The organism is Bacillus cereus group sp. MYBK245-2 (genome assembly GCF_051916145.1).
In the GTDB taxonomy this organism is placed as follows: domain Bacteria; phylum Bacillota; class Bacilli; order Bacillales; family Bacillaceae_G; genus Bacillus_A; species Bacillus_A pacificus.
Genome location: NZ_JBQAGB010000022.1, coordinates 1 through 57,671, shown reverse-complemented (window position 1 = coordinate 57,671; position 57,671 = coordinate 1). Strand labels below are relative to the sequence as shown.

Below are 57,671 nucleotides of genomic sequence, written 5' to 3'. Positions count from 1 at the left end.
TTTGCATTTTATTAAATAAAGATGGGTACATTGTTGCAGTATTTTCATTTTTTGTAGCGATTGTTTTCATTACAGTTTTATATTATGTAATGAAAGACTTTATCCAAAAATAAAGATGTCGTATGAGACATTTTTATTTTTGGAAAAAATAAAATTTCACATACCGTATTATATGTGAAAATAAAAAAACATATCGCAATAGAAAAGTATGTACTTTACCGTGTATTTACTTGTCAATCTTGCATAGCCAATATACTATTAATAGTGTAGAGATTAGAAAAAGGGGTTGTATCTATCATGAAATTTGAGATGCACACAAAAATTATTTCAAATGAAAAAGAAGTAAGATTACATATAGAAGAAAACATATTTCAATTAAAATTGGATGGTTATCACTTATTTACAGTTCAAGAAATATTACCTTTATATAAATCAAATGAAGAAAGAATCGGTAGTGCAATGATACAAAAGTTAGAATGGGAGAACGGAAAAACTACAATAAACTATCAACTTGTATCACTAAATTCAGTAAATTAAAAGGAGCAGGAAACCATGAAGTTATTTCATACAGCCGATTGGCATTTAGGAAAGCTTGTTCATGGCGTGTATATGACTGAAGATCAAAAGATTGTACTAGATCAGTTTGTACAAGCTGTTGAAGAAGAAAAACCAGATGCCGTAATTATTGCAGGGGATTTATATGACCGAGCAATTCCACCTACAGAAGCAGTAGACTTATTAAATGATGTGCTGCAAAAAATAGTGATTGATTTACAAACACCAGTTATTGCAGTTGCTGGGAACCATGATAGTCCAGATCGTATTCATTTTGGAAGTAGTTTAATGAAGAAACAAGGATTATTTATTGTGGGGCAATTTCAATTTCCATATGAGCCGATTATATTAAATGATGAATATGGGGAGGTTCACTTCCATCTCATTCCTTATGCGGATCCAAGTATAGTTAGACATGTATTGAAAAACGAAGACGTACGTTCTCATGATGATGCGATGCGTATTTTTATGAATGAGCTATCTGAAACGATGGATAAAGAAGCTAGACATGTGTTTGTTGGTCATGCATTTGTAACTTCTGCTGGAGAAGCGGAAGAGAATACAAGTGATGCTGAACGACCGCTTTCAATTGGTGGTGCTGAATACGTAAATAGTCATTATTTTGATAAGTTTCATTACACAGCGCTTGGACATTTACATCAAGCGCATTTCGTACGTAATGAGACAATTCGATATTCCGGTTCGCCACTTGCCTATTCTATTTCTGAAGAAAAACATAAAAAAGGATATTATATTGTGGAACTGAACGAGCAAGGTGAAGCAACAATTGAAAAAAGGTTACTTAATCCACGCCGTAAAATGCGAACAGTAGAAGCGAAAATAGATGAATTGTTACAACATCCAGTAAGTGAAGATTACGTGTTTGTAAAATTATTAGATGAAAATCCTGTCTTGCAGCCAATGGAAAAAATACGCTCTGTTTATCCAAATGCAATGCATGTTGAAAGAGCCATTCAAAGACGAGAGTTCACGGAGTCAAATGAAGTAACTGTTTCAAGACATAAAATGGATGATTTATCATTATTAAAGGCTTTTTATAAAGAAATGAAAGGCTTAGATTTATCAGAAGAGAAAGAACGTCTATTTGTAGAAGTATTACAAACAGTGCAAGAACGGGAAGGTGAACGAGGATGAGACCGATTCAGCTTATTATGACGGCATTTGGCCCATATAAACAGAAAGAAGTAATTGATTTTGACGATTTGGGAGAGCATCGTATTTTCGCCATTTCTGGAAACACGGGCGCTGGAAAGACAACGATTTTTGATGCGATTTGTTATGTTTTATATGGTGAGGCAAGCGGAGAAGAACGAAGTGATACGAGCATGCTCCGCAGTCAATTTGCTGATGATAATGTGTATACAAGCGTAGAATTAACCTTTCAGTTAAAAGGGAAACGTTATGAAATAAAACGACAACTGGGACATAAAAAACAAGGGAACAAGACGATTACGGGACATGCAGTAGAATTATATGAAGTAATTGATGAAGAGAAGATTCCGGCTGTTGATCGTTTCCATGTGACGGATGTAAATAAAAAAGTAGAAGATTTAATTGGTTTAAGTAAACATCAATTCAGCCAAATTGTTATGTTACCGCAAGGGGAATTCCGAAAACTATTAACATCTGAGACAGAAAACAAAGAAGAAATTTTGCGTCGTATTTTTAAAACAGATCGTTATAAGTTAATGCGTGAGTTACTTGACCAAAAACGAAAACAATGGAAAGACGTCTTACAAGAAAAACAGAAAGAGCGAGAGCTATATTTCCGTAATGTTTTTAAATTACCAATTCGAGATGGAGCATTATTAGAGGCTTTAGTGGAACAAGAGCATGTAAATACACATCAAGTAGTAGAAGCATTAGAACAAGAAACAGCTGTGTATAAGGCAGAGGTTGAGCAATTACAAGTAGAACAAGATGTTCAAACGAAGCAATTAAAGGATGCTGAAACACATTTTCATGCAGCGAAGTCTGTAAATGAGAAATTTATAGATTTACAACAAAAGAATGAGAAATATAATACTTTACAAGAAAACCGTTCAGTAATTGAAATGAAAGAAATATCTTTTAAGCGTGCGGAACAAGCGAAGCGCTTATTACCATTTGAACAATGGCACGAAGAAGCGATGGAAAATGAGCAGAAAGCTGAAAGTTTGTTAAAACAAATTATCGCTAAAAAAGAAAATATAATGAATAATTTTGAACTTGCTCAGGAGAAATATGAAGCAATAAAGAATAAAGAACCTGAGAGAGAAAATGCAAAAAAACTTGTTCAAAGATTAGAAGAGTTACAACCGATTATTGCATCATTAGCTGAGAAACAGTTGAATTTACAAAATGCAGAAATTCAACTAGGAAAATTAAAAGAAAGTATGCAAAACTTAGATCGACAATTAGAAGAGCATACAAATCAAAAACAGCTAATGTCTGGTGAATTACAGCAATTAGAGCGAGTGCTTGAACGATATGTAGATAAAGTAGAAGAACTAACGAATATGCGAGAAGATGCAAAAGTTTTAAAGCAAGCATATGATGTATGGCAAGAAAAACAAAAATTCGAGCAAGAAAAAGAAACTGCATTTACTAAGATGCAAGAGACAGTTCGTGCATATGAGAATATGGAACGTCGCTGGTTAAGTGAACAAGCTGGTATATTGGCTCTTCATCTACATGATGGTGAATCTTGTCCAGTATGTGGCAGCACGAACCATCCGAAAAAAGCTTCAGAGCAAAGTGATGCCATTAATGAAAAAGAGTTAAATGATTTAAGAGACAAGAAGAACATTGCTGAAAAATTACATGTGCAAGTAGAGGAGAAATGGAATTTCTATCATCTTCAATATGAACAAGTAATAGAAGAGGTTAAGAAGCGAGGTTATCGCTCAGAAGAATTAGCTGAAACATATAGTGCGCTTGTTCAAAAAGGAAAACAATTAGCAACTGAAGTGAATACGTTAAAAGCAAGTGAAGAAACGCGTAAGCAAACAGCTGTGAAAATAAAAAGCATAGAAGAAAAAGTAGATGCACTTCAGAAACAAAAACATGAGGTAGAAACAGAACAGCACCGTATAGAAATGGATTGTATGCAGCTTCGTACGTCATATGAACATGATAAGAAAAACATTCCTGAAAACTTACAAACAGTCCAAGCTTGGAAAGTCCAGTTTGACCAAACTATGCATGAGCTCAAATTAATGGAGGACGAATGGAAGAAAGTGCAGGAGGCGTATCAACATTGGCAAAATGAAAATATACGTATTCAAGCAGAACAGGAAGGTGCTTCTAATCAATTTGAAAGTGCAAAATCGAAGAAAGAAGAGACTTTCACGCGCTTTATGAAAGAGCTTGAACAGAGTGGATTTACAGATCAAATTACGTATAAAGAAGCGAAATTAAGTGATGCCGAGATGGATATGTTACAAAAAGAAATTCAAAGCTATTATTCATCTCTTGAAGTACTTGCAAAACAAATTGAAGAGTTACATGCTGAATTAAAAGATAAAGAGTATATGGATATTACGGCGTTAGGTGAACACATTAAAGAACTAGAAATTAACCTTGATATCATTAAAGAAAAACGTCAACGTTCGCAAAATGCGGTAACATATATTTCAGATTTACATGAAAATATTAGACGTATTGATGAACAAATTCATGAGGAAGAAAAAGCTTTCCAAGAACTTGTTGACTTATATGAAGTAATGAAAGGTGATAACGAAAGCCGTATATCATTTGAACGTTACATCTTAATTGAGTATTTAGAACAAATTGTTCAAATTGCAAACGAACGATTACGTAAATTATCAAATGGACAATTTTATTTAAAACGAAGTGAACGAGTTGAAAAGAGAAATCGTCAAAGTGGATTAGGTCTAGATGTATACGACGCATACACAGGCCAAACACGCGATGTAAAAACTCTATCTGGCGGCGAGAAATTTAATGCATCGCTTTGCTTAGCGCTCGGAATGGCAGACGTCATTCAAGCATATGAAGGTGGTATATCCATCGAAACGATGTTTATCGATGAAGGATTTGGTTCATTAGATGAGGAGTCATTAACAAAAGCGGTAGACGCATTAATTGACTTACAAAAATCAGGTCGATTTATTGGTGTAATCTCACACGTTCAAGAGCTGAAAAACGCAATGCCAGCTGTATTAGAAGTAACGAAGCAGAAGGATGGGTGTAGTCAGACACGGTTTGTGGTGAAGTAAGTTCAATTGTAATTCATATTATTTGCGATTCTTTAGTATAGAACTTTTGATAAAATAAAAAGGCTGTCTCATAAGTCTCTTTCGAAGTAAAATCACATGAAATCGAAAAGGCAGAAATGTTATAAAATCAACATTTCTGTCTTTCACTTTTTATACGATTTTGGCTAAAAAGCATCTTTTGGACAGCCTCTTTATTTGTTATTCAAAATTAGATAATTCACCTATGAGTTATCTGTAGAAGGCGGCGTATTTTCCAAACGATTATAAGCTTTAAAAGCCGAAATTGCCGAGATAACACCACCTACTAAAAATAAAGCCGATCCACCGACCAAAATGATACGACTGACATATGTTTCGCGCGCTTCTTCAACTTCTTCTTGTAACATTGTAGGCATTTGAATTCCCCCTAAATAACATTTATTTTGTAGATAGTATATACAAACGCCTAAAATATGTTAAAATCACTGGATAGTGTTATGAGGGAGTATATAGTTAGATGTGAATTATTTGAAAAATCTTCATTATAAATTTATGCTAACTTCACATAGAGCACATATTAACATTGTATTATGTATATGTACCAAATAAATAAAGTGAATTGTATTTCGTTCTGTTTTTAAAAATTTAAAATTCTATTATTTTTATATAAAGGTTTCACATCGGAGTTTTAAATATTTTGGAAATAGATCTAAATAAAAGGAATTCATATAAAAGGGGAATGTCTTATGACAACATATACGAGTGAAATGAGAAAAAGTTTAGTTTCAGAAGAAGATGTAGATATTTTAAAAATTATGGCGCATCCAATCCGACTGCAAATTGTAAATGAATTAAGTACAAGAAAAACTTGTAATGTAACACAATTAACAGAATTACTAAATATTCCACAATCTACTGTTTCACAACATTTATCAAAAATGAAGGGTAAAGTGTTACGAGCAGAGAGAAGAGGTTTAGAAATTTATTATCATATTAACAATTTAAAAGCGAGTAAGATTGTAAGTGTTTTAGGATATATAAACTAATGAAGTATTTTCATATAAAATAGCCGCTGCTGATGAGCAGGGGCTATTTTGTGTTGTTTTATCCCGCGTTAACGGACAGTAAAACTCCCATCTCAAAATTCAGTTGGAGCAAAGAAGTTAGATGGGAGTCGGGCTGTCCGTAAACGTCCGATTGGTTCAACTAATAATCAGTGGGGGATGAACAAAACCCCCACTGATTAAAGTTTCACTTTATGTATTCGTATTTAATATTTTATAGTTTTTATGATTTACAATTGTTCGTTCAAATTCAAAAGTACCACCGCTTACATTTGTAATTTCAACTAAGACCGATTCAGTATAAAGTTTTAGTACAGATCCTGTAATCTTTAAATTGTTTCGTTGAAAAAGTATAGTATCCCCTACGTTTGCTTTCATAGTACCTCCTCATTAAAGACAGAAATATTTTTTATTATATATATTAAACCACGTATAAGTATATTAGTGAATATTTAGTTTTATTTATCAAAAAAATATTTGTTGTCTATGTGTGCAGAATGAAAAGAAGTTTTAACAAAACGTATTAAAAATGCTTTCATTATGATGGAATTTGTAGAGCCGATTGTTACATTTGAAGAAACAATGATAAACGTATAAAGAAAGTCAGGATTATGAATTGACCTAATAAAACCGTCTCTTTAATGAACATTAAAGAGACGGTTTTATTAGGTCATTTTTTAGAAAGGGTTCAAAAACAAATGTGAATCAAACTTATACAAACCAATTTAAATAACTGTTACGTATTTAATAAGTAGTTTTTTGTATTTCATCCTTCGTTTTCTGTAACTGATTCCATGTTTTTGACGCTCTGTCTTGTAAGTGCTTACATAACTGAAAACATCTTATACAATGAAGGTGTTAAATCAAAAGAGGTGACCAAAATGAATATAAAAAAACAAGACTTAGCGAAAAGCATTGAAATAGAAAGAGGAGGCGGAAAGGTATGAAAAAATCAGCTGTTAATCCATGGCTTGTTGTCCTTGGTACAGTCATAGTTCAAATGGGACTTGGAACGATATATACATGGAGTTTATTCAATCAGCCTTTAGTTAGTAAATACGGTTGGAGTCTTAACGCGGTTGCGATAACTTTCTCAATTACTAGTCTTTCCTTAGCATTTTCAACTTTATTTGCAAGTAAATTACAAGAAAAATGGGGACTTCGTAAACTTATTATGATAGCTGGACTAGCATTAGGACTAGGATTAGTACTTAGTTCACAAGCTTCTTCGTTAATATTGCTTTATGTACTAGCAGGAGTTGTTGTAGGTTACGCAGATGGTACAGCTTATATTACTTCACTATCTAATTTAATTAAGTGGTTCCCTGAACGTAAAGGTTTAATCTCTGGTATATCTGTAGCTGCATATGGTACAGGTAGCTTAATTTTCAAATATATAAATGCAAAGTTAATTGATTCAGTTGGTGTATCGCAAGCGTTTATATATTGGGGTTTAATTGTTACAGCTATGATTGTCCTTGGAGCTTGTTTAATCCATCAAGCTGCTGATCAAGGTGCAGTTCAGGAAACAAACACTCATGAATATACAATGAAAGAAATGTTAGGCACAAAACAAGTATACTTATTATTCATCATGTTATTTACATCATGTATGAGTGGCTTATACTTAATTGGTATGGTAAAAGACATTGGTGTTCAACTTGTAGGGCTTAGCGCAGCGACAGCAGCTAATGCGGTGGCTATGGTTGCAATATTTAACACATTAGGTCGTATTATTCTAGGACCGTTATCAGATAAAATCGGCCGCTTAAAAATCGTTACGGGTACTTTTGTGGTTATGGCGAGTTCGGTATTAGTTCTAAGTTTCGTAGATTTGAATTACGGTATCTACTTCGTATGTGTAGCAAGTGTAGCGTTTTGCTTTGGTGGAAATATCACGATTTTCCCAGCTATTGTTGGTGATTTCTACGGTATGAAAAATCATAGTAAGAACTACGGAATTGTGTATCAAGGATTTGGATTTGGAGCGCTTGCAGGTTCCTTTATCGGTGCACTTCTAGGTGGATTCAAACCAACCTTTATGGTGATCGGTGTATTATGTGTCGTGTCATTCATTATCGCAATTTTAATTCAAGCACCTAAACAGAAAAAAGAACAAGAAGAAGAGTATCGCAGTGTAGCATAAGTATATAAATCTTCTATAACACTATAGTTACGAAAAAGCATCCTGTTAAATAGGGTGCTTTTTTTGAGTTATTTTAACAAGGTTAAATTATTTTTTATTTTTTTTGATATAAAAGTGAGTGAAATGTCCATTTGGATTATATTGGAATATAATAAATTGATACATCATATTCGAAATATGTATTAAATCTTAAATAATAAAGAAAATATGCATTGATGTTTGCAAGATATATTTTCAGAAAAATATTGAGAAAATAAATGCTCGATTTTTTGTTAAGGCTTTGTAACTGAAGGGATCTCCAGTTTATCATCTTCAATTTTTACAAAGAGGAGTAAGAATTAAAGTATTAATGTAAGTATTTATTAATACTTTTAGATGTAATTGTATTGAAAAGCACTAAAGTTTTTATCTGAAAAATAAAAATAGGTTGACAAGTTTATTGAGAAAGATTATCATTTCGGTGTAAGAACGTTAAATGAAAAACATTATCAATGAATAATATTTTAATGAAAAGTACACTTGACCAATTAGTTTAGTAAGTGTATTATTTTTTATAATGATAATGATAATCATTATCATTGTTTGTTTAATTAGATTGATTTTTAAATGAAAGGATAGAGGAAATGAACTTAGGGGAATTTGATGGGAAAACTGTTTTAGTAACAGGTGCAGCTCAAGGTATAGGTAGTGTTGTTGCCAAAATGTTTTTAGAAAGAGGAGCTACAGTTATTGCGGTTGATCAAAATGAAGAGGGATTAAACGAACTCTTAAATGAAATACATTTGAAAACGTTTTGCTTAGATGTGAGTGATAGTACCGCAGTTGAACAGATGGTAAATGATATTGAAAATGAAATAGCGCCAATAGATATATTAGTAAATGTTGCAGGGGTTTTACGTATGGGAGCGATTCACTCGTTAAGTGATGAAGATTGGAATAAAACGTTTTCTGTAAATTCTACAGGAGTTTTCTATATGTCCCGAGCAGTAAGTAAACATATGATGCAAAGAAAGTCAGGGGCAATTGTTACAGTTGGTTCAAATGCAGCAAATACGCCGAGAATGGAGATGGCTGCATATGCTGCATCAAAGGCTGCTACGACGATGTTTATGAAATGTTTAGGATTAGAACTTGCAGCGTACAACATTCGCTGTAACGTAGTTTCTCCAGGTTCTACTGAAACTGAAATGCAAAGGCTACTATGGGCTGATGAGAATGGAGAAAAAAATATAATTGCTGGTTCTCAAAGTACATATAGACTCGGTATACCGTTACAAAAAATTGCACAGCCTTCAGAAATTGCTGAAGCAGTATTGTTTTTAGCTTCAGATAAAGCTAGTCATATTACAATGCATAATTTATGTGTTGATGGCGGAGCTACATTAGGCGTTTAATAAAAAATTCAGGGGGTTACTATACAATGAAGGAATTTACGGCTGTAAAGGAACTGTCAGAAAAATTACTAGAAGATTATAAGACTGAATCTTCATTCTTTTTCGCTTCACCAACTCGAACGATATTAGCAGAAGGAGAGTTTACTACAGTAAAGCATCATGAAATTGAAAGTTTCCCAGAGCTTGTACAAGCAGTATTATGTAATGCAAAACAAGCCGGAAATCCGAATCCTATCGTTGTCGGTGCTTTGCCATTTGATCGTAGAAAAGAAGTCCAACTTATCGTACCAGAATATAGTAGGACTTCTGAGCGATTACAATTGGATACAACAAATCAGCTTGAAATAAATGAGAACTTAACATTCGAAATGACGCCTGTACCAGCGCCGGAAGTGTATATGAATGGTGTGAAGCAAGGAATTGCAAAAATAAAGGGCGGGGATTTAAAAAAAATCGTTCTATCCAGATCGTTAGATGTTAATTCTTCCGAAAAGATTGATAAGCAAAAACTTCTTCGAGAATTAGCAGCGCATAATAAGCACGGATATACATTTGCTGTGAATTTATCGAAAGATGAAAATGAGAATAGTAAGACGTTAATTGGAGCGAGCCCTGAATTACTCGTCTCACGTAATGGTATGCAAGTTATTTCTAATCCGTTAGCTGGTTCAAGGCCACGTAGTGAGGATTCAGTTGAAGATAAGAGAAGAGCAGAGGAATTACTTTCTTCTCCAAAAGATTTACATGAACATGCGGTAGTAGTAGAAGCAGTTGCTGCAGCGCTTCGTCCGTACTGTCATACATTACATGTTCCAGAAAAGCCATCCGTTATTCATAGTGAAGCGATGTGGCATTTATCTACTGAAGTGAAAGGTGAATTAAAGGATCCGAATACTACTTCTTTGGAATTAGCAATTGCTCTTCATCCGACGCCAGCAGTTTGCGGCACACCGATGGAAGAATCGAGAGAGGCGATTCAAAAAATTGAGCCATTTGACCGTGAATTCTTTACAGGAATGCTAGGGTGGAGTGATTTAAATGGAGACGGTGAATGGATTGTTACAATTCGTTGTGCTGAAGTACAAGAAAATACAATCCGTTTATATGCAGGAGCGGGCGTTGTTGCTGAGTCAAAACCAGAAGATGAATTAGCAGAAACATCAGCTAAGTTCCAAACAATGTTGAAAGCTTTAGGATTAAATGATAGTTCACTTAATGAAAAGTAGGGGGCAGAAAGAATGCTAACAGGTTATACAAAATGGCCAAAAGAATTTGCTGATCGTTATCGAGAGGAAGGGTGTTGGCTTGGGGAAACATTTGGCGTGATGTTAAGAGAGCGAGCTGAAAAATATGGCGATCAAATTGCAGTTGTAAGTGGTAATACGCATATTACGTATAGTGAGCTTGATAAAAAAGTAGATCGATTAGCTTCAGGGCTACTGAATTTAGGAATAAAGCAAGAGGATCGAGTTGTAATCCAGCTACCTAACGTTATTGAGTTTTTCGAAGTATGTTTTGCGTTATTTCGAATTGGGGCACTTCCTGTTTTTGCATTACCTTCACATCGAAGCAGTGAAATTAGTTATTTTTGTGAGTTTGGTGAGGCGAGTGCTTACGTTATTTCAGATAAAACTCTCGGTTTTGATTATCGAAAACTAGCAAGAGAAGTGAAAGAGAAAGTGCCAACTTTACAACATGTAATTGTAGTGGGAGAAGAAGAAGAATTTGTGAACATAAGTGATTTATATATAGATCCCGTTCCATTACCAGAAGTTCAGCCAAGTGATGTTGCGTTTCTCCAATTATCAGGGGGGACAACAGGACTTTCTAAATTAATTCCTCGAACGCATGATGATTATATTTATAGTTTACGTGTTAGCGCTGAAATTTGTAATTTAAGTGCAAAGAGTGTCTATATGGCCGTTCTTCCAGTAGCACATAATTACCCGATGAGCTCTCCTGGAACATTTGGAACTTTCTATGCGGGTGGAAAAGTAGTGCTGGCAACTGGAGGTAGTCCAGATGAGGCGTTTGCACTTATTGAAAAAGAAAAAGTTACGATTACTGCTCTCGTACCGCCATTAGCAATGATATGGCTTGATGCTGCATCTTCACGTAATAACGATTTATCGAGTCTAGAGGTGATTCAAGTAGGTGGCGCGAAATTTAGTGCTGAAGTTGCAAAACGTATACGCCCTACATTTGGATGTACATTACAGCAAGTATTCGGTATGGCGGAAGGATTAGTGAACTATACAAGATTAGATGATCCTGAAGAAATTATTATTCATACACAAGGTAGACCAATGTCTGCACTCGATGAAGTACGAGTTGTTGATGAAAATGACAACGATGTAAAACCTGGCGAAGTAGGTAGTTTATTAACAAGAGGGCCATATACAATTCGTGGTTATTATAAAGCAGAAGAGCATAATGCACAATCGTTTACAAAGGATGGATTTTATCGCACAGGAGATCTTGTGAAAGTAAATGAACAAGGTTACATCATTGTAGAAGGAAGAGATAAAGATCAAATTAATCGTGGTGGTGAGAAAGTTGCCGCGGAAGAAGTTGAAAATCATCTATTAGCACATGATGCAGTACATGATGTAGCGATTGTATCTATGCCTGACGATTATTTAGGAGAACGTACTTGTGCATTTGTTATAGCTCGCGGACAAGCTCCGGCAGTAAGTGAATTAAAAATGTTTTTAAGAGAACGCGGTATAGCAGCTTATAAGATTCCAGATCGAATTGAATTTATTGAATCATTCCCGCAAACAGGCGTTGGAAAGATAAGCAAAAAAGAATTACGTAAAGTCATTGCTGAAAAACTTATTACAGTAAAACAATAATAAAAACAGGAAGGAAGTGATTAGATGGCTATCCCATCTATTTCAGTATATAAAATGCCAATTGAATCAGAACTACCAAAAAATAAAGTGAATTGGACACCAGATCCGAAACGTGCAGTACTTTTAATTCATGACATGCAAGAATATTTTCTTGATGCATATAGCGATAAAGAATCACCGAAAGTAGAACTTATTTCAAATATTAAAATGATAAGAGAAAAATGTAAGGAACTTGGTATACCAGTTGTTTATACAGCGCAACCTGGTGGGCAAACGTTAGAACAACGAGGTTTATTACAAGACTTTTGGGGTGACGGTATTCCTGCTGGACCAGATAAAAAGAAAATTGTTGATGAACTTACTCCTGATGAGGATGATATATTCCTAACAAAATGGAGATATAGTGCATTTAAAAAGACAAATCTATTAGAAATTTTACATGAACAAGGAAGAGATCAACTCATTATTTGCGGTATTTATGCGCATATTGGCTGCCTTTTAACAGCTTGTGAAGCATTTATGGATGGTATTCAGCCGTTCTTTGTAGCAGATGCAGTTGCTGATTTTTCACTAGAGCATCATAAACAAGCATTGGAGTATGCATCTAATAGATGTGCAGTAACGACATCAACAAGCCTACTGTTAAACGATTTACAAAGTGTCAAAGGTGATGAGAGTGAAGGGATCACTATACAGGAAGTGCATGAATTAGTTGCACAACTACTTCGTGAGCCAGTAGAGAGTATTGATATTGATGAGGACTTATTAAATAGAGGGCTTGATTCGGTCAGAATTATGAGTTTAGTAGAGAAGTGGCGTCGTGAAGGGAAAGAAATCACTTTTGCAGATTTAGCAGAACGTCCAACTGTTGCGGGTTGGTACAGTTTACTATCTTCACAAACAGCACAGGTGCTGTAACAAATAGACTACATAATAAAGGGGTAGTAAAGAATGCCTAACAGTCAAAAGATTCGTCATTCGTTATCATCTGCGCAGTCTGGCATGTGGTTTGCGCAACAATTAGATCCACTTAATCCGATTTATAATACTGGGGAATATGTAGAAATAAACGGAAATATGAATCAAGAAATTTTCGAATTAGCAGTACGTAAAGTTGTAATGGAAGCTGAGGCACTTCATGTTCGTTTCGAAGAAGATGAAATTGGCCCATGGCAAGTTATTGAAGAATCACAGTTTCATATGCATTTTATTGACGTTCGTAAAGAAGAAAATCCTGAAGAGGCTGCTAAAGCATGGATGAAAAATGATTTATCTATGCCATTCGATTTGAAAAAAGATACTTTATTTATTGAAGCGCTTATTCAAGTTGAAAATAATCGTTTCTTTTGGTATCAGCGCATCCATCACATTGTGATGGATGGCTATGGATTTTCACTTCTTAGCCAAAAGGTAGCGAATGAGTATACATCACTTATAGAAGAAACAAACAAGAATGAAAAGACATTTGGCTCTCTTGCAAAAGTTGTGCAAGAAGATATGGAGTATCGTGAGTCTAAACAATTTCAGGAAGATCGTGCTTTTTGGTTAGAAAAATTTGCGGATGAACCAGAAGCTGTAAGTTTGGCAGAACGAGCACCGAGAACATCAAATGGATTTTTACGCGAAACAGCTTGTTTATCTAGTTCTAGTACAAAAACTTTACTAGAAGATATCAATATTTCGTTAACAAGTTGGCCGGAATTCATTGTCGCTGTAACAAGTATTTATATGCATAAATTAACAGGTGAAAATGATATTGTTTTAGGTTTACCGATGATGGGGCGTCTAGGTTCTGCATCTATTCATACACCTAGTATGGTAATGAATTTAGTACCACTTCGTCTTACTGTAACTCCAAATATAACTCTCGTAGAATTATTACAGCAAGTTTCTAAAGAAATCCAAGATGTACGTCGCCATCATAAATACCGTCATGAGGAATTAAGAAGAGACTTAAAGTTATTAGGTGAAAATCAAAGATTATTTGGACCGTTAGTGAATGTTATGCCTTTTGATTACGGGCTTAACTTTGGTGGGAACCGTGGTATTACGCATAACTTATCAGCAGGACCTGTGGATGATTTATCGATAAATGTATATAAACGTTTTGATCAAAATGAGCTAATGATTCATTTTGATGCGAATCCGGAAGTATATAATGGTGCGGAGCTAGCATTGCATAAAGAAAGATTTATGCAATTATTAGAATTAATGATAAATGCTTATCAAAAAGACGAGTCGATTGGAAAGATAAATATTACTCTTCCTGAAGAAAATCATAAAGTTTTATTGGAATGGAATGAAACGAAGGAAGACGATGAGTTAATCAGTCTACCTATATCATTTGAAAAACAAGTGCAAAAAACTCCAAATAAACTAGCGATTACTTGTGACGGTGTAAACTTTACGTATAAAGAGCTAAATGAACGAGCGAATGAACTAGCACATTATTTAGTAGAAGAAGGAATACGACCAAATCAGCTTGTAGCTTTAGTATTTCCAAGATCAACGGAAATAGTGGTTAGTATGCTAGCAGTTTTAAAGGCTGGTGCAGCGTATTTACCAATAGATCCAGAATATCCAGCTGAGCGAATAAATTATATAGTAAATGATGCAAAACCAGTTTGTATCATAACACATTCATCTGTTTCATCTAAGTTAGTTATAAAAAATGATATAAAAAAAATTGTATTAGATGATGAAGAAACGAAACTAGCATTACATACATCTTCTCGTATGAATATAGCATGTAAGAATGATGTATCACTTTTAAACTCAGCCTATACAATATATACTTCAGGCTCAACAGGAAACCCAAAAGGTGTAATTGTTCCTATGAGAGGTTTAAGTAACTTTTTAATGGCTATGCAACAAAAGTTTTCGTTACATGAACATGATCATTTATTAGCAGTTACAACATTTGCGTTTGATATTTCTGCTCTAGAAATTTATTTACCTCTTATTAGTGGTGCGAGTTTAACAATTGCGCAAAAGGAAGACATACAAGAGCCTTCTGCATTAACGACACTTTTACATGAAGAAAGAGTGACCATTATGCAGGCTACACCGACGCTTTGGCAGGCGTTAGTAACTGATTATCCAGAGAAGTTACAAGGGCTAAATATACTTGTTGGTGGTGAAGCTCTTCCAGGGCATTTAGCAAATAAATTAAGAGAATTAGGCTGCTCAATAACTAATTTATATGGACCAACTGAAACGACGATTTGGTCTACCTTCATGAACATTGATGAAAGTGAAAAGGGGATACCTCCTATCGGAAAGCCAATTTGCAATACAGAAGTGTATGTATTGGATGCAGGGTTACAACCAGTTCCACCTGGAGTTATTGGTGAATTATATATTGCAGGGGAAGGACTTGCAAGCGGATATTTAGGAAAACCAGAGTTAACAGCTGAACGGTTTGTTGCAAATCCTTATGGAAAACCAGGGCAGCGCATGTACCGTACAGGTGATCTAGTAAAATGGCGCAGTGATGGTGTTTTAGAGTACATGAACCGCGCAGATCATCAAATTAAAATTCGTGGTTTCCGAATTGAATTAGCTGAAATCGAAATGGTAATACAACGACATGAAAATGTTAAGGAAGCAGTGGTTATGGTACGAGAAGATCGTCCCAATGATAAACGAATCATTGCGTATATTGTTGCCAAAGATAAGGAAATGATTAACCTTGCAGAAATTCGTTCTTATGTTTCAGAAAGTTTAGCGAATTATATGGTGCCATCAGCATTTGTATTGCTAGAAGAATTACCATTAACGCTAAATGGTAAGGTTGACAGAAAGAAATTACCTGCTCCTGATTTTAATGGAATGAACAATGAGAGGGTTGCTAGAAATCCGAAAGAAGAAATATTATGTCATTTATTTGCAGAAGTACTTAGTGTTTCTCGCATTAGCATTGATGATAATTTCTTTGAAATGGGTGGACATTCGCTTCTTGCATCGCGTTTAATGGCAAGAATTCGTGAAATGTTAAGTGTCGAATTAGGAATTGGAAAACTATTTGAATCGCCAACTGTTGCTGAATTAGCGAAACAATTGGATCAAGCGAAAACTGCAAGACCAGCGATTAAGAAAGTAAGAAGACCAAATGAAGTTCCACTTTCATTTGCACAACGTAGATTATGGTTCTTGAATTGTTTAGAAGGTCCAAGCCCTACTTATAATATTCCGTTAGTTATACGTTTGTCTGGAAAGTTGAACGAGGAAGCATTGCAAGGTGCCTTTAATGATGTAGTCGAGAAACATGAAACACTTAGAACAATTTTCCCTAACGTATTAGGTAGTTCCTACCAGGAAATTTTACATATGGAAAATTTAAATCTAGAAATGATTAAAACAAAAACATGTAAAGGTGAATTAGAAAGTGCACTTGCGGAAGCGGTAAGATATAGCTTTAACCTCGATGTTGAACCAGCAGTTCGTTTGCAACTTTTTACAGTGAGTGAAAACGAACATGTAATATTAATTCTATTACACCATATTGTAGGGGATGGCTGGTCATTACAACCGTTAACGAGAGATTTTACAGCGGCGTATAAAGCGCGATGTCAAGGTAACAAAGTACAGCTAGAGACACTTCCGGTTCAATACGCAGATTATGCACTTTGGCAACAACAATTGTTAGGGGATGAAACTACACAAGAAAGTCTCATTTCAACACAATTAGATTTTTGGAAGAAAGAGTTAAAGGGATTACCAGATCAATTGGAGTTGCCTACAGATTATCAGCGTCCAATGGAAACGAGTTACAGAGGAGAAACCATTCATTTTCATATAGATGCAGGTATGCATAGTAGGTTAGTAGAGCTCGCACGGAAAAACGGAGTTAGTTTGTTTATGGTATTGCAAGCAGGACTAAGTGCGCTATTTACAAGATTAGGTGCAGGTACTGATATACCAATTGGAAGTCCGATTGCTGGAAGAAATGATGATGTACTTTCAGATATTGTTGGTTTATTTGTAAATACGTTAGTGTTACGTACAAATACTTCAGGAGATCCAAGTTTTAAAGAATTATTGAATAGAGTGAAGGAGGCAAATCTTGCAGCTTATGAAAATCAAGATGTTCCATTTGAACGACTCGTTGAAGTGTTAAACCCGGTGCGTACTCGAAATAGTCATCCGCTATTTCAAGTTATGTTAGCTTTCCAAAATACGCCAGAAGCAATCTTTGATGTCCCGGATATAGAAGCGAGCCTTGAAATTCAAAGTGTTGGCTCTGCGAAGTTTGATTTAACATTTGAAATTAGTGAGAGTAACGGGGTTGATGGTACTCCGAACGGTTTACATGGATTACTAGAGTTTAGTACCGATTTATATAAACGTGAAACGGTTCAAAAACTAATAGAACGATTCATTTTGTTATTAGATGATGCGGCGACAAATCCGGATCAATCCATTGGCAGATTAGAAATATTAACTTTAGCAGAGAAAAATACAGTGTTAGAAAAGTGGAATGGTGGTTTTCAAATTGTACCAGAAATGACAGTATCACAATTATTTGAAAAACAGGTTCATATAAATCCAAATGCTATTGCTGTCGTCTTTGAAAATAAGAAATTAACTTATGAAGAGTTAAATAGAAAAGCAAATAAAATAGCTCGATTCCTAATAGCAAAAGGAATTGGTCCTGATCAACTCGTTGCTTTAGCGATGCCAAGATCATTAAACATGGTTGTAAGTTTATTAGCTGTTCTTAAAGCTGGTGCTGGATACCTTCCGTTAGATCCAGATTACCCAGCAGACCGTATTTCATTTATGCTACACGATGCGAAACCATCATGTGTTTTAACGAATTCAGAAGTGGAAATTGAATGTAATGAGGCACTAAAAGTTTTAGTTGATAATGTAAAAGTAATAGAAGAAATTGAGAAACATAGTGAAGACAATATTGATGAAATGGAGCGCGTGAAGCCATTAACTCCATCACATATTGCTTACGTTATTTATACATCAGGTTCAACAGGTAGACCGAAAGGTGTTATGATACCTCATCAAAATGTAGTAAGACTTTTAGGAGCAACTGATCATTGGTTCCAGTTTGATGGAAACGATGTGTGGACGATGTTCCATTCATATGCTTTTGATTTCTCGGTTTGGGAAATTTGGGGACCTTTATTATACGGAGGGCGTTTAGTTGTAGTTCCACATACTGTAAGTCGCTCGCCGAAAGAATTTTTACAACTTCTTGTTAAAGAAAAGGTAACTGTTTTAAACCAAACTCCATCAGCGTTCTATCAATTGATGCAAGCAGATCGTGAAAATGAAGAGATTGGCCAAAAATTATCTTTACGATATGTTGTTTTTGGAGGTGAGGCACTTGAGCTAAGTCGATTAGAAGATTGGTATAGTCGACATCCTCATGACGCACCGAAGCTTATTAATATGTACGGTATTACTGAGACGACAGTACATGTTAGTTATATTGAGTTAGACGAAACAATCGTTTCTTTACGAGCAAACAGTTTAATTGGGTGCAGTATACCTGACCTTAAAATATACGTATTAGATCATTATTTACAACCAGTGCCACCTGGAGTAGTGGGAGAAATGTATGTTGCAGGTGCAGGGCTTGCTCGTGGATATTTAGGAAGGGCAGGTTTAACTGCAGAACGTTTTATTGCAGATCCATTTGGCAAGCTAGGTACAAGAATGTATCGTACTGGAGACTTAGCTCGTTGGCGTCATGATGGGACGCTCGATTATATAGGACGTGCAGATCATCAAATAAAAATTCGCGGATTCCGAATTGAATTAGGAGAAATAGAAGCGGTCATAATGAAACACCCTACAGTTGAGCAAGTAGCAGTTATTGTACGGGAAGATCAACCAGGGGATAAACGATTAGTTTCTTATATCGTCGCATCAAATAATGAAGCGATTGATACGAATGAAATGCGTCTGTTTGCTAGTGGTAGTCTACCAGATTATATGGTTCCATATGCTTTTGTAGTAGTAAATGAGTTGCCTTTAACTCCAAATGGTAAATTAGATAGAAAGGCATTGCCAGTTCCAGAATTTATCGCATCATCTTCTAGTCGTGGACCAAGAACACCGCAAGAAGAACTGTTATGTGACTTGTTTACAGAAGTGCTAAGTGTACCTCAAATTGGAATTGATGACGGATTCTTTGATTTAGGTGGTCATTCACTCCTTGCAGTGCAGCTTATGAGCCGTATTAAAGAAGCGCTTGGGATCGAATTAAATATCGGAACTTTATTTGCAGCACCTACTGTTGCAGGCCTTGCTGAAAGACTTGAAGTGGGAAATGGACAAAGTGCACTCGATGTGTTGCTTCCGTTACGAGCAAGCGGAAACCAATTGCCACTATTTTGTGTACACCCAGCAGGTGGATTAAGTTGGTGCTATGCAGGACTTATGAAATCTTTAGGAACAGATTATCCAATCTACGGCGTGCAAGCACGTGGTATCGCTAAAAATGAAGAACTTCCAAGAAGTTTAGAGGAAATGGCAGCAGATTATTTAAAACACGTTCGTGAAGTACAGCCTCACGGACCATATCGTTTACTCGGTTGGTCGCTCGGAGGAAATGTTGTGCATGCAATGGCAGCGCAACTACAAAATGAAGGGGAAGAAGTAGAATTACTCGTTATGCTAGATTCTTATCCTGGTCACTTCCTACCGAATACGGAAGCGCCTACTGAAGAAGAAGCGTTAATCGCACTACTGGCTCTAGGTGGATATGATCCAGACAACATGGATGGCAAACCACTTACGATGGAAAGTGCGATTGAAATACTTCGTAAAGATGGAAGTGCATTAGCAAGTCTTGAAGAAGAGACCATTTTAAATTTGAAAGAAACATATGTAAATTCGGTAGGATTGTTAGGGAGATACGTACCGAAAGTTTATAACGGAGATATTTTATTCTTTAGATCTACTGTAATACCGGACTGGTTTGATCCTATCTCTCCAAATACATGGTTAAATTATTTAGACGGACAAATTGTGCAACATGATATTGATTGTAGACATAAAGATTTATGTCAACCAGGGCCACTTACGGAAATTGGACAAGTATTAGCGAAATATTTGCAGAATAAGAAAGGGGTAGGGAGAGTATGACGAATCCATTTGAAAATGATAATTACACATATAAAGTATTAATAAATGAGGAGGGCCAGTATTCTCTCTGGCCTGTCTTTCTTGATGTACCTATTGGGTGGAATGTCGTACATGAAGAAGCTAGCAGGCACGATTGCTTACAATATGTTGAGAATAACTGGAAAGATTTGAATCCAAAAAATAATCAAGCTGACGAAAAAATAATAGCAGGAAAACGATAATGAAAGAAAAAATAAATCCAAAAGTAGTGGTAAGTATCGTATATATAACAGCGATGTTTATGGCTGCTATGGATGCAACGATTGTAAATGCAGCACTACAAACGATAAGTAAGGAACTGCAAGTGCCACCATCTGCTATGGGGACAGTTAATGTTGGGTATTTAGTTAGCTTAGCTGTTTTCCTGCCGATTTCTGGTTGGCTAGGAGATCGATTCGGTACGAAAAGAGTATTTCTAACTGCTCTTTTCGTATTTACAACCGCATCTGCGTTATGTGGGATAGCGAACGATATTACTTCATTGAATATTTTTCGTATTATTCAAGGTGCTGGTGGGGGGCTTCTAACACCAGTTGGGATGGCGATGTTATTCCGAACATTTTCACCAGAGGAAAGGCCGAGAATTTCTCGGTTTATTGTGTTGCCAATTGCTGTCGCACCGGCAGTAGGACCAATTATTGGTGGCTTTTTTGTAGATCAAATGTCTTGGCGCTGGGCATTTTATATTAATTTACCATTTGGAATTATGGCGTTACTATTCGGTCTTCTATTTTTAAAAGAGCATATTGAAAGATCAGCTGGTCGCTTTGATTACCTCGGTTTTGTTTTTTCAGCACCAGGGTTTGCGATGCTAATCTATGCGCTCAGTCAAGGACCATCAAGAGGCTGGATTTCTACAGAGGTTATAAGTACTGGAATAGCTGGGATTGTATTTATTACACTGTTTATCATTGTAGAACTTAAAGTAAAGCAACCGATGCTAGATTTACGCTTATTCAAAGAACCAATCTTTAGAAAAATGAGTCTTATTTCATTGTTTTCTTCAGCTGGTTTACTAGGAATGTTATTTGTTTTTCCGCTTATGTATCAAAATGTAATAGGGGTATCCGCACTGGAATCAGGCCTTACTACATTCCCAGAGGCCATTGGATTAATGATATCGTCACAGATCGTACCATGGTCATATAAGAAATTAGGAGCTCGTAAGGTAATTTCTATAGGGTTAATTTGTACGGCAATTATCTTTATTTTATTAAGTTTTGTAAATCACGATACGAACCCTTGGCAAATACGGGTATTATTGTTTGGCATAGGTATTTTCTTAGGCCAATCAGTTGGAGCAGTTCAATTTTCTGCATTTAACAATATAACGCCGCCTTCTATGGGGAGAGCAACTACTATATTTAATGTGCAAAATCGATTAGGTTCAGCGATAGGAGTTGCTGTTTTAGCTAGTATACTAGCCGGTTTTGGAAATAGCAGTGTACAACATAATACTCATTCAGATTTATTGCCATATCAAGCAGCATTAATTGGATCAGCAATATTTTTACTCGTAGCATTACTATTTTCTTTACGTATTTCTGATAAAGAGGTAATGTCAAAAAAGAAGAAAAAACCGTTACCTGTATTACAAAAAGAGAAAGAAATTGTCAATGAATAAGTTTGGTAATATTATTTTGGAATAAATCTACATTGGGTATTTAGAAGGAGAGAGTTTACATGATAGAAAGTAAAGTTGTAGATTCTATACCAATTTTGAATGAGAATGATTGTCAAATATGGTGGGGAAGAATTTCGGATTTACAATCATGGCATTACAATTTACTAAATGATGTTGAACGAGAAAAAGCAAATTCATATCATCATTCGGCAGATCGTGCCCGTTTTATAATAGGCTGTGTAATTAGTAGATTAGTTCTAGGTAAAATGCTTTCTATGTCGCCAGTTCAAGTTCCAATTAATCGAATGTGCCCAGTATGTAAGCTACAACATGGTAGACCACAATTACCAGAGGGGATGCCGCAGTTATCGGTTTCACATTCGGGTGAGTGGGTTGTTGTTGCATTTACAAAGTCTGCACCTGTAGGCGTTGATGTTGAACAAATGAATCCAAATGTTGATGTTATGAAAATGGCAGAAGGCGTATTAACCGACATTGAAATAGCGCAAGTTATGAAATTACCTAATGAACAAAAAATAGAAGGTTTTTTAACATATTGGACTAGAAAGGAAGCTGTGCTCAAAGCGACAGGTGAAGGTCTAATGATTCCACCAGTGGATATTACTATATCAGCTCCAAATGATTCTCCAAACTTGTTAGTTTTTAAGGATAGACAAGAGTTAGTAGAAAATACAGTGATGAGAGATTTAAGGCCAAGTGTAGATTATATGGCTTCAATTGCAACATTTAGTAAAGAAGTCACCGAAATCATACAGCTGGATGCAGTAGCGCTTTTAAATTATAAATAAGTTTAATAAAATATTTTATAGAAGAGGTGTTCCTCATGCTAGTAGCGGAAAATAGAACAAATGAATTCACTTATAATGTACAAGCAATTAAAAATATTTTATTTTCTGGAGATACATCATCTATTCATGCTTTAGAAAAGTTATTGAATGATACAGTTCAGTTTGATGTTCTAGAACAAGAGGTGCTGGATAGACAGTATATCCCGAAAGAAGCAAAGAGTTTCTTTGATAAAAACGGAACATTTCTTTACCGTGTATCCAATATTAGTTATAAAGGAAAAGTATTATCTGAAAATCTCATTTTTGCGGATACCTCGTTTTTACCAAATACAATAAAGAGGGAGCTAGAGAGTGGAAACATTCCAGTTGAAAAACTTATAGAAAAGATGGAAGTAAGAAGGAACGTATTATATGAAGGATATCAGCCTTCTGGGAATATTATTGAATTGTTCGATGGATGCTCTGTTTCGGCGCATGTGTATCCAACAAGAAAATATCAAATTGTAAGTAACTGCAGATGCATATTTTATATTTGCGAGGTGTATCATGCAGAAAATATAAAGCAATTACTAAATTAAAACAAGAAACCAGCCTATAAAATGGCTGGTTTCTTGTTTATTTCACAGCTTCTTTTAACTCTTTACCTGCTTTAAATGCAGGAACTTTACCAGCAGCGATTTGAATTTCTTCGCCGGTTTGTGGATTACGTCCTGTACGAGCAGATCTTTCACGTACTTCAAAAGTTCCAAAGCCGATTAATTGAACTTTATCGCCAGACTGTAATGCAGTAGCAATTGTGTCAAATACAGATTGTACAGCTGCAGAAGCATCCTTTTGAGAAATATCAGCTGATTGTGCGACATTTTTAATTAATTCTGTTTTGTTCATGTTTTCACCTCATAAAAAAATTTTTTGGAATGAATGATTTAGTATAATAGATAGTAAAGATAAAGCTATTTATATTGTTAGAAAGAATGCTATATAGTTATGTTAATTTCGTTGCAAGAAACTGAATCCCTGCTAACAATTAGGGATTAATTAAGAATTGATGAATAGAAAACGCTGTAATATGAGGATGAGGGGGAGTATACGGATGATTTTTCGTGAAAAGGATGAGAAAGAAAGTATATTAATTCGTCAACATGATCATGGTTTTTTAGCTGGAGAGATTGCAAAGCATATAAAAGAAGATTTTTTTGAAGATGATACATATTTAAAAGAGACAATTGATGCAATATATGAGCATGATAGAGGATGGATAGAACTTGATAAAGTACCAATTTTGAATGATGCTAAAAATATCCCATATACATTTATGGATTGTCCAAGTTCATTACGCTTTGTCTTTTATACGATTGGTTTGAATGAAATTGAAGATTCCAATCCATACGGAGCATTACTTTGTAGTAAGCATTTTTTATCATTTCCATTAAATGAGGAAGATGAAGAGATGATGACATTTTATGCAGGTGAATTGAAACGACAAAAAAGAATATTGACAACGCTAACAAAAGAGCAATTTGTGATGTTCGATAAGCATTATAGATTATTAAAGTTTTGCGATGAACTTTCTTTATATGTCTGTATGAATAAACCAGGTGTAGAAAAGGAAGAGGAAATTGATTTGTTTAAAGATGGTTTTGAAGGAACAGAAATGTTTAATAGTAAAGAGGAGAAACCTATTCAAGCTGAATGGATAGATGAGGAAACTATTCGGATTACACCGTTTCCATTTCAAACGGAATTTCATACACATGTAAAATATAAAACTATAGATAAACGTGAAATTGAAGAAAAAGGAATTGTAAAGGCTGATAGAGAATCAGAAATGAAGAAACAAACTATTCGTTTCATACAATAAGGAGGCGATTTCGATTGAAAGAGTACATGTTAAAACAAGTGGATTACCATGCTTGGGCTAATCTACGATTATTCAATCGACTAAAAGAATTACCAAACTATGATACTATTTTTACTGAACAGATGCAGAGTGTATTTCCATCAATCAAGGATACGTTTGCCCATATTTATATTACAGATCAAGTGTGGTTACACATATTGCATGGTAAAAGTATGAATGAAGCAATACAAGGCCGAGAAGAATTACGAAAACAAATGGAAAACAAATCGTTACATGAATTAGAAAAAATGTTTGAAAACATGGCAAATCAATATAAAGACTTTTTAAGTACAATACAAGATGTGAATGCTGTATTTGTTATCGAGAATCCATATGTAGGAAAATTAGAAACTTCAATTTTAGAGTTAGTACAACATGTTGTAAATCATGGTACATATCATAGAGGAAATATAACAGCGATGATCCGTCAACTTGGTCATTCGTCGACAATGATGGATTTTGTTCTGTATTTACATATGGTTAAAAAGCAGGGAGAGTAATATAGTTTATAAGAAGGAGAGGGAGAGGCTTTAGTTGTGGAAGTCTCTCCTTCTATTTTAGTAGATCAACTGATTAAAGTTTTACTTTATTTCTTAAGAAGCTTTATTTTCTTGTAATTGCTTCGCATATTGTACAGCCTTATATGCATTGACTCTACCGTTTTTCCAGTACGTACCTGTACCACTAATTTTATCAGAAGTTGACTCAATAATTTGGCGAATTTGTGTATTGCTATATCCTTGATTTGCTAAAAGAGCAGCGACTCCTGCAACGTGAGGTGTTGCCATAGATGTACCACTTAATGATTGATACGTGCTTCCTTTATAAGTAGAATATATATTTGATCCCGGAGCTGCAACATCTACCCAGCTACCATAAGTAGAGAATGAAGATTTTTTATCTGATTGATCTGTAGAAGCGACTGAAATAACTTCGTTGTAATAAGCAGGGTAATTAGCTTTTGTGTTTCCAGCATTCCCAGCAGCTGCAACAATAACAGAGCCTTTATTCCAAGCATATTGTACAGCTTGTTGTAATGCAGTACCACCATTTGGAGCACCTAAACTTAAACTAATTACTTTTGCACCTGAATCTGCAGCTTCTCTAATACCTTGGGCAACAGCGTCAAGAGTACCACTTCCTTGACTGTCTAATACACGAACAGCATAAATCGATGCTTGTGGTGCAACACCAGCTATTCCGACGCCATTATTCGTAAGTGCCCCAGTAATTCCTGCACAGTGTGTACCGTGTCCATTGCCATCATCAGAGATATTGTCATTATCAACATAATCATGTCCGTAAATAACTTTAGAAGCTAAATCGGGATGTGATCCTTGAACTCCTGTATCAATAATAGCCACTTTTACACCAGAATCGCTTCTTTGACTATCCCAAGCTTGCGGGGCTTGAATTTTTTGTAATCCGTATTGATTATTAAAATAAGGATCGTTCGGAGTCCAAAATGCATGAACGTAATAGTTAGGCTCCGCATATTCTACATCTGGATTATTTTTATAACTTTTTATTTTTTCTTTTACAGTACCTTTTGAAAATTGAACGACTTCAAAACCTAACTTATCATCTTTAGATAAGACATTAGCTCCGACAGATTTATGAAAAGATTGCACATTACTTAAAGATGCATTTTGCTTGAACTTAACGATTAATTGGTTAGGAACGTAATCAGTAGATGATGTTTCAGCACTTGAAGTATTCGTGTTAAAGAAGAAACCACCAATAATAAATGATAAAACAGATAGGAAAACAATGATTTTGTTTTTCAAAAGATTTTTCCTCCCTTTTCTTGGATGAGTTTTTCAGCGACACTTTAATGTCGCATTCCTTTTCAACTATATAGTTAGACCATACGATTTATGACATTTATGTGAAAAACTTTTGGAGGAATAAAAAGGAGTAAACATTGATATAAATATATTTTTAATGATAGTAATAAAGTAAAAGAGGGGATGAAAAAAGGAATGCTCATCATGTATGAGTCATTCCTTTTTTCATAGATTAACTTGCCTGTTTTTTATTATTTTCTTTCAATTTCTCTGCTTGTAAAAAGCGATTCGTTTCAGCAACAACAATACCACTTAACCCAATAAGACCAATTAAGTTTGGAATCGCCATAAGTCCATTTGCAATATCCGCAAATGTCCATACGATGCCTAATTTTAAATTCGCACCAATAGCAATCATGACAATAAAGATTGCTTTATAATATTTAACAGCACGTTCTCCAAATAAATAAGCCACGCATTTCTCACCGTAATACGACCAGCCTAAAATAGTAGAGTAGGCGAATAAAATAATTGCGATACCAAGAATCATACTACCAGCAGTACCGAATACAGATTGGAACGCAAGTGTTGTAGCTTCAACGCCAGTTTTACCAGACTTCCATGCGCCTGTAGTAATTAATACTAGCCCTGTAATTGTACATACAATAAACGTATCTAGAAAAGTACCAGTCATTGAAACTAAAGCTTGCTTTGCAGGGGAATCAGTTTTTGCAGCCGCCGCGGCAATAGGGGCACTCCCTAAACCAGCTTCGTTCGCAAATACGCCGCGCGCCATTCCAATTTGAATAGCTGATGCAACTGTTGCACCGATAAAACCACCAGCAGCTGCAGTACCGCTAAATGCACCAGAAAAAATAAGTGAAAATGCTTCTGGAATTTGATCGTAGTGATAGAAAATAATAATAAGACCAGCAATGATATAAAAGAAAGCTTTAATAGGAACAACATATCCTGTTACTTTCCCGATTTTTTTTACACCGCCTAAAATAACGATAGCGATTAAAAATGACATTACTATACCAGTTAAAGCAGGAGGGAAAGAGAAATTAATTCGCATTGCCTCTGCAACTGAATTAGATTGCACCATATTCCCGATACCGAAAGAAGCAGTTGTACCGAATATAGCGAATAAAACTGCAAGCCATTTCTTACCTAAACCACGTTCTAAATAGTACATTGGCCCACCTGAATATTCACCATTTTCATTACTAACACGGTATTTCACCGCAAGAATTGCTTCGGCATACTTTGTTGCCATACCGAACAAAGCAGTAATCCACATCCAAAAGATGGCACCAGGTCCACCGATCGTCACAGCAGTTGCAACACCAGCTATATTTCCCATACCGATCGTTGCCGCCATAGCTGTCATAAGTGCTTGGAAGTGGCTAATATCTCCAGAGGAAGATGTATCTTCTGATTTTTTAAAAGCTAGTTTGTGAGCGTATAATAGTTTACTAAACTGTAAACCTTTTAAACGCACTGTAAGAATGATACCAGTACCAACGAGTAACAACAACGTTGGTAATCCCCACACATAGTGATTGATTTGTTCTAATACTTTACTTACTGTCTCCATCTTTATTCTCCTTTTTTAGAAAAAATAAAAACCACTTCAAGTAAATGAAATGGTCTCTGGAGAAACAAGGGATAGAAAAATAAACCGATACAAATCGGCATTTTCTTTCGCTTGTCTCTGTCCTTTTACCTGAGAGATTATCCGCTATAGTAGCGGATTTGCTCCTTCGGTGCTCGTTTTCCTCCGCGCTATATAAAGCGAGAGGGAGTCTCTCCAGAGATTCGTCCCCATGCAGTTCTACTTGTACCCAAGACCTGAGAGTTTCAAAGTTGGTTTAATAACTTTTTGCCCCGTCGGTAGATCAGTTGATCTTCTCCTGAATGGTTCATCCGAATTATAAAATTAATAACCTATACGCATTGAATGTGTATAAGATCAATAAAAACATTATAGATATACAATTAGTGAAATGCAATCATTTTTTATTTTAAAATAGTAAAGAATTCTATTTTTTCGAAAATCCTAATTTCTCTTCAACTTCAGTTAAAGTAGATAAAGCAATAACAATATGTTGATCCGCAAGCCCTAAAGCATGTTTCGTATTTTCAATTGTTGTACTGTTTAGAGTAGAGTTAGTGGCTCCATCTATAATTAAATCTGCCGCGTTTTTCATAAATTTAGAAGCAGCCTTAAATTCAGTTGTGAAATAAAGAAGTTGTTCTTGTATTTGTACTTCCGATATATTTTCTTTAATTTTCAAAATGTCTATTTCATTCATAATGTTTTCATATTGTTTGGAAACAGCATTCATTGTAACAAATAGTTTATCTCTGTCTACTGAATCACCGTTCGTGTTAATCTCTTCCCAGGCAGGCAACCAATCCTTTTCGATGATATCATTATAATTAGTAGTCAATTCATTAATTTTAGGCTGTAATTTCGTTTTGAAAGTTTTTGTATCCGCTGTTTCTACAGGGGCTTTTTCGGTGTTATTTTTACCATTCGTAACGTAGAAAATTGTACCGAAAATGATGAGAATAGAAATAAAAACTGTCCATTTAGTAAAAAGTAATTTTTGCAATATGTAACGCCTCCAAAATTTAAAAACTTATAATTATAATATATAACAATAATGTTGTTTAAAGTAGAGAAAATAGGAGTTTTAGTGAAAATGAATAGAAGAAAACTAGTTTCAAATATTTCAATGACTGTATTATTAGTTGGTTTAATTGCATTCATATTTATGAATAAAGAATCTAAAATTAAAGATTTTCCAGTGCTAATGTCAGTAATTCATATTAATGATGATAAGGAAGAGGAGTATAAATATATGAGTGTAATGCTTATTACACTGGTAAGTGGAGCGGAGGGGAAAGCGGGTATACTGTTAGTTTTAAAAAGTGGAAAGAAAGGTAAAGATATTACATTACCCAGGAGAAATTACGTATTATATATTTGAAAAATAATTGATAATAAAAGAGATAGGAAGTGAATGATATTGTAGAATTGTTTACTTTCTATCTCTTTTGATTTTTAATTCTGAATTATTTAAATTATAATTACTATGTGTATAGAATAAAATAATATTTAGTATGGAGATGAGATAATAAATTGCCAAATATAAAAAAGATAGGTCGTTTTTGTCCTACTGATGATGAAGGATATATTATAAATGATGCACATATTGAAAAAGTTCAACCTATATTTATGGAGGTAATACAAGAAATAAAAAATACTTGTTGTGAATTGCTACAGGATGATTTACACAGTGTTTATATAAGAGGCTCAATTCCAAGAGGGATTGGAATTGAAGGAATTGCAGATATAGATGTGATTATAGTAGTACGAAAGGATCCTAAATTAATAGACTTAAGCTGGCGAAAGAAACTAGAAGTTCAAAGTTTGCAAAAGTTTAATTGTATAACAGGAGTGGAATTGAGTTTTTACAGTGAAAAAGAAGTGATAAATTCCAAGAGTTTTTCTTTTATAAGCTTTATGATACAGACACATGGAGTATGTATATTTGGTCAAGATGTAACATTGTCTTTACCTAAATATAAAGTAAGTGAGGAGTTAGCCTATGAACACCTTATTCAATTGCGGAAACAAATTGGACAAGCACGCGAAGAATTAATTCATAATAAAGGCGTGGATGATATTGTGGATTGTTGCCGTTGGATTATGAAGATAATAATCAGGTCAGGTCTAGCATTGACAATTGAGAGAGAAGGACTTTACTCCAGAGACTTATATCCTGCCTATGAATTATTTAGTAAGCATTTTCCCGAACAAGAAAAAAATATGAGAAAGGCATTACAATATGTAATTGAACCGATAAATGATATAAATGAAATTTTATTATTTTTAAGTACGTTTGGTGAATGGCTGATAGAAAGAGCGGATGATTTTTTGAATACTATAGATAACTAGAAGGATATAATTATGTTATGTAAATAAACAGGTGATCTAAATGTTCGTGATTTTGCAGACTATTATGGGATTCCGAAAGACGTGGCAACAGGAAGTTCAAATGGATGTTTAACAGCGTATTTTTTAAAGTAAAAAGATAAATATGCGTGTTGAACAAGGATACGAGATGAAATGGTCCTCTTTAATATATAAGAGCTGAAGAAATAGAGAGTAAAAATAATGTTCGTTTAGGGGAAAAGTAGAAAGTATTGCAGATGAGAAATGGAATGTAAGATAAGGGGGAATTAGATATGCTACTAAAAACAATCTATTGTAAGGTAGAAGAAGAGAAAAAGGAATTGTTTTCAAAAGCACAAGAACAATGGTGTGATATACAGCATCTAGATGGATTTCATTGGCAATTTGGTGGATGGAATGAAGATGAGGCGTGTGTATTTACTTTATGGGAAGATAAAAGTGCATATCAATCATTTATGAATGGTGCCCACGATACAATTTATTTAAATAGTAATCAAGAGGATACGTTTCTTTCATGTGAAATTGAATTATTTCAAACTTTGTATGATATAACTGATACGCCTCTGAAAGACGTTGTTACAGAGGGATCATTCGTAAGAGTTGCTATATGTGATATTAAAGTGGAAAAAGAAAAGTATTTTTTACATAAACAAGAAACAATTTGGAATAAAGGGATGGAAAAAGCAAAAGGAATGTTAGCTGGCGTTGTTGGGAAGTCTTTAAAAAATGAAAATCGTTACATAGTGTTAACTTATTGGAAAGATGGAATGGCGCATCAAAATTATGTAGAAGAGATTTTCCCTGAGTTGTATAAACTAGCTAATATTCATGAAGATATAGAAGATATAAGAGGTAAACAAGCTATATGTAAGGAAGAATGGCTTGTATATTAAGCACAGAAAAAGTGCATAAATGAATGTATAATAAAGATAATTCTTATAAACAAGAAATTAATAGAAGACGTTATATACCCTTTCATGTTAATATATTTAAGTTATAATAGGAGGCTTACCCTTTTGTATTGTAAGGTAGAAGCAGTGTGAGCTTGAAATTTTTTTAGAAAAGGATGTGCCTAATTTGCGTATCAATAAATTTATTAGTGAAGCTGGAAAAGCGTCTCGACGCGGAGCAGATAAATTAATTAATGAGAGAAGAGTAATTATTAACGGTAAGGTTGCAAAAATTGGTGACCAAGTGAATCCAGGTGATGATGTACGTGTAAATGGAGAGCAACTTCGTATTGCTCGAGATCACGTATATATCGCTTTAAATAAACCAGTAGGTATTACATGTACGAGTGAAAAATCAGTAAAAGGTAATATTATCGATTTAGTGAATCACCCTTTACGAATTAGCCATATTGGACGTCTTGATAAAGACTCAGACGGTTTAATTTTGTTAACGAATGATGGTGATATCGTTAATGAAATTTTACGTGCTGAAAACAAACATGAGAAAGAATATATCGTTTCAGTAGATAAGCCAATTACACCTGATTTCTTAGAAAAAATGGCAGCGGGTGTTAAAATTCTAGGTACAAAAACACTTCCTTGTGAGATCACACAGTTATCAAAATATGAGTTCAAAATTATTTTAACACAAGGGTTGAATCGCCAAATTCGTCGTATGTGTGAAGCTTTAGGTTATCAAGTATACACGTTAAAACGTACGAGAATTATGAATATCGAATTGAATAATTTACCTGTTGGACAGTGGAGAGATTTAACGAAGAAAGAGAAACGACGTCTATTTGCAGACTTAAATTATGAACCACAAGATTGGTAAAATTGAGAAGGAGAAACCAAAAACATTTTTTGGTTTCTTTTTTTATTAAATAAAAAATCTTTTCCAAACACTTGCAAAAATAAAATGAATAAGATATAGTAAATAACAATTAATGGATGTATTAAAAAAAGCAAAGAAAAGGACACGAGTTATTTTCCCCGGTTATACAGAGAAGGAAGGAAAGCTGAGAACTTCCTAACGCAGAAAAATAACTTACCACCTTAGAGCTGCACTAGGGAAACGAAGTATCTAGTGCCGTGTAAGCGACGTTATCGCAAAAGAAGCCATTATGTTTTTTGTGATGGGAATCTGGGTGGAACCACGGATATAAGCATATTCGTCCCTATTTTAGGGATGAATATGCTTTTTTGCATTCAATTTCATAATAAGCGAAGAAAAGGACACGAGTTATTTTCCCCGGTTATACAGAGAAGGAAGGAAAGCTGAGAACTTCCTAACGCAGAAAAATAACTTACCACCTTAGAGCTGCACTGGGGAAATGAAGTATCTAGTGCCGTGTAAACGACGTTACCGTAAATGAAGCCATTATGTTTTTTATGATGGGAATCTGGGTGGAACCACGGGTATAAGCACGCTCGTCCCTATTTTAGGGATGAGTGTGCTTTTTATTATGAAATGGAGAGATGAAAAATGAAAGAACAAATGATTGAAATTAAATTTCCAGATGGTAGTGTGAAAGAATTTGTAAAAGGAATTACTTTAGAAGAAATTGCGGGATCCATTAGCAATAGTTTAAAAAAGAAAGCAGTTGCGGGGAAAGTAAATGATGGGTTATATGATTTACGCCGAAATATTGAAGAAAATGCGGAAGTAGAAATCATTACTATAGATTCAGATGAAGGTGTAGAAATTGCAAGACACTCCGCGGCACATATTTTAGCGCAAGCTGTAAAAAGATTGTATGGTGATATAAATCTTGGAGTAGGGCCTGTTATTGAAAATGGATTTTATTATGATATGGATCTTCCAAGTAGTGTAAACATAGAAGATTTACGGAAAATCGAAAAAGAAATGAAAAAAATCATAAATGAAAATATAAAGATAGAACGAGTTGAGGTTTCTCGAGAAGAAGCAGCTAAACTGTTTCAAGAAATGAACGACCGCTTGAAATTAGAACTTTTAGAAGCAATTCCTAGTGGGGAAAGTGTAACACTATATAAACAAGGTGAATTTGTAGATTTATGTAGAGGACCACATTTACCATCTACAGGTTATTTGAAAGCATTTCAATTAACTCACGTTTCCGGTGCATATTGGCGAGGTGATAGTAATAACCAAGTGCTTCAGCGCATATATGGTGTTGCGTTCGCTTCTCAAAAAGAATTAGAAGAGTATTTACATTTCGTTGAAGAAGCAGCAAAAAGAAATCATCGTAAATTAGGTAGTGAGCTTGAGTTATTTATGTTTTCTGAAGAGGCTCCGGGAATGCCGTTTTATTTACCGAAAGGTCAAATTATCCGAAATGAGTTAGAAGCATTTTTAAGAGAAATTCAAAAAGAGTATAAGTATCAAGAAGTACGTACTCCGTTTATGATGAACCAAGAGTTGTGGGAGAAATCAGGACACTGGGGACATTACAAGGACAACATGTATTTCTCAGAAGTAGATAATAAGAGCTTTGCATTAAAGCCAATGAACTGTCCTGGTCATATGTTAATGTTCAAAAATAAATTACACTCTTATCGCGAATTGCCAATCCGTATGTGTGAGTTCGGTCAAGTGCATCGACATGAATTTAGCGGTGCATTAAATGGACTATTAAGAGTTCGTACTTTTTGCCAAGATGATGCTCATTTATTTGTAACTCCAGAACAAATTGAAGATGAAATTAAATCCGTAATGGCGCAAATTGATTACGTATATAAAACTTTTGGATTCCAGTATGAAGTAGAGCTTTCTACACGTCCAGAAGATTCAATGGGCGATGATAAGTTGTGGGAACAAGCAGAATCGGCGTTAGCAAATGTATTACATTCATTGAATTATAAATATAGACTAAATGAAGGTGACGGTGCATTTTACGGACCAAAAATTGACTTCCATATTAAAGATGCTTTAAATAGAAGTCACCAGTGCGGAACAATCCAGCTTGATTTCCAAATGCCAGAGAAATTTGATTTAAATTATATAGATGAGAAGAATGAAAAGAAAAGACCAGTTGTCATTCATAGGGCAGTATTAGGATCTTTAGATCGTTTCTTAGCAATATTAATTGAGCACTTTGGAGGTGCATTCCCGGCATGGGTGGCGCCAGTTCAAGTGAAGGTCATTCCAGTTTCGAATGCAGTCCATGTACAATACGCAGATGAGGTTGCGGATAAATTAGCACAAGCTGGTGTTCGTGTCGAACGAGATGTACGAGATGAAAAATTAGGATATAAAATTAGAGAAGCACAAATGCAAAAAATTCCTTATGTACTTGTTATTGGGGATAAGGAACTGGAGAACGGAGCTGTGAATGTACGTAAATATGGAGGAGAGAAGTCAGAAGTTGTTGCGCTAGATGTATTTGTCTCAAGTATTGAAGAGGAAATAAAGAATAGAGGATATTGAGTGTAAAGAAAACACACCATTAAAAATTGGTGTGTTTTCTTGTTTACCTTACAAAAATGTAAGGTAAATGTAAGCGAAATCGAAGGAACGAGTTGTAGAAAGATGAGAATATGAAGTAGGAAATAGGTTTATGTTATCTGTATAACCTTTTTAGTTAGAATAATTAAAAAATTATTAAGAATTTACATGAGAAAAAGATAAGAAATGTGTGAGAAATTAAATTTATACAAAAGGGATGGAGTGAAAGAGATGTCAACAAATGTAGTTACTGTAGAAAGTGTAGAAAAAACGTATGGGAAAAGAAATGAGAATCAGTCAAAAGCATTAAGGGGTGTGTCATTAAATATTAAAGAAGGGGAATTTGTCGGGATTATGGGTCCTTCTGGATCTGGAAAAACAACTTTATTGAATGTGATTAGTACATTGGATCAAGCGACAGGTGGTAGTGTGACAATAGCTGGTACAAATATTACTTCTATGAAGGGGAATGCATTATCAGATTTTCGATCTCAAAAATTAGGGTTCATCTTTCAAGATTTTAACTTACTAGAAAACTTATCAATTTATGAAAATATTGCTTTACCACTTTCTCTGCAAGGTGTACCTTCAAGTGAGATTACTGGAAAGGTAAATGAGGTGGCGAAGAAATTAGGGATTACTGAAATTTTAACAAAATATCCAACTGCTGTTTCTGGTGGACAAAAGCAAAGAACAGCGGCAGCACGAGCTTTAGTACATAATCCAGCAATCGTATTAGCAGATGAACCGACAGGAGCGCTTGATAGTAAAAATGCAAAAAGCTTATTAGAAGCGATGCAAGATTTACATGAAAATCACAATGTAAGTATTTTGATGGTTACACACGATGCATTTAGTGCAAGTTATTGTGAGCGTATATTATTTATTCAAGATGGTCTTCTATATAAAGAGTTAAAGCGTCAAGGAACGCGAGAAGATTTCTATCAAGATATATTAGGTGTGCTTGCTCATATGGGCTCAGCTGCAGAGTCTAAGTAGGGGGTGAGACTATGTTATTCAAATTATCACGTCATAGTATGAAAAAAATGTTAAAAGATTATATGGTTTTACTTATCGGTCTCGTTATTAGCATTAGTATTTTCTACATGTTCCAAACGATGGCGATGAATAGTGAATTTACGAAAGATAATAGTCTCATTAGTAGTATTAGACTCGTATTTTGGGTAGGTGCCATACTATTATCTTTCATTACTGTATTTTATATTATATATGCCAATTCTTTCTTACTCACATTAAGAAGAAAAGAACTCGGTATGTACATGATGCTCGGAGCGAAAAAGAAAAAAGTAGCACAGTTATTATTTATTGAAACATTCGGTATGGGTATTGTTAGTATTATTATAGGAATTTTAGTAGGGATGTTACTTGCAAGTGTAGCAGGAAATTTTTTAATGAATGGTATGGAAATTTCAGCAAAAGGTAGTTATTCATCTGTATATACACCAGCAATCTTAGTTACAGCTATTTTCTTCGTAATACTATTTTTTATTACTGGTTTAATGAATAGTATCCGTTTATTACGAAAAACAGAACTAGAATTAATACGTGAAGATGAAACACTAGATGAAGTGAAGAAAAGTAAAACTCGCATTATTATAATGACTGTACTTGGTGTATTACTAGTAAGTACAGGATACTATTTTATGATAAATATAAAAACGTTTGCTGAACTCGGTTTTATAATAGCAACAATCGTTACAACACTTGGAACATATTTTATCTTTAGTTCATTGCTCCCATTTTTTGTGATGAAAATTAAAGGGAATAAAAAACGAAATGAAACGGGCTTAAATAGTTTTACATATGCACAGCTACGTTTCCGAGTGAATAGCTTATCGAGAGTACTAGGTACTGTAGCAATGTTAATTGCATTGGGCGCAGGTGCGATGACTGCAGGTATGGCATTCCAAAAAAATGTAGGTATTATGACAGACTTCTCACGTGTATATGATGTCGTAATTCATGATCCAAATGAACAAGATACAGCTGCATTAAAAGAAATGGAAATTGTTGAAGAAAGCCAGTACAAGTATAAAGTTGATGGAGAAGCGGTTTATTACTTACGTAACGATTTAACTGCGAAACCGCCACTTGTTTCAGACCACTTTGATACAAAAACCTTAAAAGAGCCTGTTCGTAAACGTGTGACTGAACCTTTAACTGAACCAGTATATTCTGCTTTAGAGTCTCCTGAATTAGCAAAATTTCCTCGTATGCCGAGAGATTGGGAAGATGCAATTGTAAGAGAAATACAAATTACACATAATCAATTTAACGGAAAACCTGTAAGAATTGCAGATGAAGCACATTATAAAGGAATTCAAGGAACAGAACACACTGTAACATTAGCAAAAGTAGACGATATGAAAAAATATAAACCGTTGTTGATTGATATAGATAAGAGACAAAAAGAACAAATTGAAAAAGCAACAGGTGCAAAAGTAGACTTATTTACGAAAATGACAATTTATCAATTTATGAACAGCTTCATGAGCGGAACAATGTTTATGGGATTTTTCCTCGGAATTGCATTTTTAGCAATGATGGCAAGTTCCCTTATGTTCAAAATATTAACAGGTGCTTCTCGTGACGTACGACGTTATGAAATGTTACGAAAAATTGGTGTGAGACGTAGTATGTTAACAAAAAGTATATATAAAGAAATTTCATATTTATTTATCTTCCCAGCGGTTATTGGAATTTCCCACGTGTTAGTAGGGCTAAACTTATTTAGCTTCATATTAGTTGACCCGTTTGTAAAAGTGTGGGTGCCAATTGGGATTTTCTTAGTCATTTATTTCATCTATTACTGGATAACTGTTCAACTTTATAAAGGTATGGTAATGCCGAAAGAAGAGGTAGCTAAGTAGTTTATGAAAAGAGTCCTTGTTTGAAAACAAGGGCTTTTTTTCTATATTTGTAATACCAGTGATCAAGTTTTTCTACGATTAATGTATTGAAAATTAAGAAAATATTAAGAGTTTATATAGCGGAATGTTAAGAAGTGTATAGGATATTAATAATGTAGTTTTATAGAATTAAATTGTTATTTTTACAAATTTATAAGAAAGGATGCGTCTTATGAAGAAGATAAAAAAATTAATAACATTTATTGGAGTCATAACTACACTCACACTAATGGTAGCGCTAGTATTTCCTACATGGACCTCGCAAATAAATAGGGAAAATAGTATAAGTACATTAGAGCAAGTAGAGATAAATGGAAGTGGTCATGAAATTATGATACGCGGCAAAGATAAGAACAATCCGGTAATTATTTTTGTACATGGTGGACCAGGTACTTCAGAAATACCATATGCTCAAAAGTATCAAAAATTATTGGAAGAGAAATTCACCGTAGTTAATTATGATCAAAGAGGAAGCGGGAAATCGTATCATTTCTTTGAGGACTATTCAAATCTTACATCAGATCTTCTTGTAGAGGATTTATTAGCTATGACAGAGTATATTTCAAAACGTATGGGAAAAGAAAAGGTAATATTAATTGGTCATTCTTACGGTACATATATCGGAATGCAAGCTGCTAATAAAGCACCTGAAAAATACGAAGCGTATGTTGGGATAGGGCAGATGAGTGATACAGTAGAAAGTGAAATGGATAGTTTAAACTATGTAATTGAACAGGCACAAAGTGCTGGGAATACAGATGAAGTTTCCTATTTTAATGGATTGACTGAAAAAATTAAAAATGGCGATACATACACTCCGCGAAATTATGTTGCGAAATATGGTGGAACATCAAGACGCATTGAAAATCCAGATGGTGATAACATCGGAATGTTACTCAGTAATGAATATAACTTGTTCGACGTAATTCGTTATAACGTTGGATTATCAAAATCTCAAACAATCTTATTAGAAAAGGATTTAAAGAATCCATTGCCTACTAAGGTGACGAAACTGAAGCTACCGTTTTATTTCCTTATGGGGAAATATGACTATAACACTTCATCTCATGCAGCAAAAACATATTTTAATACAATTGAAGCAGAGAAAAAAGAATTTATTACTTTTGAAAAATCCGCGCATTATCCACAATTTGAAGAGAAGGAAAAGTTTTATGAGTGGATGTCCGATACATTTGTAAAATAAATAAAGTGTATCCGAACTATAGAGAATTAAAAAAGTTAGCGAGATATATCATTAAAAAAAGCGAAGTTAAATAAAAAAGACTCTTCTATAAAAAAACAAGAGTCTTTTTTATAATGTTCTCTATATAGAAGGAAAAGATTGGATAATAGTCGAAAAATATAATATAACTTCTGAGAAATGACTAAAATAATACTATTTTGTCGAGAGAAAGGATCCGAAGTATGAAAGAAATGTTACAGTTATTTCGCAACAAAGTGTATGCACGTTTTTTTCTAGCGAATATTTTAGAGCGACTCGGTTCTATGATTGCTGGAGTTTCTTTAATGTTTTATTTGCTAGATCAATATGGAAAACAACCAGTTTACGCAACGATGACACAAATTATGATGGCATTACCTGCATTAATCTTTTTTTATTAGTAGGGACAGTAGTGGATCGTTTTGATAGACAGCGTATTTGTACGGTAAGTAACATATGCTGTTCGTTCTGTAATATTGGAATTCTAATTTCGCTTTATTACGGGATGATTATACTTGTCTTCATATTTTTATTTTTGGAAAATGCATGTATACAATTTTTCTCTCCATCAGAACAGTCGATGATACAGGGGGTAGTTGAATCAGACCAATACGGTGCAGCAGCAGGTGTGAATCAAATGGTAAATAGTTTGTATGCTTTGTTTGGTGTAGGAATTGCAACGATGGTGTACTGGACTTTTGGAATATACGGGAGCATTTTAGTAAATACGCTCACTTTTATTATGAGTGGTATTTTAATTCAAACGATCTCCATTCCAGAAAAAGTTCGTTTACCAAATGGGAGAACAAAATGGAAAGAAGTTAATTTGAAGATGTTAATAACAGAGTTTCAAGGAGGGATCAAGTATATATATCGAAATGAAACTTTAAAAAAATTACTTTTAGGATTTATCGTGTTTGGACTATTAAATGGTATTTTAAGCGTATCTACTACTTACATATTAAAATACAAATTGGCACCAGCAACTTATGAAAGTTTAGCGATGGTGGGCGGTGCAGTTGGAGGGATTTCATTACTAATTGGAAGTATAGTAGCAACAAGTGTAGGTAAGAAATATGCACCCAAACCTATTATTGTATTTGGTATGGCGGGCTCAGGGGTCTTTTTCGGTATGTGTTACTTTGTAAACCACGTATGGTCTTTTTACGTATGTATCGCTTTTGCGACATTCTTTTTATCGTTTATTAATGTTGCAATCATGGGCTGGATGTATGAAATTGTAGAAGAGTCATTCATGGGGCGTGTACAAAGCTTACTTAGTCCATTAACGACAGGATTCCAGCTTTTATCTCTCGGTGCGATAGCAATGTTATTCCCAAAATGGATTCGTGCAGATACATTGTATATTATTTTATTTGGTTTATTATTATTTGTTACATGTTTATATCAAGCTATTCTACCTAGTGGGCAAAAGCGAGTACATGCTGTAGCTGAAGAGATGTGATATATTTAGTTTTTGTTTCTGAATATTCTATCGAACGGTAAGGGGAAATCGTTATGTTGATGAGAATGGTTAAGTGGTGTGGGATTACTTGTTTACAACTAGTAGCTGCAATTTTATGTATAATCTGCCTAGGAGCGCTACCGCGTTTATTTAAGGGATTACAAATTGATTTAATCGGTTTTTGGAACACGATTGTATTTCTTGGAGGGAAGTTACTTCAACCGGGTGAAATTACATATGGATTTCGGGATTCAAGAAAATTATTTCCGCAAATATGGATTCATTATATTGAAACGATGATTGTATTTCTATCAGCTTTTTTACTATCTTTGCTTATAGCGTATATACTTGTTGTTTGGGTATTACAGCGTTCTCATATGAAACAGAAAATGTGGAACGGGATTTTTCTTACGCTTGAGAGTATACCAGATATATTACTTATTTTATTATCGCAACTTCTTGTCGTAATTATGTTTCAAAAAACAGGATTTATGCCGATCAAACTGGCTGGATTAGGGGAAGAAAGGATACGTTTGTTACCAATTATATGTCTTACAATACCAACAACATTATTGTTTATTAAACTATTGTTATTACGGTTTAAAGAAGAATTAGAGAAAGATTATAGTTTGTTTGCTAAAAGTAAAGGGCTTAGTTTAAGACATATTTTAACACATCATATTTCAAGAAATGTTTTGTTAACAACGATCTATTATGCAAAAACAAATATTTTATTTATGTTATCAAATTTATATATTATCGAATGGATTTTCAATACATATGGTATGTTTGTTTTTGTAAAAGAAAATTCGAAATTAGAAATATTTACGGTGAGTCTAGTAATATTATACGTACCGCTTTTTATACTATTTCGTTTATTACATACGTTCTTACAAAATGTTATAAAGGAGCGTGTGTAATATGTGGCAAGTTGTAAAAAGAGATGTGAGATTTTGGATAGGTACTACTTTTTTGAGTGTGCTAATGATTGTTAGTATTGGATATACGTTGTTTTTTGATGGGAATATTCGCGAACTTACGATGATGTATAACGAAAAAGGAGAATTAGAAGCAGCTCCATTTGCACCATCAAGTAAATTTTGGTTTGGAAGTGATGTGAAAGGTCGTGACCTTGTTCAATTAATAATAGAAGGTGCAAAATGGACAGTTGGAGCGAGTATAATTATAGCGATTTTACGAGTTATAGTTGGAGGGGGAATTGGTTTACTTCTTGGTATGTATGGTAAACGTTCTTTTCCAGTTATTTCATCCTTTTTTGATCCTTTTAGTATTGTACCGATGGTTATGATTTCTTATTTTATGTTAAATGAAGTATTAACGTTTGATAGTGGAGCAGAAGTTGTGCCGTTATATTTGCGGGTGTCATTTCAAATTATAGTTCTTGTATGTCTTGCTGTACCAACAGTGATGTTGTATGTAGCGCAAGAAGTAAAACGTATTAAGAAAGAAGAATTTATGTTGGCAGCTACTGTGCTCGGCGGGAGTAAGTGGCAGAGGTTGAAGCGCCATATATGGCCGCATATGTTACCATCGTTTCTTTTATTAGTAGCTCAACAATTTGTAAGTGTACTATTACTTCTTTTACATCTTGGATTACTTAAGTTGTTTTTTGGTGGAACGATATTATTTGGATTAGATGCAGATAGTGTAACAAAGGAATGGACAGGTCTAATTGGTCAAAATTTCCGTCACTTAACTACTCATACATGGATTGTACTTATACCGATTGCTTTTTACAGTATGACAATTCTCGCAGGAAATCTAGTTAGTAATAGTATGCAAGATGCGATTAAACTAGGAAATGTAAGAATGCCTAGGAGTAAGGATAAAGAAGTAAAGGAAGAGAAACAAGTACAATCTACTGTGAATGATTTTTCTTTCTATAGAGATATACAAAAATAAAAAAGATAGCTGAAGACAAATCGTTTTCAGCTATCTTTTTTGTTTATAGTGGAGGTAAATCAATCTTACCTTCTTCAAATAATTCTTTTATCATATGCTTCGTATAACCAGCTGCTTGACCAAATGTGATTTTTGCTGGCATTGGTGCTTCATTAGCATCTACAACTACATCGATAATACATGGTCTACTTTGTTTTACCGCACTTTCGAAAGCAGGAAGTAGTTCATCTAAATTTTCAACGCGGTATCCAATACCTCCGCACGCCTCCGCGTATTTTGCAAAATCAGGGTTTGTTAAGTCTGTACCAAATTCGATATTCCCCATAACTTCTTGTTCGAATTTGATCATGGCGATTTTATTATTGTTTAAAACGACGACAACGATTGGTAGTTTATATTTAACAGCTGTTACGAAATCGTTCATTGTCATTCCAAAACCACCGTCTCCACAAACCGCAAATACTTGTTTATCCGGGAAAGCAATTTTTCCAGCGAGTGCACCAGGTAAACCGCAGCCAAGAGTTGCAAGCCAGCTAGAAATGATAAATTGTTGATTTGTCATACGGAAGTGCCTTGCTGTCCATACTGTTACATTTCCGACATCGACTGATAATATTGCGTCATCTTGAGCTACGTGTTGCAGTGCATGCATAACGCGTTGTGGCTTAATAGGAGTAGAAGAATCGTCTTCTTGATTGTGTAATTTTTCTTCCCACTTTTTCATCATTTCTTGATGATGCTCTAAGAAGGAATGGTCCTCATGTTTTTCTACATTTCCAAGTAACCATTTTAATGTTTTATCAGCATCACCAGCTAAGCCGATATCTGTTACATACCGTTTTCCGATTTGGGCCGGATCGGTATCGATATGGAGTGTTTTTGCTTTTTCAGGTAAGAAACCAGTGAACGGATAGGAAGTACCAACCATAATTAAAGTATCTGCATGTTTCATTGCTTCATAAGAAGGTTTCGTGCCAATTAATCCTAATCCACCAATACAAAGAGGGTGTTCATCAGGAATAATTCCTTTAGCTGGCAATGTAAGTACGATTGGAGCACCAATATGTTCTGCCAATGCAAGTAAAGATTCTCTCGCATGTTTCGTACCTTTTCCAGCTAAAATCACAGGCTTTTTCGCTTCATTTATTGCGAGTTTCGCTGCATCTAAATCTTCTTTTTGCGGAAATAATTCAGGTAAAGTAAAAGAAGTGTTTGTAACACGAGCACCATTTTTTACTTCAAATTTTGGAACATCATCTGGAATCGTAAGAACAGATACACCTTTTTTCGTATAAGCCATTCGAATTGCTTGATTCACGACAGCTGGTAGTTGTTCTGCTGACATAATGCGCTGATTATAAACCGCGACATCATCGAACATTCTTTCCAAGTTTACTTCTTGGAAAAAATCCGTTCCGAGTAAATCAGTTTCTACTTGACCTGAAATTGCTAGCACAGGAGCCTTATCGAGTTTCGCATCATATAAACCATTTAATAAATGAATAGCTCCAGGTCCTGCAATTGCCATACAAACACCAAGTTTCCCTGTTAATTTCGCATAAGCAGCAGCTGCTAATGCGCCAGCCTCTTCGTGGCGAACTTGAATAAATTTGATTTTATCTTGTTTTTTTCTTAAAGCTTCAATAATAGAGTTGATAGAATCTCCAGGCATTCCGTATATGTGTTCTACTCCCCAGTCAATTAACAAATCAACTAGTGCTTCACCGGCCGTTTTCCCAAACATAATTGTTCCTCCTTATAGTAGGTAGATAACATTATGTTTTGGAGAAACAGGAAAAATATACAAATGATTATATTTTTAACTTTAATGATGGCCAGTAAATAGTGTAAATACTGTTATTAATAAAAATCCACTAGTTGCCCACATTAAAAATGTAAGGAAAGAAAGCTGTTTCTTTGCCTTCCAAAGCATTTCATGAATTGTAACATAGCCAAGGGAACCGATAGCACTCCCCATAATGAGTCCTTGTAAATGAAGCGCTTTTCCTTCCATTAAGATACCAAAAACCGTACCGGTACCGAGAATAAGAGAAAGTAATAAAGTTGTTAATAAAAATGAAATATATTTATGTTTTGTAAAGAGAAAGGGGATGATTAATGCTAAGCCTTCAGGAATATGGTGAACGACGATCGCTATTAAAAAAGGTATGGCAGAGTCAGCATGATTAATAAAAGCAGTACCTAAAGCAAATCCACTCGGCAAATTATGAATAAATATAGCAAAAGAGAGGAAAAGGAAAGTTTGCCATGCTTGTTGATCTTTTGTATGTATCATTGGATGGTGACAATAGTTATCTAATAAGCTCATAACTAAAATACCAATAGCTATACCAAGTATAGGTCCAATCATTTCATAGCTTGAAAATGTTTCAGGAATAATTTCAAGTAGTAAGAGTCCAAGCAAAATACCACCACATAATGCATATAAACGATGCATTTTTTCTTCAATTAGCTGGCGTGTAGCAATGCCAACAGCACCGCCTAATAATAAGCCACCAAATGAAAAAAATGTAACTATCATAGGAATCCATAATCGTTCCATCGTATCACACTCCGATTCTTCCACCTTATTTTTAGCTTACGAAAAGGAAAGTTAGATTAGTCCAAGTAATTATGTTTGATTATAGAGAAAAAACTAATAATTCGTTATAATTTATATATTAAATTTAAGTGTAAATATGAAATGAGGAAGAATTTTGCAATCAAAATGGAGTTTATCTGAATACGAAAATCCAAAACGATATGATATTGAAAATAAAAGTTTGTCAGATTTTCCGTTCTTACTATCATGGGCACAAAAACTAAATATACAAAATGAATGGATTCTAGATATTGCTTGTGGAACAGGAAGAATTACAATTCCATTTATAGAAAACGGATATCAAATGATCGGTGTAGATATACATAAAGGAATGCTTGCTGAAGCGAAGAGAAAAACTACGGATTGTAAGAAGGTAAAATGGTTACAACAAGACTGCTTACAATTGAACATTGAAGATACCATTTCGCTAGCATTTATGGTGGGGCATGGATTCCAGCATTTCCTTACAAATATTCATCAAAATCAATTATTAACATCTATTCATCATGTGTTAGCTGAGAATGGTATATTCATATTCGATACACGTTTCCCTTCAAAAGAAGAATTAATACAGCCATCTGCAGAAGAATATTGGACAACTATTAGTGATGAAAAGGGAAGAAAATGTGATTTATATACTGAAATGATATACGATTCAATTCAGCAAATACAGCATTACATAACAACAAGAAGGTTTTATGAGGACGATGTACTAGTAGAAGAACTGAAAACAACGATAGATCTTCGCTATACATACCCGCAGGAGTTAGAAAGATTATTAGTAGCGAATGGTTTTGAATTATTACATATATATAATGATTGGTAAGGCAATGAGTTAGGGGAAGATTGCTATTCTATGGTAGTAGTTTGCCGGAAGAAAAAATAGTATTATTTTAAAAGTATGAGTGTAAAAAGCCTTTAAGGAGAGAAAAAGATGTCTTGGTACTTAGATAATGTTTATGAAATAAATAAAGAAGCGCCCTATACATTCTATCTTCCTAGCTCAGAAGTGTTGGAGAAATTAAAGATTGGAGATTTGGTAAAGCTAATTTTTGTATCTAAAAATGAGGAAGAAGATGGATTTAATGGTGAAAGAATGTGGGTTGAAATCATTGAAAGAAATGAGAAGAAGTTTGTAGGGGAACTGAGCAATGAACCATATCGCTTAGATTTAAAAATAGGTGATAAAATTTCATTTGTAATTGAAAATATATGTGATACGGAATATAACGACCCATCTTCAAAAGATTGGGATTTTTATTTTGATACGAAGGTAATTGTTAGTAATGATGTACTTGAAAGAAGAGAATTTAACTTTATGCTTAAGGAGGATTCGAGAGAAGAAGGCGACTCTGGTTGGTCAATTTTAAGTGGCTATGAAAGTGATGACTATGTGAATGATCCTAAAAACTTTCAAATTATTTCAATTGGAGTCATATTGAATATAGATGATACTATTTTGAAATTTCTTGAGGAACCACCATTATGTGCATATGAAAGAAATGATGAAGGTAGATTCTATAAAATTGAAGACTACGATTGGGATGCATATTTAAATGGATAGAAAAATTTACTATGTTTTAAAGAAAAGTATATTTTGTTTCGGAATCGTATTTATGTTTTTATTAAGCGGATGTATTAGTTTTGGTAAAGAAACTACAGATACTATATACTTAATTCCTGAAGAGTACGAAGGGGATTTGATTGTTGTGTACAACGTACCTGGTGCTAAGTTGTTACCGAAGGAAGAGGAGTTTAGTATTGTCACTTTTGCAGCCGACGGGACTGCTTTGACATCTACAAAAAATATGAAATATGGCACGGTAAACGATTTATATTACACAGTAAATAAAGAAGGTCAGCGTACAAAAATTGATTCGAGCTGTATACACTTTGCTTCAACTGGAAGTAGAAGCGAAAATTCGTGGGAATTTCCAGTTGCAAACTTAGAAGTAACTCGTACAGCATGTTCTCAAAAATTTTCAGCCAATGGCAGAGAGGTACCAGAGAATCAAGAACATCCTGCTGAAAAGAAGATGAGAGATTTAATGCAGCATGTACAAGAACAGTATATGAATAAAGTGAAATAGTTATTATGTTAGATTGCAGAAATTTAAAGTGGTGGAAATTGAAGAGAGTAGTAGTAAATGGAGGGTTTTGTAATGCAACAAATTAAAAAAATAGGAAACTCATTTTGGTATATGACACCCGTTTCTGAAACAGATAGACCTATATTAGGAATGGTTGTTGGACAAGAAAAAACGTTAATGATTGATGCAGGGAATTCAGAAGAACATGCACAATTATTTTTAGAAATGTTAAAAGAAAAAAATGTATCGAATCCTGATTTTGTAGCACTAACGCATTGGCATTGGGATCATATTTTTGGATTATCTGTATTACAGAATGCATTAACTATTTCGCACGCTGAAACGAAAAAAGAAATGCAGTCAATAGTATCTTATGAATGGACAGATGAAGCGTTGGATGCACGCGTGAAAGAGGGTACTGAAATTGTATTTTGTGCGGATTGCATTAAAAAAGAGTTTGAAGAAAAAGCGAGAAATATTAAAATTATTCTTCCAACCTTAACGTTCCAGAATCAAATTGAATTAGACCTTGGTGGGGTGACATGTGTGTTAAAACATGTGGGCGGAGATCATGCACATGATTCAGTTGTTATTTACGTGAAAGAAGAAAAGATATTATTTTTAGGAGACTGTATATATGCAGATATCTTTTCTTCAAAGTGGAACTATACGACGAAAAGAACGTTTGCATTAATAGATGAATTAGAAAAATTTGATGCTGAAACCTATATCCTTTCTCATGGGACCGCTATAAATCGGGAGGAGTTTTTACAAGAAATGCGTTTACTAAAAACAGTAGGAACTTATACTGAAATACATAAAGGCGATGAAGGGAAGATAAAGGAAGCGTATAAACGAGACATAGATAGAGAATTAAATGAAGATGAATTAGAAACAATAACGTTTTTTGTAAATGGTTATGAAATGAATAATCTGTAAAATACAAATCTAATCAAATAGCATTAAATTACACAAAAAGAGTATTGAGAGTAAGTGCAATACTCTTTTTGAAATTAAATTTGAAGTTATGAAAAGTCATCAATAATCTCGACTACTTCAATTTCGCCATTAATGAGTAGCTCAGGGAGTTCGTTATTCACATTTCCTTTCCAATATTCTCTAGCTTGTTCCATTTTTTGAGAAAAAGGAATAGCATCTTCTTTCGGTAAAAGATTCCCGTCACCTTCAAAAGAATTTCCGATTACTCGTAGTTTAACAATCTGCAAAACTTCTCGATTGTAAGAATCAAATAATGCTTTCCATTTTAAAGCATCTTCATAGCTTTTAGCAGCATATAAACAAGACAATCTTGACGGATAATTAGGATATTCTTGCAGTCTAATCATTTCCACAATCGTTTCTCTAATGGCTCTAATTGTTTGATCCATGTAATTCATAACTACTGTAGCATTTTCATTCTTTATATGTAATTCTTCATTTGTATAATGCTCTTTTAAAATTTGCATAGAATCTTTACCACTAGAATTTAAATGTTCTCTTTCAAAAAAGAAGTGGAATAGGGTATTTGTTTGATTTTTATTAAATTGAATGATCTGTCCGATCTTCATTTTCTTCCTTGTTACGATATGATATACGAAAAATCCTTGTTCATTCATGGTTCTCCTCCTAGTAGTAATGTTTCAATGTAGTAATTCAACATTGAAATATATAAAACCTTTATAAGTAAAATTGAGAATTTGGGATGAAAGTAAAGGAAAAATGTGAAAGCGTTTTAAATTTGTTCACAAAATGTTCACTTACGAAGGGGTTTCCAATATCGATATAATGACAAAGACTCAAAGAGAAAGGATGATGAATTTTGCCAACAACAAGAAAGGAAAACCTCCAATTTGGTATGATGATGTGCCTTGGGATGGTTATCGTAATGACGTTTTACAATTTACTAATGAATGGATCAGGAGGGCCAATTCATATTAAGGAGATAGCATTAGAACTACTAATTGCATTTATTATTGCACTATTAATTGAAATATGTATCGTTGGACCTTGTGCGAAAAAAATTGTCTTCGCGTTACCGTTTGATAAATCGAAGAAAGTAAATATTATTATTACGATGGCGACAGTTATGGTCATTGGAATGGTATTCTTTATGTCTTTTTACGGAATGGCTATGATGTATTTACATGGTGGACTGCAAGGAGACTCATTCGTTTCAATGTATTTCTCGATTTTTATTAAAAACTTCATTATGGCGTATCCATTACAATTAATTATTATGGGGCCACTTGTTCGTTTTTTATTTGGAAAGTTTGTTTTGAAGAATAAAGCGGTAAAAGTAGTGTGAATTGATTCTTATTATTTAATTATAAAAATTAAATAATGTAAATTCAATCTGTAGTACGTACAAAGAGGGTTGCAAATGCAACCTTCTTTGTACGTTTCTATAAGCTTTACCGTGCAAGGAATATGATATATATAAGAATATGTGCATTGATAGGATTATTGTTTGGATTGAACCAAATCAAAAAAGGATTGTACGTTTTGAGGGCTTGAAAAATTGTCAAATACAATAAAATCGTCTCCATGGTTCATAGTTATTTTTTTGATAAAGGGGATCGCAGACATCTCTAATACAACTCCATCCGTATGACTGAAATCTTCTATTTCAGTGTATTCGAATTCCCATTTTAGCCCTTTTCCAAACATGGCATCAGAGCAGAACAATAATTTTTTATTTGTAGCAGCTAAAATACCAGATCTGCTCATATAACCAAAATGTATTACGCAGTAGAGAGTAGAAAGAATATCTTCCTCACTGTTTAAGTGTTCTTTTATTGTTCCTAGATTCGCCTTCATGATCAGGCCTCCTTATTGTTGAAAGTAAAGTGTAAAGTTTCATATCTATTTTATCATATATTAATCTTTTTTGATTTTACATCCTATAATCAAAAAATCCCTTTAGAATGGAAATAGGTAGTGCTGATTTTTATGTAAGGAATGAAAAGAGAGGGGGAAGCCTTCTAGTTTTTGTACAATAAAAAGCAAGGAGTAGTGGTGTATGTATGTGTACCATAATGCAAAGATATTTTAGTTAGAAGCGATGAAGTTCGCGGAACATGTTACAAAGAAAATTAGCTCAGCCTTTCTATGACAAATTCGTTGGTAGTTATAAGGAACTTTGAACTAAGAAAAGCCCCCACTCAATTAAGCTCGTTAAGAGGTACTAAGTGGGGGAGTCGACTATATAAGGTATTAATATGTTACTTCTCAAACCGCAAATGAACAAACTTCAACATCTTTATTAAGTTTACAATTCGTATCATTATACGCGTACTTCCATCCCAACCTTTATTTGTAGGTATATTTTTAAAGAAAGGGGAGCAGCTTAATACTTTTATGTTTGGAGACCATTTTTCTAATGTCTTTGGATTATTTATATAAAAATACATTAGAGCGCCATTATTACCAGATTTTTTTACTGTAGCATTTGAAAGATTTAGGGCAAATTTTGATTCAGCGTCAAAGTATAACTCGCCTCCAGGAAAACGTTTTGACATAGCGACTACAATCTTTTTTAAATCTTCTTCTTTAAAGTAATAAAACACGCCTGCTGATATGAACAGAATACCGTCATTTGGATCATATTTTATATCGTCAAACCAAGAAGTATCAAAAAATGATTTAGCTATACTAGTATTCCTCGATGTATCTTCAATTAAAGTTTTGCGAAAGGAAATGGCATCGGGCAAATCTAGATTATACCAATGTATCGTTCCATTATCAATTCTAGAAAAAGTAGTGTCTAGTCCAGAACCGATATTTACTATAGTAGCATTAGGGTGTTTTGTTATGAATTGTTTTATCGTATCGTCAATTTTTCGTGCACGGGTAATGTAAGTAATACATCCGTATTCGCCAAATGTATTTTCTATTGTTGAAAAGTCAAAATCAAATTCTTTAATAATTCGAATTGCTTCTGTATCATCTAAAATATTCTTATTTTTCTCACTACCATATGCCCTTCCCCATAGTGGAATAAGCATCGTACCTTGTACGGATTGTAAATCTAATTCTTTAACCATGAAACATCCTCCGTTTAGTAATAAACAATATATTTAGTTGTTATTTAACATTTTTGAGAGCATTGTATTTGTTTTATATAGTCCGTAAGTTAAATCCCGCTGATCTTCTTCACTTAGTTTTTCAAGATTGTGAGTGAAATTATTATATATTTGTTTCCATTTCTCATAATGTACTTTTTTAGCTTTTTCTGTCAGAGAAATTAATATGGCTCTTTTGTCTACCGTATCTTGCTTTTTTACAATGTACCCGTTTTGTTCTAAGTTACGTACTGTTACACTTAATTGCTGTTTAGGTATGTTTAAATAACTAGCAATCATTTTTAAATTTACAGGCACCTTTTGCTGGGCGATATACTCTACTACGTGTTGCTCTAAATGTGTAAATTCAGAGGATTTCTCCGATAGTAATTTGAAAGTACCCGACATATTTAATAATAAATTCATGTATTCATTTAATAATTCATTTTGGGTCATTGTTTCACTTCCTTTATGCATTTAGTAAATATTTTATTACTATTTTTATTGTTAATCAAGCATTTCAATTAATAATAGTAAACGTGTTTTTACTATAATTCGTTTTTGAAACTAAATGAATTAAAATAAAAGAGCATAAGGGATGCTTTTAGGGGAGAAGAATATAAACGGAAACAAAATATTACTAAATACATATAACTAATGAATTCAATGTCTTTTTTAGTTATTATGTTGTAAATCATTTTATGATAAAATCTTTTACATAATTTAATAAAGGGGTAGTATTCTATGGGTTATTTTTCAAATGGTTTATTAGTTTTGTTTGTGCTAATCGTATGCAGTTGTATAATTTTTGGTTAATAATATAATGAGAGTCTTATATAAAGGAAGTTATCTCTAGTGAGATAACTTCTTTTTATTTTATATTGAGAAGGAATTCTATCTTTCTTATTGAAGTTTGTTCTAGTTATTTTCACGTCAATCGCAATTTTCATAAGGGGAATTTTATGGAACATTAACAAACTATAGAATAGGGAGTATTTACATGGAAAATAGTATACGCTACACAAGTGAACATCCTACAGATTTTAATGGATTATTAGCCTTATACGAATCTTTAGGATGGAATTCTCTTAAATTAACGGTGGATGAATTGGAACAAATGTGTAGACAAAGTTGGTATGCGATATATGCTTTTGATGATAAGAAGCTAGTAGGGATGGGGCGTATTATATCAGATGGTGTAATAACAGGCATTATTTGTGGTGTTTGTGTATTGCCAGAGTATCAGTCCATTGGTATTGGAAAAGAAATAGTAGAACGATTAATCCATCACTGCGAACAAAACAAGGTTATTCCTCAACTTATGTGTGTGGAAAAGTTGCAATCTTATTATGAATCTATAGGGTTTCAGGCATTTTCTGTTGGAATGAAAAAACATATTATAAGATAGTAGAGCTTTATATTTCCAGTTTACTCGTACATATTTTCACACTTCAGGATAAAGGAGAGTTGCTATATGGAGATTGCAAAAGGGGTAGAAATGTTACAACTTGAGTTTCAAGAATTTATAATTCACCCAATTCTTTTATGGGATGATGAAATGGAAGTTTTTAATAGATACTGGTTTCCCTGGACAATTTGAAGATATTCAAGTAGAGATGGAGAGAGTTGGGGTATCTTTTGATAAGCTAAAAGTTGTGATTTTAACGCATCAGGATATAGATCATATAGGTAGCCTTCCTGAATTATTGGAGAAAGGTGTAAGCGATATTAAAGTTTATGCACACGAGCTAGATAAACCATATATTGAAGGGGAGTTTCCTTTATTGAAGGATGGACAAATAAAGAGTCCACCAAGTGGAAAAGTAAGTGATACTGTGATTGACGGGCAAGAACTTCCATATTGCGGTGGGATACTAATTCTACATACTCCAGGGCATATTAGTTTATATTTGAAACAAAGTAAAACTCTTATTGCAGGAGACTCGCTGTATAGTGTGAATGGAAAGTTAGGAGGAATTCACGCCCCAACAACTTTAAATATTAAAGAAGCACAGCAGTCTTTGAAGAAGTATTTAAATTTAGAAATTAAAACGGTAGTTTGTTATCACGGGGGATTATGTAAGGAGAATATATATGAACAAATTCAAAAATTATAGAAGATGAAGATAAGTATAAGTTGGTTAATTAATGCTAAAGTATAATCTGATTATTAGTATATAAAAGAGCATGTTTGAAAAAATTCAAACATGCTTTTTTATTAAAGGAAATCTGTTTAATATGAATGACCTAATCCGTTCCAATAAAAAGAAACAATTTCTTGTGCTAATTCATCTATATTTGTAAGAATAGGATTGTGATTCTCATCTTTAAAATTCCCAATTGATAATAAAGATACGAATGCATGAGCCACAAACTTAGCGTTCCCTTTTGGGATTTCTCCAATTTGCATCGCGTTATCGAGTGCTTTTTCTAATACTTCATACATGTTGTCTTCAGCATGTTTTAATTGTTTTAATTGTTCTTCAGATAACGATAGCTTTGCATCTTTCATAAAATTCTTCATATCAATATCCATTGTTGCATGTAAGTAGACTTTAGCAAAGTCCAATAATCTTTCTTTTAAAGTCTTATTTATAGAAAGGATTTGAGTCATATTCTCGCGTATACGTACCATCATTTGAATCATAGTAGCGGTAAATAAATCTGCTTTTGTTGAATAGTAATAGTAGACGGTTGCTTTCGTAACACCACAAACTTTTGCGACTTCATCCATGGAAACGACTTGATAATTTTGAGTAAGAAATAGCCGAGTTGCCACTTCCAAAATGGTTTCTTTTGTAGATTTTGTATTTTTATTTTGACGAGGCCTTCCAAGAGGACGTTGTTTTTGTTCCAAATCTATTCGCTCCTGACATGTATTGTTAAGTTAATTATAACACAAATTTTTATTCATCCTTGATTAATTAACCGACCGGTATATATAATTAATAGTGGAAGAGAAAAGGAAGGTGGGTTTTTATGAAAAAGCACCCGTTACATATGTTAGGGAGGCTTGTAGCAGGGAAGCATACACAATGGATAACTTTATCGGTATGGATTCTTATTACATTAGTACTTTCATTTACGTTACCACAAGTAAACAGTACGAAAGAACCGAATCCGAAAAATTTACCTGAAACAGCTATGTCGCAGCAAGCGGAAGCACTTATGAAAAAAGAGTTTCCGAATAATGCAGGGAATCCTTTATTAGTAGTATGGTATAGAGATGGTGGATTACAGTCGCAGGATTATAAACTCATACAAGACGTTTATAAAGAGTTAAAAGCTAGTCCTTTAAAGGAACAATCAACGTTACCACCATTTGATACAATCCCGGAACAAGTATTATCAAAAAGTGCATCAAAAGATGGTACATCATTTGTTACACCAGTATTCTTTAACAAGTCAGCTGGAACAGATATATTAAAAGGAAATCTTGTTGATTTAAGAAAGATAGTGAATAGTAAGGTGGATGTAGATCCATTTAAACAAAAAATAAGTGATTCTGGATTACATGTTCGATTATCTGGACCAGTAGGCATTCAAACAGATGCAGTTAGTTTGTTTAGTCAAGCAGATGTGAAATTGTTAGTTGCTACTGTATTACTCGTATTAGTCCTATTAATTTTGCTATACCGTTCACCAATTTTAGCAATTTTACCTTTACTTGTTGTTGGCTTTGCATACGGTATTATTAGTCCTACACTCGGTTTTTTAGCTGATCACGGATGGATTAAAGTCGATGCCCAAGCGATATCAATCATGACAGTGTTATTGTTTGGTGCTGGAACGGACTATTGCTTATTTTTAATTTCAAGATATCGGGAGTACTTGTTAGAAGAAGAAAGCAAATATAAGGCGTTGCAACTTGCAATTAAAGCTTCGGGCGGGGCAATAATAATGAGTGCATTAACTGTTGTACTTGGATTAGGAACATTATTACTTGCTCATTATGGTGCCTTTCATCGGTTTGCAGTGCCATTTAGTGTAGCTGTATTCATAATGGGAATTGCTGCTTTAACAATTTTACCAGCGTTATTATTAATTTTCGGTAGAGCTGCATTCTTCCCGTTTGTACCGAGAACAACTTCGATGAATGAGGAATTAGCAAGAAGGAAAAAGAAAGTAGTAAAAGTAAAAAAATCAAAAGGTGCCTTTAGTAAAAAACTTGGAGATGTTGTAGTACGTAGACCGTGGACAATCATTATGCTTACTGTATTTGTATTAGGTGGATTAGCATCATTTGTACCACGTATTCAATACACGTATGACTTATTAGAATCGTTTCCAAAGGATATGCCTTCACGCGAAGGGTTTACGTTAATTAGTGCTCATTTTTCAGCTGGTGAACTAGCGCCAGTAAAAGTTGTTGTTGATACGAAAGGAAAAGAGCTTTCTATGAAACAAGAACTAGAGAAATTCTCTTTCGTAAAAACAGTGAAAGAGCCAAAAGAGGGGAAAGAAAATAAGCAAATTAAAATGTATGAGGTTTCTTTAGCTGAAAATCCATACTCAATTGAAGCGTTAGACCAAATCCCTAAATTGAAAACCCATGTAGAAAAAGTATTAAAAGATGCTGGGGTTACCAAAGCTGAAGATCAACTATGGATTGGCGGAGAAACAGCTTCATTATATGATACAAAGCAAATTACAGAACGTGATGAAGCGGTTATTATTCCAGTAATGATTAGTATTATAGCTTTATTATTACTTGTTTACTTACGATCAATTGTCGCGATGATTTATTTAATTGTAACAGTTGTTTTATCATTTTTCTCTGCATTAGGAGCAGGATGGATATTACTTCACTTCGGTATGGGAGCACCGGCCATTCAAGGCGCAATACCGTTATACGCATTTGTATTTCTAGTTGCTTTAGGTGAAGATTATAATATCTTTATGGTTTCAGAAATATGGAAAAATAGAAAGACACAAAATCATTTGGATGCAGTAAAAAATGGCGTTATACAAACAGGTAGTGTCATTACATCCGCAGGTTTAATTTTAGCAGGGACTTTTGCGGTATTAGGTACACTTCCAATTCAAGTTCTTGTTCAATTTGGTATTGTAACTGCAATTGGTGTATTACTAGATACGTTTATTGTAAGACCATTACTTGTACCAGCAATTACAGTCGTTTTAGGTCGCTTTTCTTTTTGGCCAGGGAAACTTTCGAGAAAGAGTGAAGAGATACAAAAAGTGGATGCATAGTTGAAAAAGCCAAGGATATTTTCCTGGGCTTTTTTCAATGTAATTAATTTTTTGAAGTCAAATCATCAGATGTAGTATGATCAGCATCTTCAATAGCAGTTTCTGGCATTCCATATAAGCCGTTCATTGCTTGTTCTTCGATATTAAGATTTGCAGTATTATTATTTTGAATAGGTGTAGCGTTTTCGGTAACATTTTCTTTTTTATTTACATTTTTGTTATTCATGTATGAATCCTCCAAATTTCATTTGATTTATTTATAGTATGTGGATAGGTTTCCATAAATATGTGAATGGATTCTTATAGATGTTATATAATTAAATAAACAATTAGTGTGAAATGTAAACTGTTAGGAGTGAACAATTATGGTGAAAGCAAGGAAATTAGCCTTCTAAAATAAAAAGAAAATTTTAGGAGGCTATTAAAATGAAGTTTCATGTAATTGACAGAGAAAAATGGAATAGAGAGCAGTATTTTGAACATTATCTAAAGTTGAAATGTACATTTAGTATGACTGTGCATATTGATATCACAAGGTTATTAAAGGAATTACATCAAAAGGGAATAAAATTTTATCCCGTTTTTATATACTTAATTTCTAAAGTAGTAAATAATCATAAAGAATTTCGAACATCTTTTAATGAGGAAGGAGCTTTAGGATATTGGGAGGAAATGATCCCAAGTTATACAATCTTCCATAAAGATAATAAATCTTTTTCAAGTATATGGACGGATTATTCTAGTGATTTTCACATTTTCTATAGAAACTATCAAGAGGATATGAGGTTGTATACTAATGTTCATGGTCTCTTCACGAAAGAAAACATTCCTCCCAATGTTTTTCCGATTTCTAGCATACCTTGGGCTAGTTTTACTGGATTTAATCTAAATATTAATAATGAGGGTGATTTTCTATTACCAATTATAACTTGTGGGAAATATTTTAACGAAGAGAATAAGGTTATGTTACCAGTTTCATTGCAAGTACATCATTCGGTTTGTGATGGGTATCATGCGAGTCGATTCCTAGAGGATTTACAGCAACTAATTAGTAATTGTAACAAATGGCTTAAGTAATTTTTATTTTTTAATGAGAATAAGTTTTGATATTTAATAGATAAAGTAGAAAATAAAAAGAAGAGCATCTGTTGAACTGCACCCCAATTGTTAGACACAGTCTAACAATTGGGGTGCAGTTTTTCTATGGCTAAATTTACAGCTGATGAAAAAATACAAATCGTTTTACGTTATTTAAACGGAAATGAAAGTTATCGAGAAATGGGTAAATCGATTGGTATAA

At 34.0% G+C, this 57,671-nt stretch carries 49 protein-coding genes, 3 pseudogenes, 1 riboswitch and 2 other annotated features (1 of these 55 running past the window's edge); of the genes and pseudogenes, 37 read left to right on the top strand and 15 right to left on the bottom strand.

Annotated elements, in window-relative coordinates; translation table 11 throughout:
* The 4 genes from ACTFRN_RS25520 to ACTFRN_RS25505 all read left to right on the top strand — a co-directional run.
* On the top strand, positions 1-113 hold the end of the coding sequence (locus ACTFRN_RS25520) for a hypothetical protein (RefSeq protein WP_001145040.1). 145 nt of this gene lie to the left of the window's left edge; only the last 113 of its 258 coding nucleotides appear in the window; its start codon lies off the left edge, out of view; it ends in the stop codon at positions 111-113.
* A gap of 184 nt (positions 114-297) precedes the next feature.
* Positions 298-537, top strand: a complete 240-nt coding sequence (locus tag ACTFRN_RS25515; RefSeq protein ID WP_000667348.1) for a DUF2584 domain-containing protein — start codon at positions 298-300, stop codon at positions 535-537.
* Between the two features lie 15 nt (positions 538-552).
* On the top strand, positions 553-1,710 hold the full coding sequence (locus ACTFRN_RS25510) for an exonuclease SbcCD subunit D (RefSeq protein WP_000765139.1): 1,158 nt from the start codon (positions 553-555) through the stop codon (positions 1,708-1,710).
* Positions 1,707-4,796 (top strand): AAA family ATPase, encoded by a 3,090-nt coding sequence (locus tag ACTFRN_RS25505; RefSeq protein ID WP_014893765.1) that lies wholly within the window; start codon positions 1,707-1,709, stop codon positions 4,794-4,796. The genes ACTFRN_RS25510 and ACTFRN_RS25505 overlap by 4 nt, the downstream gene beginning before the upstream one ends.
* A 221-nt stretch (positions 4,797-5,017) precedes the next feature.
* Here ACTFRN_RS25505 and ACTFRN_RS25500 read toward each other — a convergent pair whose 3' ends face one another.
* A complete protein-coding gene (locus ACTFRN_RS25500) occupies positions 5,018-5,191 on the bottom strand; it encodes a hypothetical protein (protein ID WP_001142746.1) in 174 nt (57 codons plus the stop codon).
* A gap of 330 nt (positions 5,192-5,521) precedes the next feature.
* Between ACTFRN_RS25500 and ACTFRN_RS25495 the strand changes: the two genes are divergently transcribed.
* The gene (locus ACTFRN_RS25495; RefSeq protein ID WP_000214798.1) at positions 5,522-5,821 is read left to right on the top strand and encodes an ArsR/SmtB family transcription factor; all 300 of its coding nucleotides are present in this window, start codon (positions 5,522-5,524) and stop codon (positions 5,819-5,821) included.
* A 210-nt stretch (positions 5,822-6,031) separates the two neighbouring features.
* On the opposite strand, the gene ACTFRN_RS25490 is transcribed toward ACTFRN_RS25495, so the two are convergent.
* Entirely contained in the window at positions 6,032-6,217 is a 186-nt protein-coding gene (locus ACTFRN_RS25490) for a YkvS family protein (RefSeq protein WP_000646794.1), read from the bottom strand.
* Between the two features lie 565 nt (positions 6,218-6,782).
* On the opposite strand from ACTFRN_RS25490, the gene ACTFRN_RS25485 reads away from it, so the two are divergent.
* The 10 genes from ACTFRN_RS25485 to ACTFRN_RS25440 all read left to right on the top strand — a co-directional run bounded on the left by ACTFRN_RS25485 (position 6,783) and on the right by ACTFRN_RS25440 (position 23,393).
* The gene (locus ACTFRN_RS25485; protein WP_049111588.1) at positions 6,783-7,985 is read left to right on the top strand and encodes an L-lactate MFS transporter; all 1,203 of its coding nucleotides are present in this window, start codon (positions 6,783-6,785) and stop codon (positions 7,983-7,985) included.
* Positions 7,986-8,608: 623 nt separating this feature from the next.
* Positions 8,609-9,379: a 2,3-dihydro-2,3-dihydroxybenzoate dehydrogenase gene (dhbA, locus tag ACTFRN_RS25480; RefSeq protein WP_001048422.1), complete on the top strand. Its 771-nt coding sequence runs from the start codon at positions 8,609-8,611 to the stop codon at positions 9,377-9,379.
* 26 nt (positions 9,380-9,405) lie between these two features.
* The gene (gene dhbC, locus ACTFRN_RS25475) at positions 9,406-10,605 is read left to right on the top strand and encodes an isochorismate synthase DhbC (RefSeq protein ID WP_000657800.1); all 1,200 of its coding nucleotides are present in this window, start codon (positions 9,406-9,408) and stop codon (positions 10,603-10,605) included.
* A gap of 12 nt (positions 10,606-10,617) precedes the next feature.
* Positions 10,618-12,234, top strand: coding sequence for a (2,3-dihydroxybenzoyl)adenylate synthase (locus ACTFRN_RS25470; RefSeq protein WP_000955359.1), 1,617 nt, complete (start codon positions 10,618-10,620; stop codon positions 12,232-12,234).
* Positions 12,235-12,258: 24 nt separating this feature from the next.
* Positions 12,259-13,152: an isochorismatase gene (locus tag ACTFRN_RS25465; protein WP_001007250.1), complete on the top strand. Its 894-nt coding sequence runs from the start codon at positions 12,259-12,261 to the stop codon at positions 13,150-13,152.
* A 33-nt stretch (positions 13,153-13,185) separates the two neighbouring features.
* Complete coding sequence (locus ACTFRN_RS25460) at positions 13,186-20,343, top strand: amino acid adenylation domain-containing protein (protein WP_088106712.1); 7,158 nt, start codon at positions 13,186-13,188, stop codon at positions 20,341-20,343.
* Positions 20,340-20,564 (top strand): MbtH family protein, encoded by a 225-nt coding sequence (locus ACTFRN_RS25455; RefSeq protein ID WP_000184062.1) that lies wholly within the window; start codon positions 20,340-20,342, stop codon positions 20,562-20,564. Before ACTFRN_RS25460 ends, ACTFRN_RS25455 begins: the two co-directional genes overlap by 4 nt.
* Positions 20,564-22,006 carry an MDR family MFS transporter gene (locus ACTFRN_RS25450; RefSeq protein WP_088106711.1) on the top strand — a complete coding sequence of 481 codons (1,443 nt, stop codon included), beginning with the start codon at positions 20,564-20,566 and terminating at the stop codon, positions 22,004-22,006. Before ACTFRN_RS25455 ends, ACTFRN_RS25450 begins: the two co-directional genes overlap by 1 nt.
* 59 nt (positions 22,007-22,065) lie before the next feature.
* Positions 22,066-22,815: a 4'-phosphopantetheinyl transferase Sfp gene (sfp, locus tag ACTFRN_RS25445; RefSeq protein WP_074568334.1), complete on the top strand. Its 750-nt coding sequence runs from the start codon at positions 22,066-22,068 to the stop codon at positions 22,813-22,815.
* Between the two features lie 35 nt (positions 22,816-22,850).
* Positions 22,851-23,393, top strand: a complete 543-nt coding sequence (locus ACTFRN_RS25440) for a hypothetical protein (RefSeq protein ID WP_014893764.1) — start codon at positions 22,851-22,853, stop codon at positions 23,391-23,393.
* 37 nt (positions 23,394-23,430) lie between these two features.
* Here ACTFRN_RS25440 and ACTFRN_RS25435 read toward each other — a convergent pair whose 3' ends face one another.
* Positions 23,431-23,703, bottom strand: a complete 273-nt coding sequence (locus ACTFRN_RS25435; protein ID WP_001043907.1) for an HU family DNA-binding protein — start codon at positions 23,701-23,703, stop codon at positions 23,431-23,433.
* A gap of 205 nt (positions 23,704-23,908) precedes the next feature.
* Here ACTFRN_RS25435 and ACTFRN_RS25430 point away from each other — a divergent pair, with 205 nt between their 5' ends.
* On the top strand, positions 23,909-24,676 hold the full coding sequence (locus ACTFRN_RS25430; RefSeq protein WP_014893763.1) for a DUF3891 family protein: 768 nt from the start codon (positions 23,909-23,911) through the stop codon (positions 24,674-24,676).
* A gap of 14 nt (positions 24,677-24,690) precedes the next feature.
* Positions 24,691-25,215, top strand: coding sequence for a DinB family protein (locus ACTFRN_RS25425; RefSeq protein WP_000666444.1), 525 nt, complete (start codon positions 24,691-24,693; stop codon positions 25,213-25,215).
* 93 nt (positions 25,216-25,308) lie between these two features.
* On the opposite strand, the gene ACTFRN_RS25420 is transcribed toward ACTFRN_RS25425, so the two are convergent.
* From ACTFRN_RS25420 to ACTFRN_RS25410, 3 genes are all read right to left on the bottom strand, one after another.
* A complete protein-coding gene (locus ACTFRN_RS25420; RefSeq protein WP_000790939.1) occupies positions 25,309-26,502 on the bottom strand; it encodes a S8 family peptidase in 1,194 nt (397 codons plus the stop codon).
* A 232-nt stretch (positions 26,503-26,734) separates the two neighbouring features.
* Positions 26,735-28,102, bottom strand: a complete 1,368-nt coding sequence (locus tag ACTFRN_RS25415) for an alanine/glycine:cation symporter family protein (protein ID WP_000451026.1) — start codon at positions 28,100-28,102, stop codon at positions 26,735-26,737.
* A gap of 107 nt (positions 28,103-28,209) precedes the next feature.
* Positions 28,210-28,329: riboswitch (glycine riboswitch) on the bottom strand.
* Between the two features lie 218 nt (positions 28,330-28,547).
* On the bottom strand, positions 28,548-29,123 hold the full coding sequence (locus ACTFRN_RS25410; protein ID WP_001170863.1) for a hypothetical protein: 576 nt from the start codon (positions 29,121-29,123) through the stop codon (positions 28,548-28,550).
* Positions 29,124-29,174: 51 nt separating this feature from the next.
* Between ACTFRN_RS25410 and ACTFRN_RS25405 the strand changes: the two are divergent.
* From ACTFRN_RS25405 to ACTFRN_RS25355, 11 genes and pseudogenes are all read left to right on the top strand, one after another.
* Positions 29,175-29,508, top strand: a pseudogene (locus ACTFRN_RS25405) (hypothetical protein).
* Between the two features lie 145 nt (positions 29,509-29,653).
* Positions 29,654-30,472, top strand: a complete 819-nt coding sequence (locus ACTFRN_RS25400; RefSeq protein WP_001132912.1) for a hypothetical protein — start codon at positions 29,654-29,656, stop codon at positions 30,470-30,472.
* A gap of 290 nt (positions 30,473-30,762) precedes the next feature.
* Positions 30,763-31,383 carry a YdbC family protein gene (locus tag ACTFRN_RS25395; RefSeq protein WP_014893762.1) on the top strand — a complete coding sequence of 207 codons (621 nt, stop codon included), beginning with the start codon at positions 30,763-30,765 and terminating at the stop codon, positions 31,381-31,383.
* Positions 31,384-31,567: 184 nt separating this feature from the next.
* Complete coding sequence (gene rluF / locus ACTFRN_RS25390; protein ID WP_001222167.1) at positions 31,568-32,275, top strand: 23S rRNA pseudouridine(2604) synthase RluF; 708 nt, start codon at positions 31,568-31,570, stop codon at positions 32,273-32,275.
* A gap of 124 nt (positions 32,276-32,399) precedes the next feature.
* Positions 32,400-32,623 (top strand) — a binding site (T-box leader).
* 35 nt (positions 32,624-32,658) lie between these two features.
* Positions 32,659-32,882, top strand: a binding site (T-box leader).
* Positions 32,883-32,926: 44 nt separating this feature from the next.
* On the top strand, positions 32,927-34,849 hold the full coding sequence (thrS, locus tag ACTFRN_RS25385) for a threonine--tRNA ligase (protein ID WP_000663048.1): 1,923 nt from the start codon (positions 32,927-32,929) through the stop codon (positions 34,847-34,849).
* A 249-nt stretch (positions 34,850-35,098) separates the two neighbouring features.
* Positions 35,099-35,866, top strand: a complete 768-nt coding sequence (locus ACTFRN_RS25380; protein WP_000106418.1) for an ABC transporter ATP-binding protein — start codon at positions 35,099-35,101, stop codon at positions 35,864-35,866.
* 11 nt (positions 35,867-35,877) lie between these two features.
* Positions 35,878-37,758, top strand: coding sequence for an FtsX-like permease family protein (locus ACTFRN_RS25375; protein WP_000897897.1), 1,881 nt, complete (start codon positions 35,878-35,880; stop codon positions 37,756-37,758).
* 211 nt (positions 37,759-37,969) lie between these two features.
* On the top strand, positions 37,970-39,001 hold the full coding sequence (locus ACTFRN_RS25370; RefSeq protein ID WP_074568333.1) for an alpha/beta hydrolase: 1,032 nt from the start codon (positions 37,970-37,972) through the stop codon (positions 38,999-39,001).
* 221 nt (positions 39,002-39,222) lie between these two features.
* A pseudogene (locus ACTFRN_RS25365) lies at positions 39,223-40,484 on the top strand (MFS transporter).
* 53 nt (positions 40,485-40,537) lie between these two features.
* Entirely contained in the window at positions 40,538-41,404 is an 867-nt protein-coding gene (locus tag ACTFRN_RS25360; protein ID WP_049113124.1) for an ABC transporter permease subunit, read from the top strand.
* A 1-nt stretch (position 41,405) separates the two neighbouring features.
* Positions 41,406-42,407 (top strand): ABC transporter permease subunit, encoded by a 1,002-nt coding sequence (locus tag ACTFRN_RS25355; protein ID WP_049113127.1) that lies wholly within the window; start codon positions 41,406-41,408, stop codon positions 42,405-42,407.
* Positions 42,408-42,450: 43 nt separating this feature from the next.
* On the opposite strand, the gene ACTFRN_RS25350 is transcribed toward ACTFRN_RS25355, so the two are convergent.
* Entirely contained in the window at positions 42,451-44,151 is a 1,701-nt protein-coding gene (locus ACTFRN_RS25350) for a pyruvate oxidase (RefSeq protein WP_000467238.1), read from the bottom strand.
* A gap of 81 nt (positions 44,152-44,232) precedes the next feature.
* Positions 44,233-44,970, bottom strand: coding sequence for a ZIP family metal transporter (locus ACTFRN_RS25345; protein WP_000440592.1), 738 nt, complete (start codon positions 44,968-44,970; stop codon positions 44,233-44,235).
* Between the two features lie 154 nt (positions 44,971-45,124).
* Here ACTFRN_RS25345 and ACTFRN_RS25340 point away from each other — a divergent pair, with 154 nt between their 5' ends.
* From ACTFRN_RS25340 to ACTFRN_RS25325, 4 genes are all read left to right on the top strand, one after another.
* Positions 45,125-45,835, top strand: a complete 711-nt coding sequence (locus ACTFRN_RS25340; protein ID WP_014893761.1) for a class I SAM-dependent methyltransferase — start codon at positions 45,125-45,127, stop codon at positions 45,833-45,835.
* A 108-nt stretch (positions 45,836-45,943) separates the two neighbouring features.
* Positions 45,944-46,573, top strand: a complete 630-nt coding sequence (locus tag ACTFRN_RS25335; RefSeq protein WP_074568332.1) for an immunity protein Imm33 domain-containing protein — start codon at positions 45,944-45,946, stop codon at positions 46,571-46,573.
* Positions 46,566-47,099: a DUF6843 domain-containing protein gene (locus ACTFRN_RS25330; RefSeq protein WP_041184529.1), complete on the top strand. Its 534-nt coding sequence runs from the start codon at positions 46,566-46,568 to the stop codon at positions 47,097-47,099. The genes ACTFRN_RS25335 and ACTFRN_RS25330 overlap by 8 nt, the downstream gene beginning before the upstream one ends.
* Before the next feature lie 72 nt (positions 47,100-47,171).
* A complete protein-coding gene (locus tag ACTFRN_RS25325) occupies positions 47,172-48,038 on the top strand; it encodes an MBL fold metallo-hydrolase (RefSeq protein ID WP_440038653.1) in 867 nt (288 codons plus the stop codon).
* 86 nt (positions 48,039-48,124) lie between these two features.
* Here ACTFRN_RS25325 and ACTFRN_RS25320 read toward each other — a convergent pair whose 3' ends face one another.
* Positions 48,125-48,715, bottom strand: coding sequence for a DUF2441 domain-containing protein (locus tag ACTFRN_RS25320; RefSeq protein ID WP_001005237.1), 591 nt, complete (start codon positions 48,713-48,715; stop codon positions 48,125-48,127).
* A 203-nt stretch (positions 48,716-48,918) separates the two neighbouring features.
* Here ACTFRN_RS25320 and ACTFRN_RS25315 point away from each other — a divergent pair, with 203 nt between their 5' ends.
* The gene (locus ACTFRN_RS25315) at positions 48,919-49,404 is read left to right on the top strand and encodes a hypothetical protein (RefSeq protein ID WP_049113141.1); all 486 of its coding nucleotides are present in this window, start codon (positions 48,919-48,921) and stop codon (positions 49,402-49,404) included.
* Between the two features lie 15 nt (positions 49,405-49,419).
* Here the strand turns inward: ACTFRN_RS25315 and ACTFRN_RS25310 are convergent, their stop codons facing one another.
* From ACTFRN_RS25310 to ACTFRN_RS25295, 4 genes are all read right to left on the bottom strand, one after another.
* A complete protein-coding gene (locus ACTFRN_RS25310; RefSeq protein ID WP_124878439.1) occupies positions 49,420-49,551 on the bottom strand; it encodes a hypothetical protein in 132 nt (43 codons plus the stop codon).
* Positions 49,552-49,559: 8 nt separating this feature from the next.
* Positions 49,560-49,916 (bottom strand): PH domain-containing protein, encoded by a 357-nt coding sequence (locus tag ACTFRN_RS25305; RefSeq protein ID WP_000646616.1) that lies wholly within the window; start codon positions 49,914-49,916, stop codon positions 49,560-49,562.
* Between the two features lie 404 nt (positions 49,917-50,320).
* On the bottom strand, positions 50,321-51,142 hold the full coding sequence (locus tag ACTFRN_RS25300) for a class I SAM-dependent methyltransferase (protein WP_000237910.1): 822 nt from the start codon (positions 51,140-51,142) through the stop codon (positions 50,321-50,323).
* A gap of 33 nt (positions 51,143-51,175) precedes the next feature.
* A complete protein-coding gene (locus ACTFRN_RS25295) occupies positions 51,176-51,616 on the bottom strand; it encodes a MarR family winged helix-turn-helix transcriptional regulator (RefSeq protein WP_000192925.1) in 441 nt (146 codons plus the stop codon).
* A 544-nt stretch (positions 51,617-52,160) separates the two neighbouring features.
* Between ACTFRN_RS25295 and ACTFRN_RS25290 the strand changes: the two genes are divergently transcribed.
* Positions 52,161-52,568, top strand: coding sequence for a GNAT family N-acetyltransferase (locus tag ACTFRN_RS25290; RefSeq protein WP_000431728.1), 408 nt, complete (start codon positions 52,161-52,163; stop codon positions 52,566-52,568).
* A 66-nt stretch (positions 52,569-52,634) separates the two neighbouring features.
* A pseudogene (locus tag ACTFRN_RS25285) lies at positions 52,635-53,277 on the top strand (MBL fold metallo-hydrolase).
* Positions 53,278-53,393: 116 nt separating this feature from the next.
* On the opposite strand, the gene ACTFRN_RS25280 reads toward ACTFRN_RS25285, so the two are convergent.
* Positions 53,394-54,017, bottom strand: a complete 624-nt coding sequence (locus ACTFRN_RS25280; protein ID WP_000436032.1) for a TetR/AcrR family transcriptional regulator — start codon at positions 54,015-54,017, stop codon at positions 53,394-53,396.
* Positions 54,018-54,139: 122 nt separating this feature from the next.
* Between ACTFRN_RS25280 and ACTFRN_RS25275 the strand changes: the two genes are divergently transcribed.
* Positions 54,140-56,371 carry an MMPL family transporter gene (locus tag ACTFRN_RS25275; RefSeq protein WP_049122746.1) on the top strand — a complete coding sequence of 744 codons (2,232 nt, stop codon included), beginning with the start codon at positions 54,140-54,142 and terminating at the stop codon, positions 56,369-56,371.
* A gap of 43 nt (positions 56,372-56,414) precedes the next feature.
* Here ACTFRN_RS25275 and ACTFRN_RS25270 read toward each other — a convergent pair whose 3' ends face one another.
* Positions 56,415-56,597 (bottom strand): DUF4021 domain-containing protein, encoded by a 183-nt coding sequence (locus ACTFRN_RS25270; protein WP_001060704.1) that lies wholly within the window; start codon positions 56,595-56,597, stop codon positions 56,415-56,417.
* A gap of 200 nt (positions 56,598-56,797) precedes the next feature.
* Here ACTFRN_RS25270 and catA point away from each other — a divergent pair, with 200 nt between their 5' ends.
* Positions 56,798-57,448, top strand: coding sequence for a type A chloramphenicol O-acetyltransferase (gene catA, locus ACTFRN_RS25265; RefSeq protein ID WP_049113712.1), 651 nt, complete (start codon positions 56,798-56,800; stop codon positions 57,446-57,448).
* Positions 57,449-57,671: the final 223 nt, after the last annotated feature.

What these genes read in the sequence shown, in the direction of transcription:
- ACTFRN_RS25505 (WP_014893765.1), top strand. Translation starts at nt 1,707, where the DNA reads ATGAGACCGATTCAGCTTATTATGACGGCATTTGGCCCATATAAACAG.
- ACTFRN_RS25270 (WP_001060704.1), bottom strand. Translation starts at nt 56,597, where the DNA reads ATGAATAACAAAAATGTAAATAAAAAAGAAAATGTTACCGAAAACGCT.
- ACTFRN_RS25435 (WP_001043907.1), bottom strand. Translation starts at nt 23,703, where the DNA reads ATGAACAAAACAGAATTAATTAAAAATGTCGCACAATCAGCTGATATT.
- ACTFRN_RS25465 (WP_001007250.1), top strand. Translation starts at nt 12,259, where the DNA reads ATGGCTATCCCATCTATTTCAGTATATAAAATGCCAATTGAATCAGAA.
- ACTFRN_RS25460 (WP_088106712.1), top strand. Translation starts at nt 13,186, where the DNA reads ATGCCTAACAGTCAAAAGATTCGTCATTCGTTATCATCTGCGCAGTCT.
- ACTFRN_RS25345 (WP_000440592.1), bottom strand. Translation starts at nt 44,970, where the DNA reads ATGGAACGATTATGGATTCCTATGATAGTTACATTTTTTTCATTTGGT.
- ACTFRN_RS25380 (WP_000106418.1), top strand. Translation starts at nt 35,099, where the DNA reads ATGTCAACAAATGTAGTTACTGTAGAAAGTGTAGAAAAAACGTATGGG.
- ACTFRN_RS25330 (WP_041184529.1), top strand. Translation starts at nt 46,566, where the DNA reads ATGGATAGAAAAATTTACTATGTTTTAAAGAAAAGTATATTTTGTTTC.
- ACTFRN_RS25375 (WP_000897897.1), top strand. Translation starts at nt 35,878, where the DNA reads ATGTTATTCAAATTATCACGTCATAGTATGAAAAAAATGTTAAAAGAT.
- catA (WP_049113712.1), top strand. Translation starts at nt 56,798, where the DNA reads ATGAAGTTTCATGTAATTGACAGAGAAAAATGGAATAGAGAGCAGTAT.
- ACTFRN_RS25290 (WP_000431728.1), top strand. Translation starts at nt 52,161, where the DNA reads ATGGAAAATAGTATACGCTACACAAGTGAACATCCTACAGATTTTAAT.
- ACTFRN_RS25300 (WP_000237910.1), bottom strand. Translation starts at nt 51,142, where the DNA reads ATGGTTAAAGAATTAGATTTACAATCCGTACAAGGTACGATGCTTATT.
- ACTFRN_RS25310 (WP_124878439.1), bottom strand. Translation starts at nt 49,551, where the DNA reads ATGCACATATTCTTATATATATCATATTCCTTGCACGGTAAAGCTTAT.
- ACTFRN_RS25275 (WP_049122746.1), top strand. Translation starts at nt 54,140, where the DNA reads ATGAAAAAGCACCCGTTACATATGTTAGGGAGGCTTGTAGCAGGGAAG.
- ACTFRN_RS25485 (WP_049111588.1), top strand. Translation starts at nt 6,783, where the DNA reads ATGAAAAAATCAGCTGTTAATCCATGGCTTGTTGTCCTTGGTACAGTC.
- ACTFRN_RS25495 (WP_000214798.1), top strand. Translation starts at nt 5,522, where the DNA reads ATGACAACATATACGAGTGAAATGAGAAAAAGTTTAGTTTCAGAAGAA.
- ACTFRN_RS25355 (WP_049113127.1), top strand. Translation starts at nt 41,406, where the DNA reads ATGTGGCAAGTTGTAAAAAGAGATGTGAGATTTTGGATAGGTACTACT.
- dhbC (WP_000657800.1), top strand. Translation starts at nt 9,406, where the DNA reads ATGAAGGAATTTACGGCTGTAAAGGAACTGTCAGAAAAATTACTAGAA.
- ACTFRN_RS25305 (WP_000646616.1), bottom strand. Translation starts at nt 49,916, where the DNA reads ATGAAGGCGAATCTAGGAACAATAAAAGAACACTTAAACAGTGAGGAA.
- ACTFRN_RS25415 (WP_000451026.1), bottom strand. Translation starts at nt 28,102, where the DNA reads ATGGAGACAGTAAGTAAAGTATTAGAACAAATCAATCACTATGTGTGG.
- ACTFRN_RS25370 (WP_074568333.1), top strand. Translation starts at nt 37,970, where the DNA reads ATGAAGAAGATAAAAAAATTAATAACATTTATTGGAGTCATAACTACA.
- ACTFRN_RS25510 (WP_000765139.1), top strand. Translation starts at nt 553, where the DNA reads ATGAAGTTATTTCATACAGCCGATTGGCATTTAGGAAAGCTTGTTCAT.
- ACTFRN_RS25395 (WP_014893762.1), top strand. Translation starts at nt 30,763, where the DNA reads ATGCTACTAAAAACAATCTATTGTAAGGTAGAAGAAGAGAAAAAGGAA.
- ACTFRN_RS25440 (WP_014893764.1), top strand. Translation starts at nt 22,851, where the DNA reads ATGCTAGTAGCGGAAAATAGAACAAATGAATTCACTTATAATGTACAA.
- ACTFRN_RS25350 (WP_000467238.1), bottom strand. Translation starts at nt 44,151, where the DNA reads ATGTTTGGGAAAACGGCCGGTGAAGCACTAGTTGATTTGTTAATTGAC.
- ACTFRN_RS25325 (WP_440038653.1), top strand. Translation starts at nt 47,172, where the DNA reads ATGCAACAAATTAAAAAAATAGGAAACTCATTTTGGTATATGACACCC.
- ACTFRN_RS25490 (WP_000646794.1), bottom strand. Translation starts at nt 6,217, where the DNA reads ATGAAAGCAAACGTAGGGGATACTATACTTTTTCAACGAAACAATTTA.
- ACTFRN_RS25515 (WP_000667348.1), top strand. Translation starts at nt 298, where the DNA reads ATGAAATTTGAGATGCACACAAAAATTATTTCAAATGAAAAAGAAGTA.
- ACTFRN_RS25470 (WP_000955359.1), top strand. Translation starts at nt 10,618, where the DNA reads ATGCTAACAGGTTATACAAAATGGCCAAAAGAATTTGCTGATCGTTAT.
- ACTFRN_RS25360 (WP_049113124.1), top strand. Translation starts at nt 40,538, where the DNA reads ATGTTGATGAGAATGGTTAAGTGGTGTGGGATTACTTGTTTACAACTA.
- dhbA (WP_001048422.1), top strand. Translation starts at nt 8,609, where the DNA reads ATGAACTTAGGGGAATTTGATGGGAAAACTGTTTTAGTAACAGGTGCA.
- ACTFRN_RS25455 (WP_000184062.1), top strand. Translation starts at nt 20,340, where the DNA reads ATGACGAATCCATTTGAAAATGATAATTACACATATAAAGTATTAATA.
- ACTFRN_RS25295 (WP_000192925.1), bottom strand. Translation starts at nt 51,616, where the DNA reads ATGACCCAAAATGAATTATTAAATGAATACATGAATTTATTATTAAAT.
- thrS (WP_000663048.1), top strand. Translation starts at nt 32,927, where the DNA reads ATGAAAGAACAAATGATTGAAATTAAATTTCCAGATGGTAGTGTGAAA.
- ACTFRN_RS25500 (WP_001142746.1), bottom strand. Translation starts at nt 5,191, where the DNA reads ATGCCTACAATGTTACAAGAAGAAGTTGAAGAAGCGCGCGAAACATAT.
- ACTFRN_RS25320 (WP_001005237.1), bottom strand. Translation starts at nt 48,715, where the DNA reads ATGAATGAACAAGGATTTTTCGTATATCATATCGTAACAAGGAAGAAA.
- sfp (WP_074568334.1), top strand. Translation starts at nt 22,066, where the DNA reads ATGATAGAAAGTAAAGTTGTAGATTCTATACCAATTTTGAATGAGAAT.
- ACTFRN_RS25450 (WP_088106711.1), top strand. Translation starts at nt 20,564, where the DNA reads ATGAAAGAAAAAATAAATCCAAAAGTAGTGGTAAGTATCGTATATATA.
- ACTFRN_RS25430 (WP_014893763.1), top strand. Translation starts at nt 23,909, where the DNA reads ATGATTTTTCGTGAAAAGGATGAGAAAGAAAGTATATTAATTCGTCAA.
- ACTFRN_RS25335 (WP_074568332.1), top strand. Translation starts at nt 45,944, where the DNA reads ATGTCTTGGTACTTAGATAATGTTTATGAAATAAATAAAGAAGCGCCC.